The 56,440-nt window shown below is 66.6% G+C and carries 52 protein-coding genes, 5 tRNA genes and 1 riboswitch (2 of these 58 only partly in view); of the genes, 16 read left to right on the plus strand and 41 right to left on the minus strand.

The genetic code is table 11. From position 1 onward, the window contains the following. On the minus strand, positions 1-2,682 hold the 5' portion of the coding sequence (gene mfd, locus AC1RKE_RS00300; protein ID WP_395941980.1) for a transcription-repair coupling factor. Its footprint begins 786 nt before the window's first position; the window shows 2,682 of its 3,468 coding nt (coding positions 1-2,682); its start codon is at positions 2,680-2,682; its stop codon lies beyond the left edge, outside the window. Then, on the minus strand, positions 2,682-3,008 hold the full coding sequence (locus AC1RKE_RS00305; protein WP_182713089.1) for a succinate dehydrogenase assembly factor 2: 327 nt from the start codon (positions 3,006-3,008) through the stop codon (positions 2,682-2,684). The genes mfd and AC1RKE_RS00305 overlap by 1 nt, the downstream gene beginning before the upstream one ends. Before the next feature lie 144 nt (positions 3,009-3,152). On the opposite strand from AC1RKE_RS00305, the gene recG reads away from it, so the two are divergent. Then, positions 3,153-5,240 carry an ATP-dependent DNA helicase RecG gene (gene recG, locus AC1RKE_RS00310; protein ID WP_492896351.1) on the plus strand — a complete coding sequence of 696 codons (2,088 nt, stop codon included), beginning with the start codon at positions 3,153-3,155 and terminating at the stop codon, positions 5,238-5,240. A 77-nt stretch (positions 5,241-5,317) separates the two neighbouring features. Beyond that, on the plus strand, positions 5,318-6,931 hold the full coding sequence (locus AC1RKE_RS00315; protein ID WP_348684317.1) for an NAD(P)/FAD-dependent oxidoreductase: 1,614 nt from the start codon (positions 5,318-5,320) through the stop codon (positions 6,929-6,931). A gap of 129 nt (positions 6,932-7,060) precedes the next feature. On the opposite strand, the gene AC1RKE_RS00320 is transcribed toward AC1RKE_RS00315, so the two are convergent. The 6 genes from AC1RKE_RS00320 to AC1RKE_RS00345 all read right to left on the minus strand — a co-directional run bounded on the left by AC1RKE_RS00320 (position 7,061) and on the right by AC1RKE_RS00345 (position 11,833). After that, positions 7,061-7,747: an acyl carrier protein gene (locus AC1RKE_RS00320; protein ID WP_182713091.1), complete on the minus strand. Its 687-nt coding sequence runs from the start codon at positions 7,745-7,747 to the stop codon at positions 7,061-7,063. Positions 7,748-7,847: 100 nt separating this feature from the next. Continuing rightward, complete coding sequence (locus AC1RKE_RS00325; protein WP_182713092.1) at positions 7,848-8,642, minus strand: MBL fold metallo-hydrolase; 795 nt, start codon at positions 8,640-8,642, stop codon at positions 7,848-7,850. Further along, positions 8,639-9,421, minus strand: a complete 783-nt coding sequence (locus tag AC1RKE_RS00330) for a TatD family hydrolase (protein WP_348684318.1) — start codon at positions 9,419-9,421, stop codon at positions 8,639-8,641. Before AC1RKE_RS00330 ends, AC1RKE_RS00325 begins: the two co-directional genes overlap by 4 nt. Beyond that, positions 9,421-10,413 (minus strand): DNA polymerase III subunit delta', encoded by a 993-nt coding sequence (locus AC1RKE_RS00335; protein ID WP_348684319.1) that lies wholly within the window; start codon positions 10,411-10,413, stop codon positions 9,421-9,423. The genes AC1RKE_RS00330 and AC1RKE_RS00335 overlap by 1 nt, the downstream gene beginning before the upstream one ends. Continuing rightward, positions 10,410-11,042 (minus strand): dTMP kinase, encoded by a 633-nt coding sequence (tmk, locus tag AC1RKE_RS00340; RefSeq protein WP_152950353.1) that lies wholly within the window; start codon positions 11,040-11,042, stop codon positions 10,410-10,412. The genes AC1RKE_RS00335 and tmk overlap by 4 nt, the downstream gene beginning before the upstream one ends. A gap of 38 nt (positions 11,043-11,080) precedes the next feature. Next, positions 11,081-11,833, minus strand: a complete 753-nt coding sequence (locus AC1RKE_RS00345) for a septal ring lytic transglycosylase RlpA family protein (protein ID WP_395941978.1) — start codon at positions 11,831-11,833, stop codon at positions 11,081-11,083. A gap of 146 nt (positions 11,834-11,979) precedes the next feature. Between AC1RKE_RS00345 and AC1RKE_RS00350 the strand changes: the two genes are divergently transcribed. Next, a tRNA-Ser gene (locus AC1RKE_RS00350) sits at positions 11,980-12,069 on the plus strand. A 789-nt stretch (positions 12,070-12,858) separates the two neighbouring features. On the opposite strand, the gene AC1RKE_RS00355 is transcribed toward AC1RKE_RS00350, so the two are convergent. The 10 genes from AC1RKE_RS00355 to AC1RKE_RS00400 form a co-directional block, all read right to left on the minus strand. Further along, a complete protein-coding gene (locus tag AC1RKE_RS00355; RefSeq protein ID WP_492896138.1) occupies positions 12,859-13,479 on the minus strand; it encodes a helix-turn-helix transcriptional regulator in 621 nt (206 codons plus the stop codon). After that, a complete protein-coding gene (locus tag AC1RKE_RS00360) occupies positions 13,472-14,275 on the minus strand; it encodes a lytic transglycosylase domain-containing protein (RefSeq protein ID WP_348684821.1) in 804 nt (267 codons plus the stop codon). Before AC1RKE_RS00360 ends, AC1RKE_RS00355 begins: the two co-directional genes overlap by 8 nt. 263 nt (positions 14,276-14,538) lie before the next feature. Further along, positions 14,539-15,036 carry a tyrosine-type recombinase/integrase gene (locus tag AC1RKE_RS00365; RefSeq protein ID WP_333896843.1) on the minus strand — a complete coding sequence of 166 codons (498 nt, stop codon included), beginning with the start codon at positions 15,034-15,036 and terminating at the stop codon, positions 14,539-14,541. Positions 15,037-15,189: 153 nt separating this feature from the next. Further along, positions 15,190-15,879, minus strand: a complete 690-nt coding sequence (locus AC1RKE_RS00370; protein WP_054765924.1) for a response regulator — start codon at positions 15,877-15,879, stop codon at positions 15,190-15,192. After that, entirely contained in the window at positions 15,879-18,566 is a 2,688-nt protein-coding gene (locus AC1RKE_RS00375) for a DUF4118 domain-containing protein (protein ID WP_395942225.1), read from the minus strand. The genes AC1RKE_RS00370 and AC1RKE_RS00375 overlap by 1 nt, the downstream gene beginning before the upstream one ends. Beyond that, the gene (gene kdpC, locus AC1RKE_RS00380; protein ID WP_348684269.1) at positions 18,567-19,145 is read right to left on the minus strand and encodes a K(+)-transporting ATPase subunit C; all 579 of its coding nucleotides are present in this window, start codon (positions 19,143-19,145) and stop codon (positions 18,567-18,569) included. A 10-nt stretch (positions 19,146-19,155) separates the two neighbouring features. Next, positions 19,156-19,887: a TorF family putative porin gene (locus tag AC1RKE_RS00385; protein ID WP_348684268.1), complete on the minus strand. Its 732-nt coding sequence runs from the start codon at positions 19,885-19,887 to the stop codon at positions 19,156-19,158. Between the two features lie 23 nt (positions 19,888-19,910). Then, positions 19,911-21,977 (minus strand): potassium-transporting ATPase subunit KdpB, encoded by a 2,067-nt coding sequence (kdpB, locus tag AC1RKE_RS00390; RefSeq protein ID WP_395942224.1) that lies wholly within the window; start codon positions 21,975-21,977, stop codon positions 19,911-19,913. A gap of 18 nt (positions 21,978-21,995) precedes the next feature. Further along, positions 21,996-23,705, minus strand: coding sequence for a potassium-transporting ATPase subunit KdpA (gene kdpA / locus AC1RKE_RS00395; RefSeq protein ID WP_348684266.1), 1,710 nt, complete (start codon positions 23,703-23,705; stop codon positions 21,996-21,998). Positions 23,706-23,723: 18 nt separating this feature from the next. Next, positions 23,724-23,807: a potassium-transporting ATPase subunit F gene (locus AC1RKE_RS00400; RefSeq protein ID WP_082503478.1), complete on the minus strand. Its 84-nt coding sequence runs from the start codon at positions 23,805-23,807 to the stop codon at positions 23,724-23,726. Positions 23,808-24,184: 377 nt separating this feature from the next. On the opposite strand from AC1RKE_RS00400, the gene AC1RKE_RS00405 reads away from it, so the two are divergent. Further along, positions 24,185-25,078 (plus strand): PA3715 family protein, encoded by an 894-nt coding sequence (locus tag AC1RKE_RS00405; RefSeq protein WP_348684265.1) that lies wholly within the window; start codon positions 24,185-24,187, stop codon positions 25,076-25,078. A 74-nt stretch (positions 25,079-25,152) separates the two neighbouring features. Here the strand turns inward: AC1RKE_RS00405 and AC1RKE_RS00410 are convergent, their stop codons facing one another. Continuing rightward, positions 25,153-25,914, minus strand: coding sequence for a hypothetical protein (locus AC1RKE_RS00410; RefSeq protein ID WP_054765931.1), 762 nt, complete (start codon positions 25,912-25,914; stop codon positions 25,153-25,155). 243 nt (positions 25,915-26,157) lie between these two features. On the opposite strand from AC1RKE_RS00410, the gene AC1RKE_RS00415 reads away from it, so the two are divergent. Further along, complete coding sequence (locus tag AC1RKE_RS00415) at positions 26,158-26,637, plus strand: sensor histidine kinase (RefSeq protein WP_395942223.1); 480 nt, start codon at positions 26,158-26,160, stop codon at positions 26,635-26,637. A gap of 78 nt (positions 26,638-26,715) precedes the next feature. On the opposite strand, the gene AC1RKE_RS00420 is transcribed toward AC1RKE_RS00415, so the two are convergent. The 4 genes from AC1RKE_RS00420 to AC1RKE_RS00435 form a co-directional block, all read right to left on the minus strand. Next, the gene (locus AC1RKE_RS00420; RefSeq protein ID WP_348684296.1) at positions 26,716-27,720 is read right to left on the minus strand and encodes an amidohydrolase family protein; all 1,005 of its coding nucleotides are present in this window, start codon (positions 27,718-27,720) and stop codon (positions 26,716-26,718) included. A gap of 24 nt (positions 27,721-27,744) precedes the next feature. Further along, complete coding sequence (locus tag AC1RKE_RS00425; RefSeq protein WP_348684295.1) at positions 27,745-29,685, minus strand: S9 family peptidase; 1,941 nt, start codon at positions 29,683-29,685, stop codon at positions 27,745-27,747. Between the two features lie 92 nt (positions 29,686-29,777). Beyond that, entirely contained in the window at positions 29,778-32,462 is a 2,685-nt protein-coding gene (locus AC1RKE_RS00430) for a TonB-dependent receptor domain-containing protein (protein WP_348684294.1), read from the minus strand. A 175-nt stretch (positions 32,463-32,637) separates the two neighbouring features. Beyond that, positions 32,638-32,725: riboswitch (glycine riboswitch) on the minus strand. 207 nt (positions 32,726-32,932) lie between these two features. After that, positions 32,933-34,024, minus strand: a complete 1,092-nt coding sequence (locus AC1RKE_RS00435; protein ID WP_054765937.1) for an ABC transporter substrate-binding protein — start codon at positions 34,022-34,024, stop codon at positions 32,933-32,935. 53 nt (positions 34,025-34,077) lie between these two features. Between AC1RKE_RS00435 and AC1RKE_RS00440 the strand changes: the two genes are divergently transcribed. From AC1RKE_RS00440 to cml, 3 genes are all read left to right on the plus strand, one after another. Then, positions 34,078-34,740 carry a response regulator gene (locus AC1RKE_RS00440; protein WP_054765938.1) on the plus strand — a complete coding sequence of 221 codons (663 nt, stop codon included), beginning with the start codon at positions 34,078-34,080 and terminating at the stop codon, positions 34,738-34,740. Beyond that, a complete protein-coding gene (locus AC1RKE_RS00445) occupies positions 34,737-36,122 on the plus strand; it encodes a sensor histidine kinase (protein ID WP_395942319.1) in 1,386 nt (461 codons plus the stop codon). Before AC1RKE_RS00440 ends, AC1RKE_RS00445 begins: the two co-directional genes overlap by 4 nt. 394 nt (positions 36,123-36,516) lie before the next feature. Next, entirely contained in the window at positions 36,517-37,698 is a 1,182-nt protein-coding gene (gene cml / locus AC1RKE_RS00450) for a CmlA/FloR family chloramphenicol efflux MFS transporter (RefSeq protein WP_395942317.1), read from the plus strand. A gap of 54 nt (positions 37,699-37,752) precedes the next feature. On the opposite strand, the gene AC1RKE_RS00455 is transcribed toward cml, so the two are convergent. Next, positions 37,753-38,655 (minus strand): LysR family transcriptional regulator, encoded by a 903-nt coding sequence (locus AC1RKE_RS00455; RefSeq protein WP_348683704.1) that lies wholly within the window; start codon positions 38,653-38,655, stop codon positions 37,753-37,755. An 83-nt stretch (positions 38,656-38,738) separates the two neighbouring features. Between AC1RKE_RS00455 and AC1RKE_RS00460 the strand changes: the two genes are divergently transcribed. The 3 genes from AC1RKE_RS00460 to AC1RKE_RS00470 all read left to right on the plus strand — a co-directional run bounded on the left by AC1RKE_RS00460 (position 38,739) and on the right by AC1RKE_RS00470 (position 40,510). After that, on the plus strand, positions 38,739-39,182 hold the full coding sequence (locus tag AC1RKE_RS00460; protein WP_348683703.1) for a VOC family protein: 444 nt from the start codon (positions 38,739-38,741) through the stop codon (positions 39,180-39,182). Positions 39,183-39,296: 114 nt separating this feature from the next. Next, positions 39,297-39,755, plus strand: coding sequence for a hypothetical protein (locus AC1RKE_RS00465; protein WP_182713122.1), 459 nt, complete (start codon positions 39,297-39,299; stop codon positions 39,753-39,755). A 248-nt stretch (positions 39,756-40,003) separates the two neighbouring features. Next, on the plus strand, positions 40,004-40,510 hold the full coding sequence (locus AC1RKE_RS00470; protein WP_348683702.1) for a M13-type metalloendopeptidase: 507 nt from the start codon (positions 40,004-40,006) through the stop codon (positions 40,508-40,510). A 225-nt stretch (positions 40,511-40,735) separates the two neighbouring features. On the opposite strand, the gene trhO is transcribed toward AC1RKE_RS00470, so the two are convergent. The 9 genes from trhO to AC1RKE_RS00515 all read right to left on the minus strand — a co-directional run bounded on the left by trhO (position 40,736) and on the right by AC1RKE_RS00515 (position 46,061). Then, positions 40,736-41,695, minus strand: coding sequence for an oxygen-dependent tRNA uridine(34) hydroxylase TrhO (gene trhO, locus AC1RKE_RS00475; protein ID WP_348683700.1), 960 nt, complete (start codon positions 41,693-41,695; stop codon positions 40,736-40,738). A 31-nt stretch (positions 41,696-41,726) separates the two neighbouring features. Continuing rightward, positions 41,727-41,803, minus strand: a tRNA-Arg gene (locus AC1RKE_RS00480). A 17-nt stretch (positions 41,804-41,820) separates the two neighbouring features. After that, positions 41,821-42,126 (minus strand): ETC complex I subunit, encoded by a 306-nt coding sequence (locus AC1RKE_RS00485; protein WP_054765943.1) that lies wholly within the window; start codon positions 42,124-42,126, stop codon positions 41,821-41,823. A gap of 78 nt (positions 42,127-42,204) precedes the next feature. Beyond that, a tRNA-Pro gene (locus AC1RKE_RS00490) sits at positions 42,205-42,281 on the minus strand. Positions 42,282-42,327: 46 nt separating this feature from the next. Continuing rightward, positions 42,328-42,807 carry a DUF192 domain-containing protein gene (locus tag AC1RKE_RS00495; protein WP_183217292.1) on the minus strand — a complete coding sequence of 160 codons (480 nt, stop codon included), beginning with the start codon at positions 42,805-42,807 and terminating at the stop codon, positions 42,328-42,330. Positions 42,808-42,826: 19 nt separating this feature from the next. Beyond that, positions 42,827-43,351: a cold-shock protein gene (locus tag AC1RKE_RS00500; RefSeq protein ID WP_183217423.1), complete on the minus strand. Its 525-nt coding sequence runs from the start codon at positions 43,349-43,351 to the stop codon at positions 42,827-42,829. A 251-nt stretch (positions 43,352-43,602) separates the two neighbouring features. Beyond that, positions 43,603-43,677, minus strand: a tRNA-Glu gene (locus AC1RKE_RS00505). A gap of 95 nt (positions 43,678-43,772) precedes the next feature. Then, on the minus strand, positions 43,773-45,584 hold the full coding sequence (recJ, locus tag AC1RKE_RS00510) for a single-stranded-DNA-specific exonuclease RecJ (RefSeq protein WP_348683710.1): 1,812 nt from the start codon (positions 45,582-45,584) through the stop codon (positions 43,773-43,775). A gap of 39 nt (positions 45,585-45,623) precedes the next feature. After that, on the minus strand, positions 45,624-46,061 hold the full coding sequence (locus tag AC1RKE_RS00515; protein ID WP_054765950.1) for a hypothetical protein: 438 nt from the start codon (positions 46,059-46,061) through the stop codon (positions 45,624-45,626). 130 nt (positions 46,062-46,191) lie between these two features. On the opposite strand from AC1RKE_RS00515, the gene phaC reads away from it, so the two are divergent. Both phaC and AC1RKE_RS00525 read left to right on the plus strand, forming a co-directional pair. After that, positions 46,192-48,213 (plus strand): class I poly(R)-hydroxyalkanoic acid synthase, encoded by a 2,022-nt coding sequence (phaC, locus tag AC1RKE_RS00520; protein WP_348683699.1) that lies wholly within the window; start codon positions 46,192-46,194, stop codon positions 48,211-48,213. Then, a complete protein-coding gene (locus AC1RKE_RS00525; RefSeq protein WP_228184286.1) occupies positions 48,210-48,587 on the plus strand; it encodes a hypothetical protein in 378 nt (125 codons plus the stop codon). The genes phaC and AC1RKE_RS00525 overlap by 4 nt, the downstream gene beginning before the upstream one ends. On the opposite strand, the gene msrB is transcribed toward AC1RKE_RS00525, so the two are convergent. The 4 genes from msrB to rplM form a co-directional block, all read right to left on the minus strand. Further along, positions 48,584-49,081, minus strand: a complete 498-nt coding sequence (msrB, locus tag AC1RKE_RS00530; RefSeq protein WP_054765952.1) for a peptide-methionine (R)-S-oxide reductase MsrB — start codon at positions 49,079-49,081, stop codon at positions 48,584-48,586. The genes AC1RKE_RS00525 and msrB overlap by 4 nt on opposite strands. A 51-nt stretch (positions 49,082-49,132) precedes the next feature. Further along, positions 49,133-50,071 (minus strand): N-acetyl-gamma-glutamyl-phosphate reductase, encoded by a 939-nt coding sequence (argC, locus tag AC1RKE_RS00535; RefSeq protein ID WP_054765953.1) that lies wholly within the window; start codon positions 50,069-50,071, stop codon positions 49,133-49,135. Positions 50,072-50,174: 103 nt separating this feature from the next. Continuing rightward, complete coding sequence (rpsI, locus tag AC1RKE_RS00540; RefSeq protein WP_054765954.1) at positions 50,175-50,666, minus strand: 30S ribosomal protein S9; 492 nt, start codon at positions 50,664-50,666, stop codon at positions 50,175-50,177. 2 nt (positions 50,667-50,668) lie between these two features. Further along, entirely contained in the window at positions 50,669-51,145 is a 477-nt protein-coding gene (gene rplM / locus AC1RKE_RS00545) for a 50S ribosomal protein L13 (protein ID WP_054765955.1), read from the minus strand. Positions 51,146-51,402: 257 nt separating this feature from the next. Here rplM and AC1RKE_RS00550 point away from each other — a divergent pair, with 257 nt between their 5' ends. After that, complete coding sequence (locus AC1RKE_RS00550) at positions 51,403-52,803, plus strand: alkaline phosphatase PhoX (RefSeq protein WP_183217299.1); 1,401 nt, start codon at positions 51,403-51,405, stop codon at positions 52,801-52,803. On the opposite strand, the gene AC1RKE_RS00555 is transcribed toward AC1RKE_RS00550, so the two are convergent. After that, complete coding sequence (locus AC1RKE_RS00555) at positions 52,772-53,872, minus strand: COX15/CtaA family protein (RefSeq protein WP_152950369.1); 1,101 nt, start codon at positions 53,870-53,872, stop codon at positions 52,772-52,774. The genes AC1RKE_RS00550 and AC1RKE_RS00555 overlap by 32 nt on opposite strands. Positions 53,873-54,018: 146 nt before the next feature. Here AC1RKE_RS00555 and AC1RKE_RS00560 point away from each other — a divergent pair, with 146 nt between their 5' ends. Both AC1RKE_RS00560 and AC1RKE_RS00565 read left to right on the plus strand, forming a co-directional pair. Further along, positions 54,019-54,273 carry a transglycosylase gene (locus AC1RKE_RS00560; protein ID WP_224760946.1) on the plus strand — a complete coding sequence of 85 codons (255 nt, stop codon included), beginning with the start codon at positions 54,019-54,021 and terminating at the stop codon, positions 54,271-54,273. Beyond that, the gene (locus AC1RKE_RS00565; protein WP_054765959.1) at positions 54,273-54,467 is read left to right on the plus strand and encodes a DUF2842 domain-containing protein; all 195 of its coding nucleotides are present in this window, start codon (positions 54,273-54,275) and stop codon (positions 54,465-54,467) included. Before AC1RKE_RS00560 ends, AC1RKE_RS00565 begins: the two co-directional genes overlap by 1 nt. Positions 54,468-54,502: 35 nt before the next feature. Here the strand turns inward: AC1RKE_RS00565 and nhaA are convergent, their stop codons facing one another. From nhaA to AC1RKE_RS00580, 3 genes are all read right to left on the minus strand, one after another. Continuing rightward, positions 54,503-55,735: a Na+/H+ antiporter NhaA gene (nhaA, locus tag AC1RKE_RS00570; RefSeq protein WP_054765960.1), complete on the minus strand. Its 1,233-nt coding sequence runs from the start codon at positions 55,733-55,735 to the stop codon at positions 54,503-54,505. Positions 55,736-55,979: 244 nt separating this feature from the next. After that, positions 55,980-56,056 (minus strand) — tRNA-Pro (locus AC1RKE_RS00575). A 59-nt stretch (positions 56,057-56,115) separates the two neighbouring features. Then, positions 56,116-56,440, minus strand: partial view of a MerR family transcriptional regulator gene (locus tag AC1RKE_RS00580; protein WP_201462735.1) — the 3' portion only. The gene runs 95 nt beyond the window's last position; 325 of the gene's 420 nt are visible here — the last part of the coding sequence; the start codon falls outside the window, past its right edge; its stop codon occupies positions 56,116-56,118.

The raw sequence follows: 56,440 nt of genomic DNA on the forward strand, positions 1-56,440 counted from the left end.
GTGCACGATCAGGGTGTTGGCCGTCGGAATATCCAGTCCGCTCTCGACGATGGTGGTTGAGACCAGGACGTCGTACTCCCCCTCGTAGAAGGCGCTCATCACCTCCTCAAGCTGGGTCGCCGACATCTGGCCGTGGCCGACCACGAACTTGATCTCCGGCACCTGTTCGCGCAGGAATTTCTCGATGTCCGGCAGGTCCTTCAGGCGCGGCGCGACATAATAGGCCTGCCCCCCGCGATATTTCTCGCGCAGCAGGGCCTCGCGCACCAGCACCGGGTCCCACGGCGTCACATAGGTCCGCACCGCCAGGCGATCGACCGGCGGGGTGGCGATGATCGACATCTCGCGAATGCCCGACAGCGCCATCTGCAGGGTGCGCGGGATCGGGGTTGCGGTCAGGGTCAGCAGATGGACGTCGGCGCGCAGGGTCTTCAGCTTTTCCTTGTGCTTGACGCCGAAGTGCTGCTCCTCGTCCACGATCACCAGGCCCAGGTCGCGGAAACCGACCTGTTCGGCCAGGACCGCATGGGTGCCGACGACGATCTCGACCGAGCCGTCCTTCAGCCCCGCCCGCGTTTCGGTCGCCTCCTTGCCCGTCACCATCCGCGACAGCTGGCGCACCTTGACCGGCCAGCCGGCGAAGCGTTCGGTGAAGGTCTTGTAGTGCTGGCGCGCCAGCAGGGTAGTCGGCGCCACCACCGCCACCTGTTTGCCGGTCATGGCCACGACGAAGGCGGCGCGCAGCGCCACCTCGGTCTTGCCGAAGCCCACGTCGCCGCAGATCAGGCGATCCATCGGCGTGCCCTTGCCCAGGTCCTCCAGCACGTCGCCGATGGCGTTCAGCTGGTCGTCCGTCTCCTCATAGGGGAAGCGGGCGCAGAATTCGGCGAACAGGCCCGGCGCCGGCGTCACCGCCTCCGTCTCGCGCAGCGCCCGCTTGGCGGCCAGGGCGATCAGACCCTCGGCCATGGCGCGCAGCCGTTCCTTGGCCTTGGCCTTCCTCGCCTGCCAGCCGGCGCCGCCCAGCCTGTCCAGCTGCACCCCGTCGGCGTCCGTGCCGTACCGGGTCAGAAGATCAATGTTTTCAACCGGCAGATAGAGTTTGCTGTCACCGGCGTACAAGAGCTCCAGGCAGTCGTGCGGCGCCTCCTGGATGTCCAGGGTCTTCAGCCCCTCGTACCGCCCGATGCCGTGATCCAGGTGGACCACCAGGTCGCCGGTGGTCAGGGCCGAGGCCTCGGCCAGGAAGTTGGAGGCCCGACGCTTCTTCCTCGGCCGCGCCAACCGGTCGCCCAGGATGTCGGTCTCGGAGATGACGGCGACCTCGTCCGTGACGAATCCATGCTCCACCGGCAGGACGCCCCGCAAATACAGGTCCTTGGGCGCGGTCTGGACATCGGCCCAGTCGCGCACGGCGACGATATGGTCCAGGCCGTGGTCGCTCAGCAGGGTGGCTAGGCGCTCCGACGAGCCCTCGGTCCACGAGGCGAACAGCACCCGCTTGCCTTCGGCCTTCAGGGCCGCGGCATGGGCCGCGACCGCCTCGAACAGGTTGACGCTGTCCTGTGATCGCTCGGCCGCGAAGGTCCGTCCCAGCCGTCCGCCCGCGTCTTCGCCCCCGCCCGTAAAGGGCGTAAGCCGCCGCACCGACCGGCCGGCCAGGGCCTGGTTCCAGTCGCCGGCGTCCATATAGAGGGACTGCGGCGGCAGGGCGCGATTGGCCGCCGCAGTCCCTCCCCCCTTGCCCTTCTGGGCCTTGGCCGCCTCGGCCCGCGCCTCATAGGCGTCGACGATTAGATCCCACCGCTCGGCCCGCGCGCTTTCGGCCTGATTGTCTAGGAAGACCTGCGCCTGATCCGGCAGATAGTCGAACAGGCTGTCCAGGCTTTCGTAGAACAACGGCAGCCACTGCTCCATGCCCTGCCGCCGCGCGCCCTCGCTGATGGTCGCATACAGGGGATCGTCGCCGGGCGCGCCGAACAGCTTCAGATAGCCGGTGCGGAAGCGCGAGATCGCATCCGCGTCCAGCAGCGCCTCCGAGACGGGCGCCAGGGCCACCGCCGTCATCTGGCCCGTCGATCTCTGGGTCTCGGGATCGAAGGTGCGGATCGATTCCAGCTCGGACCCGAACATGTCCAGCCGCACCGGCTCCTCAAAGCCCGGCGGATAGACGTCCACCACCCCGCCCCGCACCGCGAACTCGCCCCGCTCCGACACGGTCGAGGCGCGGATATAGCCGTTGGCGGCGAAGTACCGCTCCAGCGCCTGGATATCGAGATCGCGCCCCACCTTGGTCTCGAACCCGGCCTGGGTCGTCACCGACTTCGGCGGCGTCCTCTGCATGGCCGCGCCGACCGTCGTGACTACCAGAACCGGCCCCTCGCCCGGTTTGCGCTGCGCCAGCCGCGTCAGGGTCGCCATCCGCTGGGCGGCGATCCCCGCCGTCGGGCTCAGCCGGTCATAGGGCAGGCAGTCCCAGGCCGGATATTCCAGAATTTCGACATCTTGCGAGAAGAAGCGGAACGCCTGAACAAAGCCGCCGGCCCGCTGATAATCGCGCGCGATAAAGACCCCCACGCCGCCGTCGGCCTTGACGCGCTCCGCGACGACCAGGGCGTCCAGACCTTCCGGCGCCCCGCCCAGATCGGCGTCGGTCCGGTGCACAGTCACCTGCTGATCCATCAGCCGATGCCCTTGCCGACCTCGGCGGCCACATGCTCGCGCATGAAGGCCCGCACCTTGGCCATCACCGGCGTCTCGAACTCCGGCGGCGTCGGATCACGCTCGATGATCCAACCGTAGAGCCACTGGTCTTCCTCGTCGATCAGCCGCTCGAACACGTCCAGCTCGGCCTCGGTCAGGGTCGGCGCCACCTGGTCCGAGAACGGCCCCAGCACCATGTCGGCCTCGCGGAAGCCCCGCCGCCAGCACCGGAACTGGATCCGGCCCAGCCTCTGCTTTCGCTCGGGAGTCATCTCGTCTTCAAAACGCGCGTCGATTTCGGCCACAAGAATCCTTGCCCGGCAAAGTTGAAGGACGCTCAAGCAGCGAGCCACCGCGTGGCGAGCGTTAGCGTCCTCAAATGGAAGAAGCGCAGATAGCGTTCCTGAACGGACTTCGCCACCCGTCATGGTCACGCTATGTTCACGGCGATGCGTCCGCAGATTCTTTTCCCCCTGTTCGCCGAGGTCTCCAGCCTGAAGGGCGTGGGGCCCCGCATCCTGCCCCTGGTGCAGAAGGTGGCGGGGCCGCTGGTGCGCGATCTGGTCTTCCTCAGCCCCTCGGGCGTCATCGTCCGCCGACCCATGGAGGCCGCGACCGCCGTGGACGGCGAGGTCGGGATCTTCGAGATCGTCATCGACCGCCTGTTCGTCCCCAGCCGCCCCGGCGCCCCGCTGAAGGTGCGCGCCAGCGACGCGACGGGCTTTGTTCACCTGGTCTGGTTCGGCGGCTCGCCCCAGCATATCGACCGGCTGCTGCCGCGCGGCGAGACCCGGCTGGTCTCGGGCAAGGTCGAGCGGTTCAACGGCGAGGTCCAGATCGTCCATCCGGACATCGTCACGCCCGACAAGGCCGCCGACATCCCCGCCTCCGAACCCGTCTATCCGGCGACCCAAGGCCTGACCTCGCGCCAGCTGCGCAAACTGGTCCAGGCCGCCCTGCCCGCCGCCCCCGACCTGCCGGAATGGCAGGACCCTGCCTGGCTGAAGAAACAGAACTGGCTAGGCTGGCGCGCCGCCCTGGACGCCCTGCACGCCCCGACGGGCGAGCCCGACCTGTCGCCCGACGCCCCCGCCCGCCAGCGCCTGGCCTATGACGAATTCCTCGCCCACCAGCTGGCCCTGGCCCGCCGTCGCCGCGCCCGGGAGATCAAGCCCGCCCCCGTCATCGCGCCCGGCGCCGCCTCCGACTGCCTGCTCCAGGCCCTGCCCTTCACCCTGACGGGCGCCCAGGCCCAGGCCGTCGCCGAAATCCGCCGCGACCTGGCCTCCGGCAAACAGATGGGCCGGCTGCTTCAGGGCGACGTCGGTTCGGGCAAGACCGCCGTCGCCGCCCTGGCCCTGGCCGACGCGGCCTCCAGCGGCTTCCAGTCCGCCCTGATGGCCCCGACCGAAATCCTGGCCCGCCAGCATTATGAAAAGCTCGGTCCCCTGCTGGAGGCGGCCGGCGTCGCCTCCGTCCTACTGACCGGCCGCGACACCAACGGCCAGAGACGCGAGAAACTGGCTGCCCTGGCCTCCGGTCACGTCCAGGTCGCCATCGGCACCCACGCCCTGTTCCAGGACGCCGTCCGTTTCGACCGCCTCGCCCTGGCCGTCATCGACGAACAGCACCGGTTCGGCGTCAGCGAGCGCCAGCGGCTCCAGGCCAAGGGCGATCCGCGCCTGGGCGCCGTCCACCTGCTGACCATGTCGGCCACCCCCATCCCCCGCACCCTGGAACTGACCCAGTACGGCGAGCTGGAGGTCAGCCGCCTGATGGAGAAGCCGCCGGGCCGCACCCCCGTCACCACCGCCGTCGTCCCCCGGGCCCGCATCGGCGAGGTCGCCGCCCGGCTGAAGACGGCGCTGGACGCCGGCGCACAGGCCTATTGGATCTGCCCCCTCGTCGCCGAATCCGAGGCCATAGACCTCGCCGCCGCCGTCGACCGCGCCGACGACCTGCGCCGCCTGCTGGGGGTCGAGGTCGGCCTGGCCCACGGCCAGATGCCCGGCGCCGAGCGCGAGGCCGTCATGGCCGACTTCGCCTACGGCCGCATTCCCCTGCTGGTCGCCACCACGGTGGTTGAGGTCGGGGTCGACGTGCCCAACGCCTCCATCATGGTCATCGAACACGCCGACCGTTTCGGCCTGGCCCAGCTGCACCAGCTACGCGGCCGCGTGGGTCGCGGCGCAAAGGCCAGCTCCTGCATCCTGCTGTACGGCGGCCAGGACGGCGCCCTCGGCGAAACCGCCAAGGAACGGCTCGAAACCCTGCGCCGCACCGAGGACGGCTTCGTCATCGCCGAGGAAGACTTCCGCCTGCGCGGCGGCGGCGACCCCCTGGGCCTGAAACAGAGCGGCTTCCCCGCCTACCGCTTCGCTGACCCGATCCGCCACCGCGCCCTGATGCTGGCCGCCGCCGACGACGCCCGCCTGATCCTGGGCCGCGACCCCGACCTGACCTCCGAACGCGGTCAGGCGGTTCAGGTGCTGGAGGAGTTGTTCGACTGGAAGGGGCATAAGGCGGGGTCGGATTGAAGGGGCGCCGCGCCCACGTCCGTCATCCTTGGCCTTGCGCCTAGGATCCAAAGACTCGACCGGCTAGAACGCCCCGGATGTTGCGCCTGTCAGAACTCAAACTGCCCCTCGACCACCCGCCGGAGGCCTTGCCCGCCGCGATCGCCGCCCGCCTGGGCGTGACGCCGCACGATCTTGTCTCCTGGTCGATATGGAAGCGGGCGCACGACGCCCGCCGGAAATCCGCGATTCTGAAAGTCTACATCCTCGACGTCGAGGTTAGGGATGAAGCGGCGGTGCTGGCCCGCCTCGCAGACGACGTGCACGTGGCGCCGACGCCAGACGTCGCCTACCGCCCGGTCGCGGTGGCGCCCAGGACCGAGCGCCTGCGGCCGGTCGTGATCGGGGCCGGGCCGTGCGGCCTGTTCGCCGGGCTGATCCTGGCCGAGATGGGGTTCAAGCCGATCATCCTCGACCGCGGCAAGGTGGTTCGGCAGCGGACCAAGGACACCTGGGGCCTGTGGCGGAGCAGCAAGTTGGACCCGGAATCCAACGTGCAGTTCGGCGAGGGCGGCGCGGGCACCTTCTCCGACGGCAAGCTCTACAGCCAGATCAAGGATCCGCGTTTCCTGGCCCGCAAGGTGTTGACCGAATTCGTCGCAGCCGGGGCGCCGGAGGAAATCCTGACCGAGGCCCACCCGCACATCGGCACCTTCCGCCTGGTGACCATGGTCGAGGCCATGCGCGAGAAGATCGAAAAGCTGGGCGGCGAATACCGCTTCGAGCACCGGGTCACGGACATCGATCTCGACAAGGGCGTCCTTCGGGGCGTGCGCCTGCACACTGGCGAGACGCTGGAGGCCGATCACGTGGTCTTCGCCATCGGCCACTCGTCGCGCGACACCTTCCAGACCCTCTACGAGCGCGGCGTCCATATCGAGGCCAAGCCGTTCTCGATCGGCTTTCGCATCGAGCATCCGCAGTCGTGGATCGACAAGGCCATGTTCGGCCCCTGCGCCGGCCACCCTGACCTGGGCGCGGCGGCCTATTCGCTTTCGCACCATTGCTCGAATGGCCGCACCGTCTACAGCTTCTGCATGTGCCCGGGCGGCACGGTGGTCGCGGCCACCAGCGAGCCAGGCCGAGTCGTGACCAACGGCATGAGCCAGTATTCGCGCAACGAGCGCAACGCCAACTCCGGCTTCGTGGTCGGCATCTCGCCCGAGGATTATCCCAGCGACCATCCGCTGGCGGGCATCGAACTGCAACGGGATCTGGAGACCCGCGCCTATGCGGCCGGCGGCGGCGACTATTTCGCGCCGGGCCAGCTGGTCGGCGACTTCCTGGCGGGCCGCCCCTCGACCACGCTGGGCGAGGTCGTCCCCAGCTATAAACCGGGCGTGCGCCCGACCGACCTGGCGCCCCTGATGCCCGACTATGTGATCGCCGCCATGCGCGAGGCCCTGCCCGTCTTCGGCCGCAAGATCGCCCGCTACGACGACGCCCAGGCGGTTCTGACGGGGGTCGAAACCCGCAGTTCATCCCCGATCCGAATGACCCGCGGCGCCGACTTCCAGAGCTTGAACGTGCGCGGTCTCTTCCCTGCCGGCGAAGGCGCCGGCTACGCCGGCGGCATCCTGTCGGCCGCCGTCGACGGCATCAAGGTCGCCGAAGCCGTCGCCCGGTCGATGGTGGCGGAGGGGACGGCGTAGGCAAAAGGCGGCGCATCGCCGCGATCGTGCGGCAATCCGGACCTCGTCAGAGGGCGCTGATTGGCTTTCTGGCCGCTAGCCTAAGACGGTTCCCGCCCCATACGCGACGTTCGGGTGGTCTGCTCGGCGCTACGCCAACAACCTTGTCTGGCGGGAAATCAACTCCGGACGAACGCCAGCTTCCCGCGCTAGCAAATCTCGAAATATCCGCCAGACTGTCGTCGGCCGAGCGTCAGCGCCCTTTGCGGCGAAAACGGCAAAGTTGGACAGCGCGATTTCCGTCGAAAGATCGCCAACGGACATCATTCCGAATGATGCGACACCAGAGCGCACGACAACCCAGCCCGCAACAGTTCCCATGGCCGAAAGAACAGCCATGATCGGGGAATGAGAGGCTAGAAGGCCAGCAATGCCGAATATCAGCAGCGCGATCCCCAAAAAAGTCTTCCCCCCAAAGGTCAGAGGAACAGGCGCCGTTTCCGTCTCTTGGGCCAAAGCCTTCAGCACGGCAGCCTGACGTATTCGTGTTAGGTCCCGGAGCTTTGTCGATGGGCGAATAACACCGGCGCTTCCCCTGCTCCGTAGAAACCGCCGCACGTCATAGAACGCCATCGAAGTCGAGCACTTGCCTTGTATCACCGTCGTGGCGAGCTTGCTCAGAACGGCTTCGTAAAAGTCGCCTACGGTCTCCCAGGAAGAAGTTTCCTCGTCCTTGAAAGAAAGGCCAAACGACCGTTCAATCGCGACCAGCACGTCGAGGTCATCGCCATCGCCAGCTAACCCGAGCGTCGTCAATGGGGCGGGAGTCGCGATCATACACCGAACGTCGCTCAAACCGCCTCTATCGGCAAGTTCCGCCTTTCACCCCGAACAGATGTCCCAAACGTCCGCTTTCCAGCGGAACCTTGCCAAAAACTCAGCCGATCATGCAGGTCCAGCCGTCGAACCCGACCTCGACATTGGCCGGAACGATCGCCGACAGTGCCTTGTAATCCATGTCGATATGCAGGTTCGTCAGCACCGCCCGCTCGACGTCCGCCGCCGCAATCCACTCCAGCGCCCGGTCCAGATGGGCGTGGGTCGGATGGGGGGTGTAGCGCAGGGCGTCGACGATCCAGACCTGGCACCCCGCCACCGCGCGGATCGCCGCCTCGTCCAGGTCCGAGACGTCGCTGGAATAGGCCATGTCGCCCAGCCGATAGCCGACCGACCGGATCGGCCCGTGCCCCTGATCGAAGGTCACGACCGGGATCGCGCCCCCCGGCCCCTCCACCGACCAGCTTGTCCCGTGCGGCGGGATGGGGCGAGCTTCCAGCAGCGGCGTGTAACCGAACTTGCTCTCGAAAATATAGTCGAACCGGTGCGCCAGGGACGTCAGGGTCGCCTCGTCCATCCAGGCCGGAATCCGCTTGCGCGCCCGCGCGGCGAAGGTCCGCAGGTCGTCGATCCCGTGGGTCTGGTCCGCATGGTCGTGGGTATAGAGGACGGCGTCCACATGCCGGGTCCCGCTGGCCAGCATCTGTTCGCGCAGGTCGGGCGAGGTGTCGATCAGGATGTTGGTCGTCCCCTCCGGCCCGGTCTTCCGCGCCAGCATCGAGCAGCGCGTCCGCCGGTTCCTCGGCTCGGCCGGGTCGCACACGCCCCAGTCGCCGTCGCCCCGCGGCACCCCGCCCGAGGATCCGCTGCCCAGGATGACGACTTCGAAGCTCATGCCGATCTCGGTATCCGGTCAAAGAGGCCGAAGAAGGCCTCGGTGGTTCTCAGGTCCGCCTCCTCGGCGCTCCAGCCCCGGATCTCGGCCAGCTTGTCCAGCACATGGCGGATATAGGCCGGCTCGTTGCGCCGCCCCCGATGCGGGATGGGCGCCAGATAGGGGCAGTCGGTCTCGACGATTATACGCTCGGCCGGCATGTCGCGGATCACCGCCCGCACATCCTCGGCCGCCTTGAAGGTGGCGATCCCTGAAACCGAGAACCAGGCCCCCAGTTCCGCTGCGATTCCCGCCAGTTCCGCCCCGCTGGTGTAGCAGTGCATCAGCATCTTGAACGGCCCGGCGGCGTGCTCCTCCTTCAGGATCGCCCCCATGACCTCATCCGCCTCGCGGGTGTGGATCACCAGCGGCAGGCCCGTCTCGCGCGCTGCAGCCACATGCTGGCGGAACACCGCCGCCTGGATCTCGCGCGGGCTGAAGTCATAGTGGAAGTCCAGGCCGCACTCCCCGATCCCCACCACCTTGGGCCGCTGCGCCAGCTCCACCAGGGTCGCCGCCGTCAGTTCCGCCGCGTCCTTGGCCTCGTGCGGATGGACCCCGACCGTGCACCAGATGTCGTCGTTGGCCATGGCGATCCCGTGGGTCGCTTCAAAGGTGGTCAGCTTGTCGGAGATCTCGACCATCAGAGCGACCCCGGCCTCGCGCGCCCGGGCGATCACCGCGTCCCGGTCTTCGTCGAACTGGGGGGCGTGCAGGTTCACATGGCTGTCGATCAGCATCAGCCTCTCCGTTCCTCTTGCGCCTGAACCCGTTTCAGGTCGGCCAGCGCCCCGGCCAGGACATCGCCCCGGTCCAGGTTCAGCCCGGCCGCCCGCTCCGGCAACGGCTGCAGCCGCTCCCACAGCTCGGCCCAACGGTTGCCGAAGCCGGGCGCACTGTTCAGGGCCCGCATCCGCACCGCCGCGATCAGCCGGTCCATCAGGATGTCGAACCGCTCCTGGCCTTCCGCGCCCCGGAACCTGTCGGCGACGGCCAGGGCCTCGGCCCGGTCCACATCGCCCTCGACCCAGCGCCGCGCCAACTGGTCCATCTCGAAGGTCGCCCCCGACGCCAAGGCCAAGGCCGCGCCGGGCGATCCGCCCGCCATGGCCGCCGCATGTTCGGCCGCCTCCGGCTCCGCCCCCGTCCGGTTCCGCACCAGGGTCTCCAGCCGCTCCGGCGTCCAGATGGGGAAGCTCAGCCGCCGACAGCGCGAACGGATCGTGGCCAGCAGGCGCCCAGGGGCGTGGGTCACCAGGAACAGCACGCCCCGCTCGGGCGGCTCCTCCAGAACCTTCAGCAAGGCGTTGGCCGCATTGATGTTCAGGTCATCGGCCGCATCGATGATCGCCACCCGGTGCTGGGCCTGGGAAGGGCTCTTGGAAAAGAACTCGGGCAGGTCGCGCGACTGATCGACCGAGATCGACTTCTTGGTCTTGCCCCCCTCGACCATCCGTTCCAGCACCAGCAGGTCGGGATGGGACTGGGCCGAGATCAGCCGGCTGACCGGATCGTCACGCCGCGCCCCCAGCGGCCCCCGCCCTGGATCGGCCGCCGCCCCCAGCAGCCGCCGCGCCGCGCGATAGGCGAAGGTCGCCTTGCCCGTCCCCTCGACCCCGCACAACAGCCAGGCGTGGTGCAGCCGCCCCCGCTCCCAGGCGTCCAGAAAGGCCGCCTCGGCCGCCGCGTCGGGGACCAGGTCGAACCGGTCGCGCGGGTGGTCCTCGCTCACAGCAGCCGGTCCTGCACCGCCCGCCAGACCCGCGCCTCGACCTCGTCCGGTGAACCCACGGCGTCGATGAGCACGCACCGATTAGGGTTGGCCTCGACGATGCGCAGAAAGCCCTCGCGCAGCCGCTGATGAAACTCCAACCCCTTGGACTCGAACCGCGTCTCGAACAGGCCGCGCCCGAACGCCCGCTCCAGCCCCACCTCGACCGGCAGGTCGAACACCAGGGTCAGATCCGGCTGATCGTCTCCGACCACGCCCGCATCGATCTGTTCGATAAAGCTCTGGGCGACGCCCCCGCCCGCGCCCTGATAGGCTCGACTGCTGTCGGCGAACCGGTCGCACACCACCCAGTCGCCCGCCGCCAGCGCCGGCCGAATGGTCCGCTCCAGGTGATCCGAGCGCGCGGCGTACATCAGCAGGGTCTCGGTCATGGCCGACCAGGGCTCGGCGTCGGTGGCCACGACGAGGTTGCGGATCACCTCCGCCCCCTTCGATCCGCCCGGCTCGCGCGTGCGGACCACCTGGCGGTCGCCCAGAACGGGCTGCAGCCGCTCGACCAGCCGCCCGACCTGAGTCGACTTGCCGGAGCCTTCTCCGCCTTCGAAGCTGATGAATTTCCCACGGGTCACGGGCGCACTAATGGCGTCCGCAGCGCGGGAGGCAAGCCTTAGCCGCCGGATATCAACAGAGCGTCCGCATATCCGCGCGCCACGACCGCCTGACGGGCCGTCTCGGCCGCATTGGCGTCGCCCCAGGGACCGACCAGAACGCGGTACAGTCCGCCGGTCTCGTCCACGGTCGCCCGCTCGCCCAGCCTGCGCGCGGTCCGCCGCGCGCTGTTCTGATCCCTGAACGCCCCGGCCTGGACCCAGAAGCCGCCGCCTGCGCCGACCGGGGCTTCGGCCCAGGTCGAGGGAGCGGGCGCCGCCGCTTCGGCCCTCAGCGCAGCGCCTCCGCCCAGTCGCGGCGCCCGGCCGAGATAGCGAACCCGCACCCGCCCCACGCCTTGCCGCAGCAGATCCAGCTCCTGCGCCGCGCCTCGCGACAGATCGATGATTCGCCCATCGACGAACGGCCCGCGATCATTGACCCGCACCACGATCCGGCGCCCGTTCTCCAGATTGGTGACCTCGACCAGGCCCGGCAGCGGCAGGGTCTTATGCGCGGCGGTCAGCTGGCGCATGTCGAACCGTTCGCCGGTCGAGGTCGGCCGACCGTTGAAGGCGTCGCCGTACCAGGAGGCCAGACCGACCTCGTCATAATCGGGCTGTTCCTTCGGCGTGTACCACCGCCCGCGCACCTGATAGGGCCGCATCGTCCCCGACACGATCGGGGCCGGATCCTTGACCACCGGCGCGGCGCCGCCGCCTCGCCCGCCGCCCAATGTCGAACAGGCCGCCAGCAGCGAGAACAGCCCCAAAACCAGGCCGCTCCGGATCCACTGTCCAATTCGCATCGGCACGCCTCGTCACACTCGTCCAAAAACAGGATGACCGAAGACATTTCCGCTTTGGTTAATGGGGCGTTCGCCTGCTATGGCGTCCGCCCGACCGGGCGATCCGGCAAGGAAGTGTGGCCGAGTGGTTTAAGGCACTGGTCTTGAAAACCAGCGACGGTGCGAGCCGTCCGTGGGTTCGAATCCCACCGCTTCCGCCATTTGCATTAATTTTATTACGCAAATTCTAGCTTTTTCTATACGCCCACCTAAACACCCGCCTATCACAACACCGCTTCAGATGGCTTTTCAGGGCGTTCGAGGTGTGTTCGGTTATCTCCAGTTTCGCCTGGTCCGGGAGTTCTGTCTCACTTCCACAGCGGTTTCAGGCGCGATTCGGCGATATGCCCGAACCATCTCAGGCGAAGAGAGAACGAGAGTCCGCCAAGCACGCAGCACTGTCGTCAGCCGGATCGCGCCGTCTCCTTAATCGACCCTCGCCATCATCCAGCGACGAAAGGCGTCGGCGCCCGCTTGTGCCCCGAAGTGAATCGTGTCGGCCATGGCGTAGAACCAGCTCGTCCCCAGCCTGCTAATCAGCCACGTACCCAGCGAGCGCTCACGACTGGCCCGCGATCGGGCAAGCGGAGCGAAGTCATGCGGGACCATTCGTTCGGCGTCAGCTGTTTCCATCGGCCGCGATAGATCGTGCTTGCCTTGGCTGTCGATTGGCCACTTCGCCTTTCCAACAGATCCTGACCGCCTCGGGTCGGTAGCGCGAACTCCATAGACGCGGGGGAGCGTCATCAGTGATCCCGAAATGCCGGACCGAGTCCGCACTATGTCGGTCATTCCCACGTCATGGCGCGCCTCCGCGCAGTGACGGAAAATAGGGATCACCTGAAGAGGTGGCGCCAGTCAGACGATACAGTCGAGGGCCCGCCCCGAAAGACCGTCGCCGCATCGACCGAGGCCTAAGTTGAGGTCGGGGCCAGAGTTGAAGATGAAGGCTAGAAGCCGAAGTCCGTCTGAGCTGGATCCGGACCAGGTGAACGTCGTCGCGGCTTGCGCGCCGCCACTGCGGGCGGCGTACACGGTGGAGGTGGAGGTGGCGTTGGGGATTGCGGCGGAACCGACCCCGTCGTCGCCGAACCGGGCTCCCGCTCGCGGGACGGACCGTTCTCCCGCGACGACAGTGGCATGCCCGGCAGACGCGGCGGGCTCGGCGGGCTGAAACGCCGCTCGCCGCCCGGCGCTCGGCCGGGAACCGGTTCGGCGCCTCGCCTCGCCCTTTTCCAGGCGTTCAATTCGCTTTCCCGCCATCCGACCCGACCTGGGGACACGGGTATGGGCCAAGGGAAGAGTCCTGCCCGCTGCATGCGCCAGGCCGTCGTTCGGCTGAAGCCGACGAGGTTTTGAACCTCGGGCCAGAGCAAAAGCCGGTCATCCGGACCGCCGGGCTGGACGCCGTCGTCGTTTAACCGGAACGGGGTCGCCCGGCCTCTTGGAGGCGGAACCGGCGTCGATTCCGCGCGGTCGAGGATCACGTCCGTCACGATCCGCTCCCTCACCGCCTTCGGATGGGCGGAGAAGAGGTTGGGGCCGTCGGATCGGGGCGTCCGATCAGACACGGCATCGGCTCTGGGCGGCGGCGGGGGCGCCGGTGCGGAGCCCCAATATCTGGGCCGCCGCCCAGGCTTCGAGCAGATTGCGGGGATAGAAGGGTTTTGAACGGACGTGGAGACACGGAGGTCCGTCGGACCGGGTGGACCAAAGCTGCGCCAGCGGGGCCGGCTTGAGCCGGATGCCCCGCTGCGCCAGGAAGGCGGAGGTCTCGGCGCGCGTCAGGAGCGCGCCCTCCTCCACCGCCGAAAACGCGGGCTCCGTCACCATTGGGAGCCTCCCGTAGGCTGGCATTGCTGGACGGTGAGGATCCGCCGGCCCGCCGTCAGGGCGGAGGTAGCAGCCCAGAACGCTCGCGACGTACTGGCGGGTTTCGGCGATGTCGGGGATCTGTCCGAGCCGGGCCACCCGGGCGGGTCCGGCGTTGTAGGCGGCCAGAGCCAGCCGCACGTCGCCGAACCGGACGAGTTGCTGCGCCAGATAGGCCACGCCGCCGCGCACGTTCTCCTCCGGCTCCAAACGATTCGGAACTTGAAGATCGGCGGCTGTCCCGGGCATCAATTGGGTCAGGCCACAGGCGCCGGCGATCAAACAGGCCTCGGGTCGATAGGCGCTTTCAACAATGACGACGGCGTGAAGCAGCTTCTCGTCGAGGCCGTGTCGCCGCGCGGCGGCCTCCACAGCCGCCTGGTAAGGCTGGCTGAGCGCCGCGATCCTGTCGCTCAGCGCTTCGAACTCACCGACGCCCTCCCTGTCCTCAGACGAGAAGCCGAACAGTCCGCCGCCGGCGGCGGACCAGTCCACGGCCTGGGCCCGTGCCGGTCCAATGCCCATAGTCGGGCTGACGAGGCACAGGAGGAGGGCCGCGCGGCTGGCATACCTCACCACAGACGAACGTCCGGCTTGGCCACTCTGGCTGGCAACTGAGCGCCAATGGCGGTCATGTGGACTATGCCGGATAGAGGACATTCGCGCGTGGATCTGAGGCACGCTTTCGGGCGCGATGCATGCTTTTCAAACCCACCCTTAGCAGACATGACCGGGCCCGTTTCAGGCCCGGTCGAGAGTCACAGATCGATCTGCTCTGACATCTCCAGGGCGTCGTCCACCTCGATGCCGAGGTATCGGACAGTGCTCTCCAGTTTCCGGTGACCCAATAGGAGTTGGCAAGCCCGCAGGTTACCGGTCTTCTTGTAGACGAGAGACACCTTAGTGCGGGGGAGGCTGTGAGTTCCGTAACCCTGCGACTCGAGGTCGATCATCCGAATCCATTGATCGACGAGCCGGGCGTCCTGTCGGGCGCCGATGTGCTGCCCCGGCCGGCTACGACTGGGGAACAGCCAGTCCTCATCGCGCTGACCCCGGACCTTTAACCAGGCAGCGATTGCGTCACGCGCGGCCTCTGTGATTTCGAACGGCACAGGCCTACCCGTCTTCTGCTGGATGACGAATGAGCGCTGGCGGAAGGCCCAGATGTGCTTTGGCTTGAGCGGCGCCTCGGGGCCGATCAGACCAGCCCGTGTTCCATGGCGCTTGGGTTGGATGAATAGGTCAGACTGGCGCATGGCCAACCTCCATTGAGGTCGCCTCCATGTGCGTTGCCATTCTATGACCACAGCAGCTCTCAGCGCCGTCGGCGGTCAGGTCTTTAACCCAAAGAGCATCTTCAGATAATCGCCATGGCGCCGCCGTCCCGCCTCGGCTACCGGTCGGCTGAATCAAGTGGCAAGCCGATACCCAATGCCTGGTTCGGTGACGAGCAAAGCGGGCTGGGCTGGGTCTTTCTCCAGCTTGTGCCGGAGTTGGCCGATCACGACACGCAGATACTGGACGTCGTGCAGGTGGCCGGCGCCCCAGACGGTCTTCAGCAGATCGACATGGCCCAGCACCTTGCCGGCGTTGCGCGCCAGATAGGCCAGGACGTCGTACTCCTTGGGCCGCAGCTTCACCCGCTCGCCGGCGCGGGTGACGATCCGGCGGTCCAGATCGATTATGACATCCTCCGCCGTGACCACCCCGCCAGCGACCGGCGTCAGCATGCCTTGGCGCAAGCCTGCGCGGATGCGCGCCAGCAATTCGCCGACGCCGAATGGCTTTTCCACATAGTCATTGGCCCCCAGGTCCAAGGCCGCAATTTTTTCCGCCTCGCGGTCGCGTGCGGACAGGATGATGATCGGTCCCTTGTAGAACTCGCGCGCGCGGGTCAGCACGTCCTTGCCGTCCATATCGGGCAGGCCCAGGTCCAGGACCACGGCGTCGGGGTTCCACAGGGCGATGGCGCGCAGGCCTTCCTGTCCGCTGTCGGCGCGCTTGGGTTCATAGCCGGCGGCGTCGAGCGCAGGCGACAGAAACCGGTGGATTTGTGGTTCGTCGTCGATGACCAGAATCTGGGGGCGAACGGCGGTCATCACAGCAGATCCGGATGGGTGGCGATGGACTTGGGCAGGCTGATCAGAATTCGAGTTCCGCGCTTTTCACCGTCCGGTCCGTCCTGGATCGGGCTGGCGGCGGCGATGCGGCCGCGCATGGCCTCGACGAAGCCCTTGGCGATGGCGAGCCCCAGGCCGGCCCCTTTTGCACGGTCGGTGGATTCCTCCATACGCCGAAACTTGTCGAACACCCTTTCCAGCTCCGCAGTCGGGATGCCCCTGCCCTCGTCCTCGATGGAGATGACGACGGCGCCGCGATCCTCATAAGCCGCCAGTTCGATGGTCGTGCCGTCGGGGCTGTAGGCGATGGCGTTTTCCAGAATGTTGACCACCGCCTGTTCCAAGAGGCCCGGATCGGCCTCGACCATGCTGAGCTGGGCGGGAAAGTCTCGTGTGACCTTGCGCTGGCCCAGGCGGCGCGACACCCGGTCGGCGGCGGCGTTCAGGATGTCGCGCACATCGGTCCAGTCGGTGCGGACGTTCAGCCCGCCGCCCTCCAGCCGAGTCATGTCCAGCAGGTCGCCGACATAGCGCGACAGGCGCTCGGCCTCTTCTCGGATGCTCAGCAGCAGGTCGTCGCGGACCTCGGGCTTCAGGGTCGCACCATAGTCGATCAGCGTCGTCGCCGAGCCCAGGACGGTGGACAGGGGCGTGCGCAGATCGTGGCTGACCGAGTTCATCAGGGCGGCGCGGAAACGGTCGGCGCGGCGCAGGGTCTCGGTCTCCAGCGCCTGTCCCGCCAGGTCGGCGCGCTCCAGCGCCACGGCGCCCTGATCGAGCAGGGCCAGGGCCAGGCGCTCCTCGTCCGAACCGGCCGTCACGGCCGAGGCGTCGATGCCCGCCACCCCTGCCCGTCCCCGAACCCCCTGCAGGGGTTGGAACCGCCATCGGCTCTGCGGCAGGGTGCCGGTGCCGTGTCCGGCGACCTCGCCATGCATCCAGGCCCAGCGGGCGGCCGCCATGGCGTCGGCGCCCAGGGTCGCGCCTTCCGGACTGGCGGCCGCCGGGACGATGTCGTCTCCGTCCGGCAGCAAGACCACGGCTCCCGCACCCGCAGCGGCCGACGCCTGTTCTGCCAGGCTTAGAGCCGTGCCGGCGCGATCCTGGGCGGCAGACAGGGTCTGGCTGGCGGCCAGCAAGGCCGAGACGGCGGCGGCGCGCCTCTGGGCGGCGCGGGCCTGTTCGCGCACCCGCCCCGCCAGGGCCCCGGCGCCCAGTGCGACGGCCCAGAACAGCACCAGAGTGAGAAAGTCGGTCGGCGAGCCGATCAGGAAACTGTAGCGCGGCTGAAGGAACAGGAAGTTGTAGGTCAGAAAGGCCAGGGTCGCCGCCGCCAGGGCCGGACGCAGGCCGTTCAACACCGCAGCCGCCACGACCGCCGCCAGATAGATGACGCCCAGATCGACCCGCTCGAACCGCGTGTCCAGCAGCAGGGCGATACCGGTCGCCGCCCCGATCAACCCGGCGCTCCCGCCATAGGCGCGCCAATCCACGCCGCCGCGCGGTCCCGCCCGCGTCGCCGGTTCGGGCGCCGCCAGATCGCCTTCGGTCACCACATGAACCGCGACGCCCTGGGCCTTGCGCAGCAGTTCGGTCGCCAGGGCCCGGCCGGTCCATTCGGCGAACCGCCCGCCTCGCGTCTTGCCGATGACGATCTGGGTGACGTTGTTGCGATGGGCGTGATCCAGAACGGCGCGCACCACGTCGTCGCCGCTCAGCGTCACCGGGCGCGCCCCCAGTTGCTCGGCCAGTTTGAAGGCCTCGGACAGGCGCGCCATGGAGCGAGCGTCAGAGCGCGAGCCCGACGGCCGTTCCACATGGGCCACCGACCAAGGGGCGTTCATCATCATGTCCGACATCCGTCGCCCGGTCCGCACCAGAGACGCGCTCATGGCGTCGCCGCCGACGAGGACCAGGATTCGCTCGCTCGCCGCCCAGGGCCCGGACACGCCGCGGACCCGCAGATGGGACAACAGCTGATCGTCCACCGTCTGGGCCGCGCGGCGCAGGGCCAGTTCGCGCAGGGCTGTCAGATTCTCCAGCTTGAAGAAGTTCTCGGACGCCACCTGCGCCGTCTCGGGCACATAGACCTTGCCCTCGGCCAGGCGAGCGCGGAGGTCCTCGGGCGTGATGTCCACCACCTCGATATCGTCGGCTTCGGTCAGGAGGCTGTCGGGCACCGTTTCGCGCTGCCGCACGCCGGTGATGCGCAGGATAACGTCGGAGAGGCTTTCCAGATGCTGGATGTTCAGCGTCGTCCAGATGTCGATCCCGGCGTCGCGCAGCTCTTCCACGTCCTGCCAGCGTTTCGGATGGCGCGAACCCGGCGCGTTGGAATGGGCGTACTCATCAACCAGCAGCAGACCGGGGCGGCGCGCCAGGGCGCCGTCGAGATCGAACTCCATCAGCGACCGCCCACGATGGTCGATCGGCGCGCGCGGCATGACCTCCAGCCCGCGCAGCAGACTCATAGTCTCCTTGCGGCCGTGGGTCTCAACCAGACCCACGACGACATCCAGCCCCTCAGCCTTTCGCCGACGGGCGGCGCGCAGCATTTCATAGGTCTTGCCCACGCCGGGCGACATGCCCAGAAACACCTTCAGCCGCCCGCGCTTGCGGCGCGGAACGGCTGAAGTCGCGGGCGTTTCGGGCGCCGTCTCGGGCAATCAGCCCTCCGCGCCGAAGCGGGCGTCCAGCGCGCGATTGGTCATCAGGACATTGACCCGCGGCTGGCCGATGAAGCCGAGGAAGGCCCCCTCGGTCTGGCTGTCGATGATGCTCTGCACCTGCTGCACGGAAACGCCTCTGGCGCGGGCGATCCGCGCGGCCTGAAGCCGAGCGTAGGCCGGTGACACGTCCGGGTCGAGGCCCGAACCCGAGGTCGTCACCGCATCGGCGGGGATGACGCCGGGACCGTCCTCGGCGCGGATGGCCTTGGCGCTTTCGGCGACCCGCGCCGCCAGGTCCGGGTTCAACGGCCCCATGTTCGAGCCCGACGAGGCGGCGGCGTCATAGCCGTCGCCCGCAGCCGAGGGGCGCGGATGCAGATAGGTCGAACCCGCGAACGGCTGTCCGATCAGGGCCGAGCCAACGACCCGACCGCCGGCGTCTCGCACCAGGCTGCCGTTGGCCTGCCCGGGGAAGGCGACCTGGGCGATCCCCGTCACCGCTAGCGGATAGGCCAGCCCCAGCAGGAGGGTGAACAAGGCCATCATCACGATGGCCGGACGGAACGAATTGACCATGATCGTCGCCTCAGAAGCTGGCCTTCAGCGTCGCCACGGCGCGCGCGCCGTAGATGTCGCCGAAGTCGTGTTGGTCGGTGTCGTGATAGCGCAGGTCGACCGCCAGGGTGTCGGTCAGCTGATAGGCCGCGCCCAGGTTCCAGGTGGTGTAGTCGAGGTCCGAAGACACCCACTGACGGCCGACGGCGCCCGACACGGTCCATTTGTCGGCCGGGCTGACGGCGCCGTTGATCTCGGCATAGGTCGCCTCGTCCTCCGACGCGCCGAAGAAGTCGGGCGAATAATAGACCGCCGTCCCCAGGGTGGCCAATCCAAAGGGTGTCTGGCCAACGGCGCGCGAGGCTGCGGCTTTCAGCTCAACATAGTCATAGTCCGCGCCGTCCGGCTGGCCGGCGTACAGATAGCCGATGACGCTGAAGTCCAGGGCATAGCCCGCCACCTCGGGCCGATAGCCGGCGTAGAGATCGACCTCGGCATCGGTGTCGTCGCCGAAATCGACGTTGGAGGCCCAGCCGCCGGCGTAGAAGCCATTGCGGGTCAGATCGACGCCCGCCGAGATCGCCGGATCTTCCTGCGTCTGGCTGACGCCGCGGAAGACATAGTCGGACGTCAGGGCGACGTTTGCCGAAACATCCTGCGCCTTGGCCTCGCTGCATAGGCCCAGGCCTGCGATTGCGGCGATACTGGCGGCGGCGAACCAGGCGTCGTTACGGCCGGAGGCCTTGTTGAGACGATTACGCATGGAGATATCCTTGGAAGCGCGCATCAGGCCAGGCCCAGCGCGGAAATGACGAGATCGATCAGCTTGATGCCGACGAACGGCGCGATCAGACCGCCCACGCCGTAGATCAGCAGGTTGCGACCCAGCAGGGCGCCGGCGCCGATGGCCCGATATTTGACGCCCTTCAGCGCCAGCGGGATCAGGGCGACGATGACCAGGGCGTTGAAGATCACCGCCGACAGGATGGCGCTCTCGGGGCTGTGCAGACGCATCACATTCAGCGCGCCCAGGGCTGGCAGCGAGACCACGAACATCGCCGGGATGATGGCGAAATACTTGGCCACGTCGTTGGCGACCGAGAAGGTGGTCAGGGCGCCGCGCGTGATCAAGAGTTGTTTGCCGACCTCGACGATCTCGATGACCTTGGTCGGGTCCGAGTCCAGATCGACCATATTGCCGGCCTCGCGCGCGGCTTGGGCGCCGGTCTGCATGGCCACGCCGACGTCGGCCTGAGCCAGGGCGGGCGCGTCATTGGCGCCGTCGCCGCACATGGCGACCAGACGGCCCTTGGCCTGTTCCGCCTTGATCAGGCGCATCTTGTCCTCGGGCGTGGCCTCGGCGAGGTAGTCGTCCACCCCGGCCTCCGACGCGATGGCCGCCGCCGTCACCGGATTGTCGCCGGTGATCATGACGGTCCGCAGGCCCATGCGACGCAGGTCGGCGAAGCGCGCCTTTACGCCCGGCTTGACCACGTCCTTCAGGTGGATGACGCCGACCAGCACGCCGTTCTGGGTCACGGCCAGGGGCGTGCCGCCCGAACGGGCGATCCGGTCCACCGCCTGACGGAACTCGGCGGGAGCCGCGCCGTCGGACAGGTTCAGATCCTTCAACACCGCATCGACCGCGCCCTTCCTCCAGCTGTCCTTGCCGACGTCCAGGCCCGACTGGCGGGTGACGGCGGTGAAGGGGATGGCGACGGCGCCGACAGGTTGTTCGACCGAGACGCCTGCGTTGCGGCCCAGCTCGACGATGGACCGGCCTTCGGGCGTCTCGTCGGCGAGCGACGCCATGACGGCGGCGGCCAAAGCGGCCTCACGGCGCACGCCCGGAACCGGGATGACCTCGGTCGCCATGCGGTTGCCGAAGGTGATGGTGCCGGTCTTGTCGAGCAGCAGGGTGTCGACGTCGCCTGCCGCTTCCACCGCACGGCCCGAGGTGGCCAGCACGTTCACCTTCAGCAACCGGTCCATGCCGGCGATGCCGACGGCGGACAGCAGACCCCCGATCGTGGTGGGGATCAGGGTGATGAACAGGGCGCCCAGCACCATCGGATCCAGATCGACGCCCGAATAGGCGCCCAGGCCCACCAGGGTCACGACCGCGATCAGGAAGATCAGGGTCAGGCCGGCCAGCAGCACGGCCAGAGCCAGTTCGTTCGGCGTCTTCCGGCGGTCCACGCCCTCGACCATGGCGATCATGCGATCGAGGAAGGTCGAGCCGGGCTTGGCGGTGATGCGCACCTTGATCCAGTCCGAGACGACGGTCGTGCCGCCGGTCACGGCCGAACGGTCGCCGCCGCTTTCGCGGATCACCGGGGCGCTCTCGCCGGTGATGGCGGCCTCGTTGACCGAGGCCACGCCCTCGATGATCTCGCCGTCCGAGGCGATGACATCGCCGGCCTCGACCAGGATGACGGATCCGATCTCAAGATCCGACGCATTGGTCGAGATCACCATGCCGGTCTCGGGATCGACGATCAGCTTGGCCTTGGTTGTGACGCGGGTGGCGCGCAGACTATCGGCCGCCGCCTTGCCCCGCCCTTCGGCGACGCTTTCGGCGACATTGGCGAACAGGACCGTGGCCCACAGCCACAGCGCCAGTTGCACCGCAAAGCCCGCCGATTGACCGCCGGCCATGGCCGCCGCCGCCGAGATCGTGGACAGAAGCGCCACGATCCAGGTGGTGAAGATAACCGGGTTCTTGACCAGTTTGACCGGGTTCAGCTTGACGAAGGCGTCGCCGACTGCGCGCCCGATCATCGCCCCGGAGAGACCGCCCGCGAGGGGCGACGCACCGCCGCCCTCGCGGGGATCGAGTGTGATTTGTGTCATGTCAGGATGTCCGAAGGATCAGGCGCCGGCGACCGCCGCGAGCACCTGGAAGTGCTCGACGATCGGTCCCAGGGCGAGGGCGGGTAGGAACTGCAGGCCGCCGAGGATGAGGATCACGCCGATCAGCAGGCCGATGAACAGGCCGTTGTCGGTGGGCAGTGCGCCGGCGCTGGGCGCCAGCTTGGGCTTGACGACCAAACTGCCGGCGATGGCCAGAACGGCGACGGCCGGAACAAACCGACCGAACAGCATCCCCAGACCCAGGGTCGTGTTCCACCAGGGGGCGTTGGCGGTCAGACCCGCAAAGGCAGAGCCGTTGTTCGCCGCCGCCGAGGTGTAGGCGTAGAGGATCTCCGAAAGGCCATGCGGGCCGTCGTTCAGCAGCCCCGCCAAGGCGTTGGGGAACACTGCACTGACCGCCGCGAAGCCCAGGATGGCCAGCGGCAGAACCAGCACCGCGATCATGGCGAACTGGATCTCGCGCGCCTCGATCTTCTTGCCCAGATATTCGGGCGTCCGTCCGACCATCAGGCCGGCGACGAAGACCGACAGCAGGGCCATGACCACCATGATGGCGATGCCCGACCCGATCCCGCCGGGCAGGATCTCGCCCAGCTGCATCAGGAACATCTGCAAGGCCCCGCCCAGCGGCATATAGCTGGCGTGCATCGAATTGACCGAGCCGTTCGAGGCGCCGGTCGTGACCACGGACCAGACGGTCGAGGCGGGCGCGCCGAAGCGGACCTCCTTGCCCTCCATATTGACCGAGGCGTCCACCTGGGCCGCGACCAGGGCCGGGGCCGGCTGGGTCTCAATCACATACATGGCCGCGCTGGCGACGCTCAGCAGGATCAGCGCCGCCGCCGCAAGAGCGCGGACGTCGCGTCCCGCCAGAGCCGTGCGGCCGAAGGCGAAGAAGGCCGCCCAACCCATGACGTTGATCGCCACGGCGCTGAGAAGATTGGTGATGGCGTTGGGGTTCTCGAAGGGATGGGCGCCGTTGACGTTGAAGACGCCGCCGCCGTTGATGCCCAACTGTTTGATCGCCACCTGGCTGGCCGCCGGAAACAGCGGCAGGCTCTGGGACCCGCCCTCGACGCCTGTCGCCTGAACGTTCGCCGCCAGGCTCTGCACAACGCCCAGTCCGCCCAGAACGACCGCCAGCACGAAGGCGGCGGGCAGCAGCACATAGAGGGTGGTCCGCGTCAGGTCGGCCCAGAAGTTGCCGACGCCCTCGCCGCGATGGGCGACGAAGGCCCGCGCCAGGGCCGCCGCTATGGTCGCCCCGGTCGCAGCCGACACGAAGTTCTGTACCGTCAGCCCGACCATCTGGCTGAACGTCGACAACGTCGACTCGCCGCCATAGCTCTGCCAGTTGGTGTTGGTGACAAAGCTGACGGCGGTGTTGAAGGCCAGGTGCGGCGACACGCCCGCAAACCCCTGCGGGTTCAGCGGCAGCAAGCCCTGCAGACGCAGGATCGCATACAGCAGCACAAAGCCCGCCAGGTTGAAGGCCAGCAGGGCGCCGGCATATCCCAGCCAGCCTTGGCTGCGTTTCGGATCGACGCCCGCCGCGCCGTGAAAGACGGCCTCGACCGGCTTCAGCATCGGGTCCAGCCAGGTCCGCTCGCCGTTCCAGACGCGCGACATATAAATGCCGATGGGCCAGCCGAGCATGACGGCCAGCCCAAGGGTCAGGGCGATCTCGCCCCATCCTTGAATGTTCATGAAATCCGTCCCGGTTCCTCAGAACCGCTCGGGCCGCAGCAGCGCCGCGACCATGTAAACGGCGACGACCAGCGCCCCCGCCCCCCAGAGCATGGCGATCATCGTCACACCCGTTTCAACGCTGTGGCCAGCAGGGCGAAGACGGCGAACGCCCCTGCCCCGATCGCCAGAAAGATCACATCGGCCATGTCGGCCTCCTCGCTCAAAGTTCGAGCGGGACAGGACCATCAAGACGCATAATGGCGCGATGTGACTCCCAGCCCTTCGCCTAAAGGATTCATAAAAACCTGGATCTATCGGCCGGTCGCCTACTAGGCCTATCGCCTGGACGAAGAAGCGCGTCGTGGCTTCCCATTGGGAGTCTCCGTCGTCGATCCGTAGGAGAATTGGTCGCCTTTGCCAGGATGGACGGCGTCCCCTACGGATCGATCCACTTGCCCCAAGCCAAGGCCCCGACTTCCCATTGACCGGGAACTTCCGTGACGAAAACGATGCTCAATGTCTATCGGCAACAGACCATAGTTCAGCGGCTGTCAAAAGCTGCGAAGGGAGAGACCATGCGGGCGGTCGGCGGATGGAGTGTGGCGACGCTGGTGTTGGCGCTGTGCGTGCCGACGCTCGCGCGTGCACAGGATCAGGAATGCGGGGACATCGGGGCGATCGTTCGTCAAGCCTACCCCAATGCGGTCGCGGACGGCGAGCGCACTATGAAAACTGGAAATCGCACGCTCACCCTGCCCTCACCCTCGTCGATAAACCCTCACGCCATCGTCTGTCGTCGCTGGCGGGGAAGGCCAGGACTGCTTCTGGTCGCCATCCCGCTTATTGCTGAGGTTGGCGTGGATTCGACGCTGGGTGATCTTGATGTGCTCGTCGTCGACGAGCCAACCGGCACGCCGCGCCATCGGCTCCGCATCCCCCACGCCATGGACGACGACGCCGTCCGGATTTCCCGGATTTCTTTCGACACTGCGCCATACCGCTTCGGGCCGGACCGACTGGCGTTTGGCGTGAGACGCGAATGGGTCGGCAGTTCGCGCCCGAACCCGTTCATGGAAACCACGCTGTCCCTCTACGAGCCACGGGGCGCGGCCCTCGCGCCAGTCTTAGACGACCTGATCGTCGAACGCAGTCAAGGGCAATGGGATCTGTCCTGCGCCGGCGAGACTGTTGTGACCGAGCGAATCCTTCGAATGGTCCCGGGCCAGAAGGGGCAGGATATTTCGGTGCTGGAGCGGATCACTCAGAGCACGTCTAGGGAGGCCAAGAACGGTGAGTGCAGCACGACCGACCAAGCGGTCGCGCCTCGCACGATCCGCCTTTCATTTGACGGCAAGCGCTATGACGTTCCCCGCCTGATCCAGCGACGCTAGCCATCTGGTCATAAGGCGACGCGAACGGCGATCTTGATGTCGCTGGTGCGCCACGACAGGTCATCCCTCCCGCGTCATGTCGCTGGACTTGATGGGACGGCGACGGGCTTCTTGGGCGGACGGGCGATCGCCTCGGCCCTTTCCAGAAGGCTCTCCGTTCTGAGGAGGCGATCGTGATCCGTGTGGATCATCCCCCGCACGATGTAGCTGCCGAGCAGGACGCCGAACCCGATAATGGCCAGCTCCGGGGCGAGGCCGGTGGCGAGCGCGCCGAGGGCCCCGGCCGGATCGCCCCCTTCCACGGCGGACCTGAGATTGGCGGCCGCTCCGACCGCAAGCTCTCCCTCCGGAGAGACGATGAACCGTACGGCGGCCGCGCTCGTCGCGATGAGACCAACGGCGATCGGTAGCTTGTCCGGGGTGCGCGCGTTGAGCTTCAACTCGAGACGCACGGATTTCAGCCGACTTGTGATCTCGTCCTTCGAGAACTGATCCGCTACCTCCCCGGCAAAGGAAGCCGCCAAATCGTGGCTGCGCTGGAACCGCCCCTGTGATCTCGCATGAAGTTCCCGGACAAGGACGCCGAAGCTGAAGACCCAGCTTAGGCCCACGAGACCGAGCCCCAGCAGGAAGGCTCCGGCAACGACCGGCTTGAGCCACGCTCTGATCGTCGCCGCGTTCAGGGCGAGAAGCCCACCCAGTATCGTGACGATCAGCGCCCCGACACCGATCACCATCATCCATTTCAACACAGTCTCAAACCGTCCCTCCGGAGCGGAGGTCCGGTTGGCGCGGCACAAGGCGTCTATCGAATAGTCGGAGTTCTTGCCTGTCATGGCGGCGGTGTGGCCTCAGAACGTAAACTTTGAGTTGCGCTCCACAGCGCGCCCCTCAACCGTCGTCCAACACGAACACCTTGTGAGGGCCGGTTGCTCCGGCCGAGGCGCCACCATGGCGCGCGACAGTCTGGCGGAACAGGTGCAGCTCAAGGAGGCCGAGATCCGCTCCACCTAACTGCGCCTCAGAGAGCAGGAGCGAATGATCGCCATCAATGAGGAGCGCCAGCGCCGGGTGCCGACATGCACGACGGAGTCGGCGGCCATCTGGTCTCGCTGGCCCAGTTGAGAGGCGGCGCGCCCGATGTCGAAACCCTGCGCCAGGGCGTGCGGATCGCCATCGACGATCTGCGGCTGATCATCGACTCGATGAATGGCGTGGATGACTCGCTGGAGGTCGCCATCGCCATTTTCCATGAGCGCATGGCGCCCCGCCTGCGTCTGGTGGGTATCGAACTGACCTGGACCGCCGCGCCGGGCGCGCCCGTCGAGGGTTTCAGTCCGGAGGCCAGGATCAACATCTACCGTATTCTTCAGGAGGCGATCACCAACGCGGTCAAACACGCCCAGGCGTCCCGCGTGGACATCCGCCTTGAGAGCGAGTCCGAGGCCGTCGTCATATCGGTCTCGGACGACGGCATGGACCTGCCGCCAAGGCTGCGGGATGTCGGCAAGGGCCTGCCCAACATGAAACGCCGCGCGGAACGGATCGGCGGAACCTGAATCTGGTCCCGCTGAACCCCGGACTTTCAGTTCGGCTGCGGGCGCCCCTGCCCACCTGGTTCGCACGCCGCCCGGAGATTATGCCCCAGTTTTTAGCTCGACCTGCCTCAGCCGTAACGCCTCGGCCTCGTCTGAAGTCAGCGGCAACAAGGCCATGGCGTCGTTCAGATAGGCGTCCAGAGGGCCCGAGAACGGCCAGTCGGATCCTGGTACGAACCGATCGACGCCGATCCGTCGCATCAGATCGACCAGCCTTTCGCGATCTTCGGGCGGCGTGTCGGCGTCGAAGACCTGGGCCAGGTCGAAATAGAGGTCTGGAAAACGCTTGGGATCCGTCGCCAGCGACTGCCGGAAGGCCTCCAGCGCGTCCCAAGTGTTCGCATCCAGTCCGCCCCAGCCGCCCGAATGGGCGATGACCACCGGGACGCCGCGAGCATGGGGCAGAACCTGTTCGACAAAGATGCGCACATCCTGGGCGCCATAGTCGGAGGCGCGGGTTCGCATGTGGATCATGATGGTCAGGCCGGCGCCCGAGGCGGCGTCGAAGACGGCGGCAAGACGGCGAACCTGACCGGGGTCGCGAAGATCGACGCCCGAGTTGGTCAGATGCAGCTTCAATCCCTTTGCAAAAGGCTCGCCTTTCCACGCTTCGATTTCGGCCAGAGCCTCGGGCGCCAGCGGATTGACCGAGATGAAGGCGACCAGCCGCTCGGGATGCGCGGCCGCCGTGGCCACGGTGAAGGCGTTGGCGGCATGAACGCGGTCGGCCGCGTCGGCCAGGGGTGGAACCATCATCGGGCTCTCGGCCAGATAGGCCGTGGACATGATCCAAGCCGTCTGGACGCCCGTCTGGTCCATATCCGCCAGAAGATCTTTGGCCGTCAGTGGTTTGACGAAGGCCGGATCGCAGGCGCTGATCCGCCCCGGACTGTCGCAATAGGCCGTCAGAATCTCCCGAATGGGCGGGGCGTGGACATGGACATGATGGTCGGTACGAACCGGAAGACGGGTCTGGGACGTGGCGGGCGCCGCAGCGAGCACGACCAGGGCCGCGCTCGCCGCGACAAGGCGTTTGAAGAACATGGAGCGTGACTGGAACTGTGTCGCCTAGCGCGCCGCCTCGCCCAGCAGGGTCTGTTTCCAGAACAGAAGGCTGGTCCAGAAATAGTAGTCCTCGTTCTCCTTCTTGTGGAAGCCGTGGCCCTCGTTCTGGGCCAGCAGGTGCCAGGCCGTGCCTCCGCGGCTGCGGACTGCGCTGACGATCTGGTCGGCTTCGGAGGCCGGGACGCGGGGATCGTTTCCACCGGTGGCGACCAGAAGCGGAATGGTGATCTTGTCGACGCTGGTCAGGGGGGAGATGGCTTGAAGCTGGGCGCGCTGAGCCGGATCCCGTTCGTCGCCGTATTCCACCCGTCTCAGGTCGCGGCGATACGACTGGGTGTTTTCCAGGAAGGTGACGAAGTTGGAGATGGCGACATAGCAGTTCGCCCCCTTCAGCCGGTCGCTGTAATGCACGGCGGCGGCGTAGCACATGTAGCCGCCGTAGGAGACGCCGGTGACGGCGAAGCGCGAGGCGTCAAGGGTGGGATCGACCTCGAGCGCGTCCAGGAAAGCGCCGATGTCCTTGACCGAATTCTCGCGCTGGAACGGGCCGTTGTCCAGATTGACGAACCGGGTGCCGAAGCCGGACGAGCCGCGCACGTTCGGGAAGAAAAGGGCCACGCCCATCTCGTTTAACAGATAGTTCTGCGCGCCCAGGAAATCGGGGCGCGTCTGGCCTTCAGGACCGCCGTGGATATCGACAATCAGCGGCCGCTTGCCGGGGAATTTGGCGGGGTCGGGCCGGTAGAGGAAGCCGGACACCGTCTCGCCGTCGAAGCTCCTCACCTCGACCAGTTGCGGCTCAACGTTGACAGCAGGGTCCAGACCGCCCGTCTCGCTATGGGTCCATTGGGTGACGGCCAGGGTGGTCGGATCGACGGAGAAGGCGTCGCCGGAGACGCGCGCGGACGACAGGCTGAGACCGATCGCGCCCCATGGGGCGATGTCGATGGCCGGGCCGATGCTGTAGGGGATGACGCCTTCCGGCAGACCTGTGACGACCCGGACGGCGCCGGTCGCGACATCCATAACCTTCAGCCGCGATATCCCAGCCTCGTTGACCGCATAGGCGATGAAGCCGCCGTCCGGAGCGACGGCGTAGTCGCTGACATCCCAGCGAGCTTCAGTGCTGACCGGAACAAAGCCGTTCCGCACGATCCGCCCCAGACGCAGGAAGTCGGAATCCTTGTTCGAGGTCGACCAGACGGCGCCGTCGGGCCCGTACTGAGGATCGACATAGGAGACCTGCGCGACAGGGTCAGTCAGCGGCGTCATCCGGCCCGAGGCGAGGTCCAGCTCATAGACAACGGCCCTATTGATCGACATCCGGTTCAGGACCAGGGCCTTGGTCCCGTCCCTGGAGAAGTCGGCGATGTTCCAGCCGCCGCCGGACACCTGGGCCACCAGACGGTCGGTCGAGGGGTCGGAGGGATCGACCACATAGAGGTCCATGTCCGCGCCGTTGCGACGCGATGAGGCGTAGCCGACCCGCTTGCCGTCCCGACTCCAGGCGCCGAACCAGTTGCGGCTCTTGCCGTCCGTAATCAAGCTCAACCGACCGGCGGCCAGGGTGTAGAGTTGATAGAATTCGTCGCCCCCATTGTCCTTCTGGACAAGAAGGGTCTGACCGTTCGGCGACAGGGCGCCGGCCAGGATCGGCTCGGCCTCGAAACTGATCTGGGTCCGGGCGCCGTCAGGAGCGGCGACGACGTGAAGCTGATCCGTGGCGCCGAACCGGGTCTTGATCAGCATCGACTGATCGGCGGCGTTCCAGCCCAGGAAGGTCGCACGGCGCGTCTGAAGATAGGGCTGGGTCGCCGCGACCAGATCGTCGGGCACGGCGGGAAGGCCGTCGGCGACGATGGCGGCGGGCTTGGGCGCCTCGGCCAGGGCCGCAGGAGCGACGCTCAGGGCGAGCAGGAGAGCCATCGGCAGACGGGAAATCATGACACAGACCGTGTGAAAAATGGGGGAGCAGAAGGGAAGATCGCCGGCCCTATGGAGGAGCGGGGCCGGCGATCCGGAACGCAGAACCAGAACTAGAAACGGTACCGCGCGCCAACCGTGACGTACCGACCGATGACGTCGTAATACGGCGAATAGAGCGACCCGACCGGCGGGTCCTTGTCGAACAGATTGGTCGCATTGGCGTACAGCTCGACCCCGTTTGCGCCGTAGTGCGCCAGGTCGGCCGTCAGCCCCAGATCGACATAGGTGAAGGCGTCGATGTGGTTGTTCGAGATGGCGACGGTGCTGTTGTAGTCGCCCGCCGAGATGTAGCGCGCGCGCAGGTTCGCGCCGAACACCTCGCCCTTCCAGCCGAGGCTGGCGTTGACCCGCAGCTTGGGCACGCCCAGGCCGAAAGAATAGCCCTGGGATTCGACATATTCGATCTCGGTCACGCCGTCGTCCGTGGTCAGGCTGTTCACCCAGGTGCCGACCAAGCGCATCGTCACCCTGCCCGTCGCGCCCGGAACCCAGAGGTCGGCGTCGGAGGCGTAGGAGGCCTCGGCGTCGATCCCGTCCGTGTGGTACTCGGCCAGGTTCACATAGGTGGACATGGTGCGGACCAGATTGCCCGCCGAGTCGCGCTCGACCTTGGAGCACAGGTCGAGGTTGCCGTTGTAGCAGCGATTGACCAGATCCTGCGGCGCGATCGTCGTGATCACGTCGTCGATCTTGATGTCGTAATAATCCAGCGACAGGTTCAGGCCTGGGATCGAAGGCGGCGAATAGGTGACGCCCAGGGTCAGTGTATCGGCGGTCTCCGGGCGGAGGTTGGGATTACCACCGCCGTTGTTCAGCGTATAAACTAAGGCCCCGTTCTTGGCCGGGTCATTGATGTTGTTCCAGCCGGTGGTGGTGGTGGTGAACAGCTCCGAAAGATTGGCCGAACGGATATCGCGCGACTGGGTCATGCGGCCGCGGAAGCCGGGGAAGAACTCGTTGGTGGCGCCGACCTTCCAAGACCAGATCGAGCCCGTGGTGTCGTAGTCCGAGATGCGGGCTGCAGCATTGAACTGCAGGTCGTTCAGGATCGGCAGATCCTTGACGATCGGGACCAGGACTTCGGCGAAGGCCTCCTTCACGCTGAACTCGCCGGACATGGCCGAGAAGCTGAACGTCTTGAAGGCCTTTGCCGCGTCCAGCTCGCCGATGCGCTGATCGGTCTGCTCCTTGCGGGCTTCCAGGCCGACGGCGATCGACACGTCGCCGGCCGGCAGGCTGAAGGGCTCGCCACGCAGGCTGACGCCGGCGACGTCCAGCTTGGTGGTGGCCCGCTGCTGAGGCGTGCCGGTGACATAGTCGATGGCTTCCTGAGACGGCGCGCCCAGGCCGAAGAGATTGATCGGCACGCAGCCCGAATTGGGATTGGTCAGGGTCACGCGGCAGACGGCTCGACCGCTCACGGGATCGATAACGGAATCGACCGCATTGGCGAATTCGGTCTTCAGCAGGAAACCGGGCGTATCGATATTATTCTCGAACTCGCCGTGGCTGTAGTAGGCGCCCCAGCGCCAGCTGTCGCCGAACTCGCCGTCCACGGCCAGAGTGGCCTGGGTGGTGACGCGCTCGAAATCGATCGTGGAATAGGACAGATCGGAGTTGAAACGTCCGAAGGTGAAGGACGTCTGGCCAGCGGCCGCCATCTGCTGCTTGATCGTGGACGACAAGAAGGCGTTGTCGATGCTGATGGTCAGGTCGCCGCGATCGTGATCGCCGAACCAGACATAGTCGTTCCACATCCGCGAGTGACGGACGTCAGCCGTGACCCGCAGCTTGTCATTGATCTCATAGACGGCGCTGGCCAGCCCGGTGTAGCGGCGCTGCGGCGTGACCAGGGGGCTGAGATCGTCATTGGACGGACCTTCGCCGCCGATCGAGTTGGTTCCGCTGACTGTGCCGTAATCGAAAGGCCGAAGCGTGCCGTCCGGGTTAAACACCTTACCGCGGTTCACGCCCGACAGGATCAGACCGCCGTAAGCGGCGTTGGCGAAACCGACGTCCGGCTGCAGGGCGCCGTTGACGGTGGCCCATCGGCCGATATTCGGGCGCGACGCTTTGGGGATGACGCCTTCGTTGTCGAGGTATTCGCCGCCGATGACGAAATGGCCGCGCCCGTCGGCGAAGTCTGCGCCCCAGGCGCCTTCGAACCGTTCCTGCTCAGCGTCGTCGTAGGAGGACACGCCGTATTCGGCGCCCAGCTTGCCGCCGGTGAAATAGCGATCGATGCCGATGTTCACGACGCCGGCGACGGCGCCTGAGCCCCAGGCGGCCGATGCGCCGCCCGTAACCACGTCGACGCTCTTGACCAGCACTGACGGCACGGCGTTCAGATCGTTCTCGCTGGACACGCGACGCCCATCGATCAGGACCAAGGTCCGGTTGATGCCCAGGCCGCGCAGATCGACCGGCGCATTGCCCGCACCGGTGTTGGTGCCGGTCGTCTGGGCCGATGTGGTGGCGCGGAATTGAGGCATGTCGTTGAGGGCGGCGGCGATATTCGGCCGCGCGCCGACCGACAGATCCTCGGCGGAAAGATGGATGGTCGGCGTCGGCGCCTCGAAGCCGGCGCGGTCGATCCGCGAGGCGGTGACGACGATGTCATCGACCGAGGCCGCATCCTCTGGGGCGCCCGCCTCCTGGGCATGGACAGAGGTGGCGCAGGCCATCAGCGCGATGGCGCTGCAATAATAGGTCAGGTTGCGATTAAGACGAGACAAAGCGAGATTCCTCATGGCGACGACGCCCCTCCCCAGGGTTGCCCAATGCGACCGGCGCTCTGCGGCGCCTGTTCGCCCCCGCTGTCATTGGGCCTGAGAGTTTCGGGCCGTGCGCCGACCCTTTCTCCTTCGGCGAGGCCGCATCCCCCGGATTCGACCTTCTCTCCAGCGTTCCTTCAGCAAGACGGTCCGTTTGCCTGAGCGTTTCCGGGGCGGTTGCGCCTTCGGCGTCGGCGGGAACCGATCTCTCCCGCCTTGCTGAAGCGAGTAAGATCGACCAACGAATGCCTGTCAAATCGGCACGCCTCGCAAGGCTAATGCTTCTATTTTCACATTCATGCAATTACATGCCGCTTTTGAAGCGCGTCAGTCGTTTGTCGCCGAGCGACTATCGGTCACCGCAGGATCGGTGAAAGCGAGGTGACAGAAACACCGCCTTCAGAAGAAAGAGACTTATCCACAGGAAAGCCTTAGGGCGCCCTAGGGTCGTCCGGCGCCCGTTCCGCCGCCTGCATGGCGGCCCGCCAACGCTGCAGAAGCCCCTCGCGACGCGCCTGATCAAGATTGGCGAGCAAGGCCGGTCCCACACGGACCGGCCGAGCGCCGGGGATAGAGGTGCGACGCTCGGTAAGAATGTCGTCGCGAGCCGGGCGGACCCCCAGGCCGGCGATGATCCTCTGCCCTTCACGCGATAAAAGAAAATCCAGAAAAAGCCGGGCGGCGTTGGGGTGGGCCGCGTTGCGGGGTATGAAGGCCACGCGCGAGACGGACAGATGATAGTCCTCTGGCGTAACCAGGCCGATATCGGGCGCCCGGGCGACCCACGACGCCCCGTAAGACTGGTTCATATTGTAGGCGAAGGCCATGCGGCCCTCAGCCAGTTGGCCCATCATCCTTTGGCCGGACGTATCGGCACGCGGATGAGTAGACCCCAGGGCAGTCATCAGGGCCCAAGCGTCGGGATAGATCTGGATGTCGGCCGACAGTTGCAGAAGCGCCACCCCGCTGCGTTCGGCGTCATACAGGGTGACCCGGCGGAAAAACCGGTCCGCGTCGGTAGACAGCCGTTCGAGCAGTTGGGCGTGGCTGCGCGGCACGATCTCCGACGGCAACCGCCTGCGATTATAGGCGAAGACGACGGGCTCGGCCGTCACACCGAACGCCTGGTCTCGCCAGACCGAGCCGTCCGGCATGGCCGCCCGATGCGGCGATCGATAAACTTGGGCGTAGCCGTCATTGATCAGCTTGACCTGCACGTCCATCGCCGTGCTCCAGACCAGATCCGGCCCCTCCAGTCCGGAGGCGGCGCGGGACTGGACTCGGTTCGCGATCAGGGTCGAGTTGATGTCCTCGAGCCGCACCGCGATCTCGGGCCAGCGCCGTTGAAACGCCGCCAGCACAGGCCCCATCAGGCTGGTGTTCGTGAGGATGTGCAGCCCGCCCTCGCGCCTGGCCAGCCATCGGACGCGGGGCGCCGTCGCGACCCCGTCCGGCTCGCCCGCGCAGGCCGAAACCCCCGCCCCCGCGAGTCCGAGAAGCAGATGTCGGCGGTCCGTCTTCACCGGGGCGGGTTTCCCGCTATTGTACCGCTCATGATCCGCTCCTTCGCATCGCCATGAGAATACTGGTCGTCGAGGATGACAAGGCGCTTCAGCATTCGCTCGAGGCCAGCCTTCTGGCGGTCGGTTTCGAACTCCGCTCCACCGACAGCGGGGACCAAGCCCTTCATCTGGAAGCGACGGAGCGGTTCGACGCCGCCGTGTTGGACATCGGCCTTCCCGACATCGACGGTTTCGAGGTCCTGAAGGCCTTCAGACGGCGGGGATCGCAGACGCCCGTCCTCATGCTGACCGCGCGCGACGCCCTGGGCGACCGGGTGGCGGGACTGGATTTCGGCGCTGATGACTATCTCGTCAAACCCTTCGCCCCTTCGGAACTGATCGCCCGATTGAGAGCGATCGTGCGTCGACGCCAGGGTCGGGCGGCGGGCGCCGCGATCGTCGGCTCACTGGTCTGCGACTGGGACGCCGGCCGGGCCCAGGTCAATGACCGGGAGCTGTCGCTCCGTCCGCGCGAATGGGCGGCCCTGCGCGTTCTGGCCTCGCGCGCTGGCCAGGTGGTGGATCGGGAGTTGTTGGCGGCCGAAGTCTTTCCGCAGGATGAGGCTCCCTCGCTCAACGCCCTGGAGATCCATGTCGGTCGGCTGAGGCGCCAGTTGCAGCCTGACGGCCCCGCCGTGACCAATATCCGCGGTCGCGGCTATCGTCTCGATCCATGAGCGAGGCGCCCGGCTCGCGCCGCCCCCACAGTCTGGTGACACGTCTGCTGATCGCCCAGGTCGCGCCCCTGGCCCTGTTCGCCGTCGTGGTGCTGGCGGTCGGGGCTTGGACGGCCCACCGCGTGGTGGCGGAGACGGCCGACCGCCTCCTGGCGGGGGCGCTGCAGACCATCCGGGAAACGGTCTCGGTCGCCGACGGCAAGGTGACTGTCGATGTCGCGCCCTGGACTCTGGGCCTGCTCGACGGTCCCGAGCGGGACGCCGTCTTCTACAGTGTTCGCGAGGGCGACCGACTGATCACAGGCTATGAGGAGTTGCCGCGCCTGCCCGACGCCTCGTCGGATGCTCCGGTCTTCGCCGACCTGTCCGTGCGCGGCGTGCCGGTTCGCATGGCCCAGCAAACCCTGACGATCCCAGGAAGACCCGCCCCCGTCATCGTGTCGGTGGCTCAGAGCCTGGACTCGCGACGCGCCAGCCTGTTGGATCTATATCGCAGCCTGCTGCTGCCACCCACCCTGCTCGTGCTGTTGGCCGCGCTTCTGATCTGGCCGGCCTTGAAGTGGGGCCTCAACTCGCTCAAGCGGCTGATCGACGACCTGACGCGCCGCCCCGGTCCCCATGCCGACTTCGCACCCGCCGACATCGACCTGGCGCCCCGCGAGTTCCAGCCGGTGCTGACCGCCTTCAACCATCTCCTGGCGCGGCTCGAGGCCTCGACGTCGGGGGTTCAGCGCTTCGCAACCGACGCCTCGCACCAGTTGCGCACCCCGCTTTCGGTCGTGGCGGCCAATCTCGATCTGCTGGCGGGCGCGCCCAGGACCTGGACCGCGCGGGAGAGGCGTCTGATCGACGACTCCCGCGAGGCGGTCGCCGGCATGACCCGGCTCGTCGGCCAGTTGCTTTCCACGGCCCGGGCTGACGGCGCCCGGATCAAGTCGTCTGCCGACCTGGGCCGGGCGGCGCGGCGCGCCTTTCAAATGGCTAAGGCGCGCCGGTCCGCCCCGAACGGCGCTCTACGCCTTCGTCTTCCGGCAGAGGCCGTGGTCGTTCTGGGCGCCGAGGACCTCATCGCTGAACAGATCCTCAATCTTATCGACAACGCCTTCCACCACGGCGCGCCGCCCGTCTTCGTGCATGTGCGAACAACGGGCGCGGTCTGCGTCTGGGATCACGGCCCCGGCGTCGATGAGGCCGCCCTTCCCCGCCTTACAGACCGATTCTTCCGCGCCGCGCCCTCCCAGGCGTCCGGTTCCGGCCTCGGCCTCGCCATCGTTCGCACCTTGGCGGAGGCCCAAGGCGGGCAGTTCGGTTTATCCAACCGCAGCGGCGGGCGAAGCGGCCTCGTCGGGCGACTGACTTTCCAACCCAGTGCGGAAGAATGAGTCGTCGAAACGACAAGCCGTTCTGAAGGTGGACGCGCGCCACCGGATCGGGAGCGCCGTTCGCACCGACGGCGGCTGAAGGCGGCTTCGATCGATGTGCGGTTTAAGGCGGCTGCGCCGAAGACCCTCTCGCCAAGCCCCACCAGAGGGCTTTCGGTTTTGTCGGATAGCGCCCGTCGGCCGCCACAGCCCTGCGCGGCTTCGGTCGCTGGACCTTTGCTTTGTCTAGGTCCAGACAAAGCCTGACCAAGAAGACGCGGGAGGCGCCTGAGATGGGTGGCACGAAGGCCTCGGACGAATAGGCCGCAACGACGAACCCGTTGTTGCGGCGATCTGCTGACCTCCACCCGGCTGATCGCCGTCAAATCCAGCATTTGACGCGAAGCGATCCCTCATGTCCGACAACCGGCCCATTTGGGCCCACGCCCTTCCGACCGCCATCCTGCTGATGGCGCCCTTTGACCTGCTCGCCTCGCTGGCGATGGACATCTATCTGCCCGTGACGCCGGCCATGCCGGCCGCTTTGCAGGCCGATCCACCCGTCATCCAGCTCACGCTCAGCGTCTACCTCCTCGGCCTCGGCCTCGGGCAAGTCATCTTCGGCCCGCTCTCAGACCGGTTCGGTCGGCGGCCTGTGCTTCTGTCCGGCGCGCTCACGTTCGCGGTGACTTCGGGCCTGTTGGCGATGGCGGCGTCAGGCTGGGCGTTCGTCGTCCTTCGGCTTGCTCAGGCGATGGGCGCCGCGGCGATGCTGGTGGCGACCTTCGCGACGGTCCGTGACGTGTACGGCGACAAGCCGGAGAGTGTCCGGATCTATGGCCTGTTCAGCGCGATGTTGGCCTTTGTGCCCGCGTTCGGACCCGTGCTCGGGGCGCTCGTTTCAGCGCAGTTGAGCTGGCGGGCGATCTTCTGGTTCTTGGCCGCTTTGACGCTTCCGCCGCTGATGCACGCGCTTTGGCGGTGGACGGAAACGCGCCCTTTGGGCGAAGCCTCTCGCCCACGCCCGGTCCCCATTCTCCGCAGTCGGACCTTCCAAATCTACACCTTGGCGTTTGGAGCCGCGATGGGGTCCTTCTTCGTCTACCTCTCGACGGCGCCACGCATTCTTGTCGAAAGGGTGGGACTTTCGGGGCTTGAGTTCAGCCTCGCCTTCGCCAGCACGGCTTTCGTCATGATCGTCGCATCCCATGCCGTTCGCCCTTGCTTGGACCGATGGGGGGTGGCGGGGGCCGTTCAGAGGGGCATGGGCCTGCTGCTCGCAAGCGCCCTGTGTTTCGGCGCGAGCGCCGCCTTCGGCGAGCCCTCCATAGGGAGCGTCATCCTCCCGTCTTGGATCATGGCGGTGGGGATCGTCCTGACCGTGTCCGTCTCGGCGAATGGCGCCCTCGAAGCCTTCGGCGATCAGGCGGGCCTGGCCGTCGCGCTCTACTTTGCGGGCCAGAGCCTGATCGTAAGCCTCGTTGGGACCCTGGCCGTGATCCTATTCAACGGCAGCACAGTTTGGCCTCTGGCCGCCTACACGCTGACACTGCCAACCCTCGTGCTACTGGGTCTCAACGCATCACGGAAATCCTGAAACCCAAGAGATCATCACGGATCGAACAGGCGGCTGCAGCTCAACGTCGCCAACTCAGGGCGTCGCCTGCGCTTCCGTCTCGATCTCGTTTCTGAGCCAACGCAGACCGTGATCATGGTCCCGCCGGTCATGCCAGACCTGGACGAGCGCAATATGGGCGAGGTCGATCGGCGGCGCGCCGAGGACCAAACCCTTGTCCAGCCGCGCCTCAAGGCTTCGGCGCGCCGCCGTCAAGACCAGGCTTGTGCCTCGCACGATCCGAGGGGCGACGGACCAGTGCGGCAGGGTGAAGATCACCCGACGAGCGTGGCCCAAGGCTTTCAAGGCGGCGTCCACCTCGCCCCTGTCGTCCGGCGACGCCGCCACCGCCACATGAGGTCGGGACAGATAGTCCTCCAAGGTCGCCGGCAGGCCCGCCGCCTCGTCGGCAAGACAGGCGAATTGATCAATGAAGAGATCCGAACCGCGCAAGCCCTCGTCCCGCACGCCCGGATAGACGCCGATCGCCAGATCGATCTCGCCGGACCGAACCGCCCCGAGGGCGGCCTCGCGGCCCAGGGACACGAGCCGCAAGGCCGCACCCGGCGCCGTTTGAACAAGGCGCCTGACCAGCCCCGGCAATAGAACCTCGGCGGCGTAGTCGGACATCGAGACCCGGAACGCCCGCCTAAGGGTCTGCGGGCTGAAGACCTCGTCCCGCAAAAGCCCTCCGAGCACGGCGAGGGCCTCGCCAAGGGGCGCGGCCAACGCCCGTGCGCGCGCGGTCGGCTCCAGCCTCCCCGCTCTGCGAACCAGGATCGGATCATCAAGCAGAGCCCGAAGACGCGCCAGAGCCTGGCTTACGGCGGGCTGGGTCTTGTTCAGCCTCAGCGCTGCACGGGTCACATGGCGCTCAGAAAGCAAAGCGTCCAGCACCACGAGCAGGTTGAGATCAATGCCGGCGAGTTCATTAGTCATTCGCATGATCGTTATACCAAACACCCATTTCCATACGGAATGCGAATAAACGAAGGTCGGCGCGATCACCAAGGGAGCGCCCGATGTCCGATACACCCACCTTTGACCGCGGCCTGAGCCACATCGCCCTGGTCGTCCGTGAGATGGACCGCAGTCGTGAGTTCTATGAAACCTTCGCCGGCTTGCGGCTGGTGCATGAACGCCCTGCGGAGGGCCGTATCAGCCGCGTCGCCTGGCTGGCCGATCCCCACACCGCGTTCACGGTCGTGCTGGTCGAATCAAACCAGCTCGACGACACGCCGCTCGGTCCCTTTGGGCACATTGGACTGGCGTGCCGGGATCAGGGCGAAGTGGACCGTCTCGCGGACCTCGCCAGGCGCAGGGGCGTCCTGCGGTCTCCGCCCGTTCAAAGCCCGCCTCCGGTCGGCTACTGGACCTACATCAGCGACCCAGACGGAAATACGCTGGAGCTATCCTTCGGACAGCAGATTCGGTTCACGGGCCGTCAGGGCGCCGAAGGACATTAAGCCGAGCGGCAGCGAGGCGCGCCTCAGCATCGGATTGACTCTCGCGCTATTTACGAAATTGTAGGTAGTCAATCAGCGCGTGTAGAGGAGGTATCGATGCTGAGAACTACGCTCATGGCGGCCGCCGCCGCCTCCATGATCAGCCTTGTTTCGGCGGAACAGGCTCAAGCAGGCACCTTCTATCTGCCGCCCCCCGGGGTGACGGGGCCGGCGACCGGGACCGTCACCTTCCAAACCTTCATAGGACCGGTCACCTGCTCGGTGCGATCGAGCTGGCGAATGCAGAGCGGTGCGCCGTGGTTGGGCACGTCAACCCTGACGGGACCGAACTGCTTCCTGGTGACCCTGAATGGGTTTGGAAGTCTGGTCGCCCCCACGCCGTCCACCCTGCCGTCGGGGATTAACAGCCAGGTGATCCTGAACTGGAGTGTGTCAGGAGGATCCACCTGCATGTCCTCCATGTCGCCCGGAATCTTCGACAATCCGACTTCGACCGTCAGCTTCACGGGGTCTGGGGTGAGTTGCGTCGCCTCGGGAACCTTGACGTTTCCAGGGCTGACGCTTCTTCCTTAGGCGCGTCGAGCAAGTCGTCGCTGGCCGCCAAGCTCGAGAAGGCGGGTCCTGTCGTGTCAGGCAAGCCCCAGCGACGCGCGCGCAAGAAGCGAAAAACTCGGCAGTCTTATGCCCCCTCGACGATGTTCAGCGTCGTGACGGTCCCCTGAAAAATGCGTCTGGAGCGCATGTTGCAGCTTGTAGAACTCTGCCAACCGATAGCGCTCCGCATGGCTGACTCGTCCTTTTAGTCGCCATCATTACTGGGTGTGCGGTCTACTGAGCCAGAGAAGAGCGTAAGCCAAATCGTCGTATGGGGTTGCCTCGCACTCGCGGTAAGGCGGTCGCCGACCAGTCGCGCCGCATTCGACGCCAAGGCCGAACGGCTGGTCTCTCAATACGATAGCTATGAACCTCTACCCGGCGTTCACCTGGACGGGCGCCGATCTCTCGGCGAGAACCTCGCAGATTTGGTCGGGGTGACCCTGGCGCTTGATGCGCTCCGGCTGCATGCGGCGGAGACCGGGATGGACATGAACGCCCGGTTGGACGGCTTCGCCGCAGAGCAGCGCTTCTTTCTGGGATGGGCGCAGTTCTGGCGCACACAGACAACTGAAGACGCCCTGAGGCGTCAGTCTCAGAACAGCTACCACTCGCCGGCGCGTTACCGCGTCAACGGCGTCGTCCGCAATCTCGACGCCTGGTACGCCGCATTCCATGTCGGGCCGGACGCGGCTCTGGATCGACCACCAGACGAAAGAATGGTGGTTTGGTAGCGCCTCGGATTCACGATCAGAACTCGGCGCTTGCGAAAAGCGTATGCGCCCAACGTCGCCTTTGAGTCACGCCGCGTCATCCAGCCTGACCCCGGCTGATTAGAACTCATCCAGAGGCAATCCGAAAGGTGGGTACAGACGTGGGAACAATTCAAGATTGTGGCTTATGACATTGTTTTTATTTATTTAACCTACAAAGCGGACACTGCTTCCGCCGGCGCCCCGTCAGGCCGGATCCGTTCGCCCCAGATGCACCTGCCCTCGCCTTCGGGCCAGCTCGATCTGTCTTTGCCGCTCCGCATAGCGCAGCCTCTGGGCGTCGTCGCGCGTGTCCCTGCAACGGTCGCAACAGACGCCTTCGATGAAATGGGGCGAGGCCCGCCCCGCCGCGTCCACAGGCATGCGGCAGCCCCGGCAAAGCGTGTGCTCGCCCCGGACCAGACCATGTCCGACTGACACCCGCTCGTCAAAAACGAAACAGTCGCCCCGCCACAGGCTGTCGGCGGGATCGACCTCTTCCAGATAGCGCAGGACGCCGCCTTCCAGATGGTGGACGTTCTCCACCCCTTCCGCTTTCAGAAAGGCGGTCGACTTTTCGCAACGAATGCCGCCGGTGCAGTACATCGCGACCCGCTGCGGCTTGCGTTCGTCCAGCAGCGCCCGGCCTTCCGTGCGGAACCAGTCGGGAAAGTCGCGGAAGCTGCGGGTGTTCGGCTGCACCGCCCCCTCGAAAGCGCCGATCTCGCCCTCATAGTCATTGCGGGTGTCGATGACCAAGGTGGTCGGATCAGCGATCAGGGCGTTCCAGTCCTGAGGCGCCACATAGACCCCCGCCTGGCGCGCGGGGTCGAGATCGGGCTGACCCATGGTCACGATCTCGCGTTTGATGCGGACCTTCATCCGGAGGAAGGGCGCCTCCCCCGTCCAGGCGTATTTGACGTCCAGATCGGCGAACCCCGGCAAGGCGCGGATCTCACCCAACACCGCCTCAATCCCCGCCTCCGGCCCGGCGATCGTGCCATTCAGCCCCTCGGTCGCGACCAGAAGCGTGCCCTTGACGCCGTACGCGTCGCAGACCGCCTGAAGCCGATCCCGCACCAGGACAAGCTTGCTCTCCCCTATCGGCGCAAACCGATACAGGGCGGCGACTCGAGTCTGAGGAGAGGCGAAAGCGGGGTCTGTCATCGAGAAAGCTCTGATCGCCGCCGCCGGAGAATGGCGCGCCCTGTAGGACTCGAACCTACAACCGTCCGCTTAGAAGGCGGGTGCTCTATCCGGTTGAGCTAAGGGCGCTCGGCAAACGCCCGACGTCAGTGCGTCCAGGGCTGTTTGCGATTGGTTGCGAAGTTGTCGGCATAGGCCTTGATGATCGTCGGCGCCTCGTGCGGCTCGTGCAGCCGGAACGGAATGCCGTGACGTTCGGCATAGGCGACGGCCTCTTCCTTCGAATCGAAGGTCAGGCGCACCTGGCCGTTCATGTCGGAGCTGCCCGTCCAGCCCATCAGCGGGTCGATCGTGCGGGCCGAGGCCGGTTCGAACTCCAGGCGCCAGTCGCGGCTCTTGGCCTTGCCGGACTGCATAGCGGTCTTGGCCGGGCGGTAGATGCGGGCGAGCATGGCGAAATCCCTAGTGATCGGCAGGTCCTGTGGACCTGCCATAACGCGCGCCGGACACGGAATCCAGCGGCCGTTCCATGGTCGGGGCGAGAGGATTCGAACCTCCGACCCTCTGGTCCCAAACCAGATGCGCTACCAGGCTGCGCTACACCCCGGACCGAACGGAGCGCTCTATTGGCACTTCAGCGCGCAATCCGCAAATCATGGCTTGAAATAAGGGTGCAAAACCTTGTCGCCGGGCTTGGCGCCGATCTCGGAGGCCCGCCCCGCGCGCAGTTCCAGAACCCCGTTGGCGGCGCCGTTCGAGGGGATCGGCGTCTCGGAAAAGGGCGTGGCGTGCGAGGCGATGGAGACGATTCGCCCTTTCGGATCTATATAGAGAATGTCCAGCGAACTGGGGGTGTTGCGCATCCAGAAGCTCTGTTCGCGCGGCGGCTCTCCCGGCCATTGGAACAGCATGCCCTGATCGTCCGCCAACGGGGGACGGAACATCAGCCCGCGCTGCCGTTCGGGCTCATCGTCCGCGATCTCAACCCAGAAGGCGTGTTCGCCCGAGGCGGTGACGACCGCCAGCCGCTGCATCGGCTCGCCGTTGACGCCCACCGGCGCCTTGGCGGCGCACCCAGCCAGCGCCAGCGCCATCAAGCCGGCTGAAAACACACGTCGCACCAGATCGACCATCCGCCCTCCGGGGCGGCCTTCAGCCGCCCGTTCTGATTTCCGCCACCACCAGCCCCTTGGGGCCGCTGGCGAACCGCACCTGAACCACGTCGCCGGGAACCAGATCGTCCAGCCCGCAACGGCGCAGTGTCTCTATATGGACGAAGATATCGCCGGGTTCGCGATCACGCACCACGAATCCGTAGCCCTTGGTGCGATTGAACCATTTGACCACCGCGGGCTCCAGCGTCGCACCGGGGTCAAGCGCCGGCGCCGGCTTGTCGGCCTCGGTCCCGAGCCGTCTCGCCACCGCCCCGACGTCGCCGACGCCCAGTTCGTGAACCTGGACGGCCTGCCATCCCTTGGCGCGCCGCACGCAGTCGCAAACGATGGGCGCGCCCTCTTCCGCATGGTCGCGCCCCTTGTCTCTCAGACTGCTGATGTGCAGCAGCACGTCCCGCAGATCGGTCAAAGTCGGATCGTCCGGAACGATGAAGCCATAGCCCTTCGTCGGATCGAACCATTTGACGCGACCGACGACACGAACGGTCTCCGCCGTTTCCATCCCGTGGTAATCAGTCAACCTAATACCCCCGTCCGCTCCTCTACGGACCCTTGGATTCCGTTTAACACTGTTCCGCGAATCTTTGGAAAGCGGAATCTGGCCGCAGGGGGTGGGAATGTTGAGCGAGGTTAGCAGAAACGCCTCGGTTGTGTCGCACAAACGACACCAATCCGGCGCACCGCTCAACGATTGAATTGGCGAGGATTTCTATAGGTGAGGCGGCAGGCGGCCAGGCCCTCAGCTTCACCGCGTGGCAGTCCCTAGGGGAATCGAACCCCTCTTTTCAGGTTGAAAACCTGACGTCCTAACCGATAGACGAAGGGACCGCTGCGCGGGAGAGCCGGCGATATAGCCGCGCCCTCAAAAGGGTGCAAGCGCGGATTTCGAGTTTTTCAGCAGCCTGGTCTCGAAGCGGCGACCGTCATATGCGACGGGGATCGGCCACGTCCTCGATCTCGAACTGAACGCCGCGCCGGCCGTTCCAGTCGTCCGCCTTCAGACGACCGACGACATTCAGCCCCCCCTGGCCCGACAGCAGGGCCCGGCCGATCGGCAGATCGGCGCAACGCCAGGCCACCGCGCGGACGGACGCCCCGTCAGGACCGACCAGACGACAGCGCACATGACCGCCGCTCATCTGCACCGCCTCCCGGGCCTGGACCCCGGCCAGGGCGAAGACGGGTTCGGGATTGGCCGGACCGAACGGCGCCAGACGTTCGAACGAATCGAACAGATCGCGGCGAGCGGCGGCCGGATCAATCAGGGCGTCGATCTCCAGCACATCCATCGCCACGGCGTCTTCTCGTTCGCCGGACAGCCGCTCCGCCAGAAAGGCGGTCAGTTCGGCCAGTCGGCCGCCCTCGACCGTCAACCCGGCCGCCATGGCGTGGCCGCCCCCGGCCAGCAGCAGCCCTGCTTCCCAAGCCGCCTGGACCGCCCGGCCCAGGTTCATGCCGGGCTGGGACCGGCCCGACCCCTTGCCCACTCCCGTCACCGGGTCCAATCCAACGACGATCACGGGCTTGCGCCAGCGTTCCCTCAGACGCCCCGCCACAATGCCGACCACGCCGGGATGCCAGTCTTCGCCGGCGACCACGATCACGGGCGTGTCATCGACGTGCGCCCCGCTCGCCTCCACCTTGCGCACGGCGGCGTCGGTTACAGCGCGCTCGACGTCGCGCCGAGACAGGTTCAGGGCGTCCAGCTCCTGCGCCAATTGCTGGGCCTCGGCCGGATCATCCGTCGACAACAACCGAGCCCCCAGGTCCGCGCGCCCGATCCGACCACCTGCATTGATGCGCGGCCCCAGGATAAAGCCGGCGTGATGGCTCTTGGCCGCGCCCTGTTCCGCGCCCGCAGCGGCCAGAAGCGCGCGCAGACCGGGATTTCTCCAGTCGCTCATGACCTTAAGACCCAGGCTGGTCAGGGCGCGGTTGAACCCCGTCAGGCCGGTGACGTCGCAGATGGCCCCCAGGGCGGCGAGGTCCAACCACTGGCGCAGGTCGGGCTCAGGCCGGTCGGCGAACAGGCCTCGCCGCCGCGCCTCGCGGTTCAAGGCGGCCAACAGCACAAAGACCACCCCGGCCGCGGCCAGATTGCCCTGACCTGAGTTGCAGCCGGGTCGATTGGGATTGACCACCGCCAGGGCCTGCGGCGGCTCCGACCGCATCAGATGGTGGTCGATCACCACGACCTTCAGGTCGATGGCGGCGGCATGGGCCAGGGCTTCGTTCGCGGCGGCGCCGCAGTCCACCGTGACGACCAGATCGGCCCCGGCCGCCTTCAGCGTGTCGAAGGCGCGCGCCGACGGGCCGTAGCCTTCGGTCAAGCGATCAGGGACGTACAGAGGCAGGTCGGCGCCCATGGCCCGGAACCAGCGCACCAGCAAGGCCGCGCTCGACGCGCCGTCCACATCATAGTCGGCGAAGACATGCACCCGAGCCTTGGCCAGCAATGCATCGACGATCGCCTCGGCCGCCCTGTCCATATCCATGAAGCTGGACGGATCGGGGAAAAGCGCCCGCAGGGTCGGGGTCAGAAAATCCGCTCCCTGATCGGCGCCCACGCCGCGCGCCGCCAGCGCCCGCGCTACCGGCTCCTCGAGACCTAGGCCCTGACGATGGGCGCGAATCAGGGCCGGGTCCGCCGGGCGTTGCCGCCAAGCCCGCCCGGACAGGGACTGGGACACGCCCAGGAAACCGCTGTCGATCTTGAAGCCGCCGTCGTCCGCCATCATCGCATCATCCGGGGATTCTCCGCCCCGGCGACCGCCTCATGGGATCGGTCGGCGATCGACCGGCGGCGGCGCCTTGGCGCGATCTCTCAGTTCCTGAGCGAAGGCCTCGATATCCGCCTGGGTGCGGGCCGCGTCGGGCGATACGGGAACGGCCCCAACCTGGGCGCGGACAGCCGCGGCTTCAGCCTCGGCGTCGGTCATCGTCCATTCGATTCGCGCCGCCTCCTGCGCAAGGGTCGAGCCCTCGGCCTGGAGCCGATCGATTGATCGCCCGACCTCAGCGACCTGCGGCAGATCGGTCGGGGCGGCGGGGAAATCACGCCAGCGCGGATAGTCTCGATTGGCGTCGACCAGAGCCTGGACGCGCGGCGCGATCGGCGAGGCGGGATCGGTGTCCAGACCCAGCGACCGCGCACAACCGCCCGAGGCTGCGATGAGACCCGTCAGACAAACGACGGAGGCGGCTCGCCTCATTTTCGGCCCGCCGGCTTCATTTTAGATAAGTGCGCGTTCATTTCGAGGTTCGTCTTATGCCATCATCGTCCTCTGCGGAAGGGCGCGGGTTCGAACCGGCGTGACGCGAACAAGAAGGTGGAGGAAACCAATGGCCCGCGCTCCCGAAGACAGCCCGCCCAAGCCGGGCGCGCCCCGCGCCGAGCCGACCGCCAAGAGCCCGCGAAAGGCGGGACGCCCGACCTCGGCCAAGCCCCGCCCTTCAAAAGCCAAGACGGCCCCCAAGGCCGCGAAGGCCGCGAAGGCCGACGCATCGGAGGCTGCGGCCTCCGCCGCTAAGCGCGGTCCCAAGCCCGCTCCGGCGGATACGAGGCCGCCCGAAACCGAGGACGTCGCCCCGCCCTTCGGCGCCGACCAGGCCCAGTTGATCGAGACTCTGTCGATGAACCTGGCCAAGGCGGCGATGATGGCGCAGGGCGCCTTGGCCGAAGCCGCCCTGTCGCAGGCCGACCGTCCGGCGGCCTTGTCGCCCGACCCCTTCAACATCGCGCCCGCCCTGACGTCGATCATGGGCGGTCTGGCGGCGCGCCCCGAAAAGCTGTTTCAGGCCCAGGCCGATCTGTTCGGCCGCTACATGGACCTGTGGGCCGATACGGCGCGTCAGGCGGCCGGCGAACCGGCGAAGCCCGCCCCCGCCGACAAGCGGTTCAAGGATCCGGAATGGTCCGAGAACCCGATGTTCGACCTGATGCGCCGCTCCTATCTGCTGACGTCCGACTGGATGAACGGCCTGATCGCGGGGGTCGAGGACGTCGATCCGGCGGTGAAGCGGCGCGCCCAGTTCTTCACCCGTCTGCTGACGGACGCCTTTTCGCCGTCGAACTTCCTGGCGTCCAATCCCGTCGCCCTGAAGGCCCTGGCGGAGACGAGCGGCGAATCGCTGGTGAGGGGGATGCAGAACTTCGCCGCCGATCTGGAACGGGGCGCGGGATCGCTGCGGATCAGCCAGGCGGACTACGGCAAGTTCGTCGTCGGCCAGAACGTCGCCACCGCGCCGGGGCAGGTGGTCTGGCGCGACGATCTGTTCGAGCTGATCCAGTACGCCCCAGCGACAGAGACCCAGCACCGGATTCCCCTGCTGATCTTTCCGCCCTGGATCAACAAATTCTACATCTTGGATCTTCAGCCGGGCAATTCCCTGATCCGTTGGCTGTCCAGCCAGGGTTTCACCGTCTTCGTCTGTTCCTGGGTCAATCCCGACCGCGACAAGGCGGGCTACGGATTTGACGACTATCTGGACAAGGGCGTCTACCGCGCCGTCGAAAGGACGCTGGAGCAGGCCGGGACCGATCGGCTCAACGCCGTCGGCTATTGCATCGGCGGCACATTGTTGGGCGCAGCCCTGGCCCATATGGCGGCCAGGGACGATCAGCGGATCGCCGCAGCCACCTTCTTCGCCGCCCAGCACGATTTCGCCGAGGCCGGCGACCTCCTGCTGTTCACCGACGACCACTGGATCGCCGAGATCGAGCGCCAGATGGACGCCGCCGGCGGCGTCCTGCCCGGCGCGGCCATGGCCGACACCTTCAACGCCCTACGGTCCAATGACCTGATCTGGTCCTTCTTCGTCAGCAACTATCTGTTGGGCAAGGATCCGCCCGCCTTCGACCTGCTGTTCTGGAACGCCGACCAGACCCGGATGCCCAAGGTCCTTCACCTGGCCTATCTGCGCCAGATGTACGGGGCCAACGCCCTGGCCCAGGGGGCGTTCAAGATCGGCGGGCTGACAGCGGATCTCTCCAAGGTGACAATCCCCCTCTATTTCCAGGCCAGCCGAGAGGACCACATCGCCCCGATGAACTCGGTCTATCGGTCCGCCAAACTGTTCGGCGGCAAGGACGTCACCTTCACCCTGGCGGGCTCGGGCCATATCGCCGGGGTCATCAATCCGCCGACGGCGAAGAAGTATCAGCACTGGACCAACGCCGAACTGCCCGACACCCTGGCCGAATGGCAGGCGGGCGCGGTGGAGGCGCCCGGCAGCTGGTGGGAACACTGGGCGGCCTGGCTGCGGGCGCGATCGGGCGAGCCCGTCGCGGCGCGCGATCCGTCGGCCGGCCCCCTGCCCCCGCTTGAACCCGCCCCCGGCGCCTATGTGAAGGTGAAGTCTTGAACCGTCTGGAACCCAACCTCATGCTGGCCTTCAGCACGGGCGTCGCCCTGGCGCTCTTGATCATGACGGCGACGGCGTTCGGAGCGCCGGGCCAGGCGGCGAAATATCTGATCACCGCCGTCGTCTGTTCGGCCCTGTTCGTCGCCTTCAACGGCGGGATGAATCGGCTTCTGAAACGCCCCACGCCCCAGCCGATGATCCATCCGGCCTCCGCAGCCTCCGCCGTCTGGGCCGGCCTGTTTCCCTTGGTGTTGATCTTCGCCGCCGCCGCGCCGGTCTTTCTGCCGGGTCATGACTATGGCCTCCTGATCCTAATCGCCTCGGTTTGGTTCGGCGTGGCGGTCGATTCCGCCATCCGGGCCAATCGAGCCTAGGCCGCAACGAACCTCAGGGCCGCGCCGTTGTTGCAATAACGCAGTCCGGTCGGGCGGGGACCATCGTTGAAGACGTGGCCTTGGTGTCCCAGGCAGCGGGCGCAATGATATTCCGTGCGAGGAATGCCGATCGCAAAATCGCGCTTGCGGCCGATGTTGGCGCCCATGACCTCATAGAAGCTGGGCCAGCCGGTGCCGGACTCGAACTTCCAGCTCGAGCGGAACAGGGGCAGGTCGCACCCCTTGCAGACGAAGGTCCCCCGTCGATGCTCATCGTTCAAGGGACTGGTGAAAGGACGTTCGGTCGCCTCATGCCGCAGAACCCGCCAGGCGGCGTCGCCCAGCCGCCGCCGCCATTCCGCGTCCGAAATCCGGCGATAGGGCGAGGCGGCGTATTGGGCCTCGCCCGCCGCCGTAGGCTCTGGCGAGCAGGCGGCCAGGGCGAGGACGCCGGTCAAGAGGCTGCGGCGATGGGGGAGCACGGACAGGGTCATGCTCTCAGTACGAAGGCGAGTCGGAAAAGGTTTCTCTCCCGTCCTCCAAGCTCAGTTCAGCCCGGTCGCCTCATCCAGTCCCAGCATGATGTTCAGATTCTGCACCGCCGCGCCTGACGCCCCCTTGCCCAGATTGTCCAGCAGGGCGACCAGGCGCGCCTGCTCTCCGCCCCGGTCGCCGAAGACGTGAAGACGCAGACGATTGGTGCCGTTCAGGGCCTCGGGTTCGATCCCCGTCAGGGCCTCGGTCTCTTCCAGGTCGGCGACCTCGACGAACGGCTGGCCCTCATAGGCTTCGACCAGGGCGCCGTGCAGCCGCTCGACCGACGGCGTCTCCGGCAGGGCGGACAGATGCAGCGGAACCTCGACCAGCATCCCCTGGCGATAGTTTCCGACGGCGGGAGCGAACAGGACGGGGCGCGACAAGCCCGAATGTTTGGTCATCTCGGGCACATGTTTGTGCTTCAGCGTCAGGCCGTAGGCGCGATAGGCGGTCGAGGCGTCGTCGGCCTCGAACTCGGCGATCATGGCCTTGCCGCCCCCGGAATAGCCGGACACCGCATTGACCGTGACCGGCCATTCGGCCGGGACCAGCCCGGCCTTCACCAAGGGCCGCATCAGGGCGATGAAGCCGGTGGGATAGCAGCCGGGATTGGACACCCGTGTCGAGGCGGCGATCGCCGCGCGCTGGTCCGCATCCATCTCGGCGAAGCCATAGGTCCAGTCCGGATCGACCCGATAGGCGGTCGAGGCGTCGATCACCTTGACTGACGGATTTTCGATCATGGCCACCGCTTCGCGCGAGGCGTCGTCAGGCAGACACAGGATCACCGCATCGGCCGCATTCAGCGCTTGGCGCCGTGCGTCCACATCGCGCCGCCGGTCGCCCAGCAGCATCAAGTCCAGATCGCCGCGCGCCTCCAGTCGCTCGCGGATCTCCAGTCCGGTGGTGCCGGCTTCGCCGTCGATGAAAATGGTGTGGGTCGTCATAGGCTGCTCCTTGGCCGTCCCGCTCCTGCCGGAGGAGATGGGCAAGAAAAAGGGCGCTCCGGGTTTCCCCGAAGCGCCCCAAATCCAAACCGCGTGAATGCGATCAGCGCTTCGAGAACTGGAAGCTGCGGCGAGCCTTGGCGCGGCCGTACTTCTTGCGTTCGACGACGCGGCTGTCGCGGGTCAGGAAGCCGTGCGGCTTCAGAACCTTGCGCAGTTCCGGTTCGAAATGCGTCAGGGCGTGCGACAGGCCGTGGCGGATGGCGCCGGCCTGGCCCGACAGGCCCGAACCTTCGACGGTGCAGATCACGTCATACTGGGTGGCGCGGTCCGACACGGTCAGCGGCTGGGCGATCATCATGCGCAGCACGGGACGGGCGAAATACTGCTCCTGGTCCTTGCCGTTGATGGTGATCTTGCCGGTGCCGGGCTTCACCCAGACGCGGGCGATGGCGTTCTTGCGCTTGCCGGTCGAATAGGCGCGGCCCTGGGCGTCCAGCTTCTGGACATAGACGGGGGCGTCGTTCTCGGCCGAGGCGGTCAGGCCCTTCAGGGCGTCGAAGCCGGTCGCGGTTTCGTTGGTCACGTCGGTCATGCTCAGACGCTCCGGGTGTTCTTGGGCGACGCCGACTTGAAGTCGATCGTTTCCGGTTGCTGGGCTTCGTGGTCATGCTGGCTGCCGGCGAACAGACGCAGGTGCGTCATCTGCTTGCGGGCCAGGGGGCTTTCCTTGGGCAGCATCCGCTCGACGGCCTTCTCCAGGACGCGCTCGGGGAAGCGGCCGCCCAGCACCTTCTCAGGCGTGGTCGACTTGACGCCGCCGGGGTGGCCGGTGTGGCGGTAGTAGATCTTGTCAGTGTTCTTCTTGCCCGTGAACACCACCTTGTCGACGTTGGTGACGACGACATAGTCGCCGCAATCGACGTGGGGGGTGTAGTCGCCGCGGTGCTTGCCGCGCAGACGGTTGGCGATGAAGGTCGCGAGGCGGCCCACGACGACGCCTTCGGCGTCGATGTGGATCCACTTCTTCTCGACCTCGGCCGGCTTCAACGAAGCCGTGGTGCTCTTCAGCATTGAGAGGATTCCTGGAGACGAAAATCGGGTTCGGCCCCGAGGGAACCGAATGAAGGCGCGCTGATACAGGAGGGCGACGACGGCGTCAATCCAATCCAGGACATCCAGATTGCGCCATCCATATGTAAATAAACATCTTTTCTCATAAGGTATTAAAATACCAGTACTTACGGCGTCCTTTTGTTATGAAATAACAGTCGTCGTCATCAAACCATGATCATTCGGAGTCATTGGAGGCCGTTCCTTGGAGCCCTCCCATGATCCTTCATCGCCGCAGCCTCATCGCGTCTAGCGCCGCTCTCGCGTTTTCCGGCCTGGCCCGCAATGTCCACGCCGCCGAAGAGGAAACCTACCTCAATGAGGTCGTCGGCTACGGCCCGCTCAAGCGCGACCCCAACGGGGTGCTGGACCTGCCCGAAGGCTTTTCCTACCGCATCGTCTCCCAGGGCGGAGAGACCATGGCCGACGGCCTGCTGGTTCCGGGACAGTTCGACGGCATGGGGTGTTTCGCCCTGGACGACACTCGCGTCGCCCTGGTCCGCAATCACGAACTGAAGGGCTCCTCGGCCAGCCACCGCAACTGGGGCCCAGGCGGCTATAATCAGGAACGGATCGGTCGGCTGGACGCGAACCGCGCCTATGACACCTATAAGGACGGCCGTCCCCTGCCCGGCGGCACGACCACCGTCATTTACGACCTGGCGACCGGCCGCACCGAGCGCCAGCACCTCAGCCTGGCCGGCACCAGCACCAACTGCTGCGGCGGCCAGACGCCCTGGGGCTCTTGGCTCAGCTGCGAGGAGACCAGCGAACTGCCGGCCGACTCGGACGTGACCAAGGACCACGGCTACGTCTTTGAAGTTCCCGCGCGCGCCGAGGGCCTGGTCGATCCGATTCCGTTGAAGGCCATGGGGCGCTTCGAACATGAAGCCGTCTGCGTGGATCCCCGCACCGGCATCCTCTATCTCACCGAGGATCAGGGAGACGGCCTCTTCTATCGCTTCCTCCCCGATGCCCCGGGCGAACTGGCCAAGGGCGGTCGGCTGCAGGCCATGGTCCTGCGCGGGCACAACGGGGCCGACACCTCGAACCACAAGGACCGGATCTGGTCCGTCGGCGACTGGCGCGAGGTGGAGTGGATCGACATGCACGAGGTCGAGAGCCCCAAGGGCGATCTGCGGCTGCGCGGCCATGCCGAAGGCGCCGCCCTGGTGGCCCGCGCCGAAGGCATCTGGTGGGGCGACAATGAACTGTATCTGACCGCCACCTCGGGCGGGCCGATCCAACGGGGCCAGATTCTGCGCTATGTCCCCTCGCCGGAGGAAGGGCGGCCCGGCGAAAGCCGGCGGCCCGGGCGCGTGCAGTTGTTCGTCGAGAGCACGGACCTGAAAACGCTGAACATGGGCGACAACATCACCATCGCGCCCTGGGGCCATCTGATCGTCTGCGAAGACAACTATTCGACAGAGGTCAAAAACCACCTGAAGGGGGTCACGCCCGAAGGCAAGCTCTACACCCTGGGGCGCAACGTGTTTCAGGGAAACTCTGAGTTCGCCGGGGCGGTCTTCGCCCCCGACGGCCGAACCCTGTTCGTCAATATTCAGTATCCCGGCCTGACCGTGGCGATCACCGGACCATGGTCCTCGGTCCGGACATGAAGATCCGGGGCTGAGCCCGCAGCACCAGCCAGAGGTTCGCCGTCGCCGCCGCCAAGACGACGGCGGCCCCGGCCTGGTGCAGAACGCCCAGCCACAGAGGAACCGCATGGATCAGGGTGGCGATCCCCAGGACCGCCTGGCCCCAGACCACCCCGGCCAAAACGAAGGCCGCCAGCCCCATCCCCTCGGCCACGCGCCAGCGCCAGGCCTGAAAGGCGTAGATGCTGACGGCGATCAGCAGACCATAGGCGACCAGACGGTGGTTGAACTGGGTCAAGGCCTGATCGTGCAGGAAGGCGACGGCGCCCAGGCTCCAGTCCGCAGGCGGCAGGACGGAACCGTTCATCAGGGGCCAGTCGGTATAGACGAGCCCGGCGTGCCCGCCCGCCACCAGGGCGCCCAACAAGCATTGCAGGAACACCAGACCCAGCAGGAAACCGGCGCCGCGCGCCCAGCCGGCCGGAGGGCGACCGTGGTCCTCACCGTTCCAGGCCTCCAGTCCGGTCCAGATCAGGGCGGCGAACAGGATCAAGGCCAGACCCAGATGGGTCGCCAGACGTTCGGGTGCGACACTGACCCGCTCGGACAGACCGCTTGAGACCATCCACCAGCCGATCAGCCCTTGCAGACCGCCGAGGCCCAGCAGCAGGACGCAGCGCCAGATCAGTCGATCCGGCACGGCCCATTGACGAAAGATCGAGCGGGCGGGCGCGATGCGGCACAGCAGAAACACCACAAGCGGAAGAGCGAACACCACACCGATCACCCGCCCCAGCAGTCGATGCACCCATTCCCACCAGAAGATGCCCTGAAACTCGGCCAGGCTCATGCCGGCGTTGACCTGGGCGTACTGGGGAATCTGCTTGTACTTCTCGAACGCCTCGGCCCACTGGGCCTCGTTCAACGGGGGGATGGCCCCCATGATCGGCTTCCATTCGGTGATCGACAGACCCGACCCGGTCAGGCGCGTGACCCCGCCCACCACCACCATCAGAAAGACCAAGGCCGCCGTGGCGAACAGCCACACGGCCACGGCGCGGTTACGATCTGGATTTCCGAAACGGTTCATTCGACGCCCGACACTGACCCGGATATGGTGTCGCCTTCGACCGTGACCAAATCGCGACCGAGGCGGTATGCCCCGCCAAGGCCGCAAGATCGAGTCGGATTGAGATCATGACGTCCTCCCCGATGGGGCTGACAGGGAGAAGATGCGTGTTGCAATACGCCGACATCGGCGCCGCCCTTCTGGGCGGCCTGCTTCTGGCCTGGATCGCCGACCTGCTGACCGGACGGCGGGGCTTCGGCGGCGCCAGCCTGGTCTCGGGCGTCGGCCTGGCCTGCGGCTGGTTCCTCGCCGTGCGGGTGTTTGCGGTCAGCACCCTGGACAGCTGGGTCTGGGTCCCTTGGGCCCTGACAGGGTCGGTCGTCTGTCTGGCGACCTTCTTCCTGTTCAGGAACAAGCGCTGATGCCGCCGCGGGCGCGTCGGTTCATCGCCGCCGTCGGCGTCCTGGCCTTTCTGGTCTTCTGGGTGTGGGGCCTCATCGCCCTGCGCGGCCTTTTACCGCCCTCGCCTTGGATCGACTTCCTGTTTTTCGGGATCGGAGGCACGGCTTGGGGACTGCCGATCATCCCCCTGCTCAGATGGGCGGAGCGCGGCTGAGCCTGCTCAGCCGCGCCCTGCTGTTCGCGTTCTCTTCAGGTCGAGGAACCTGCGAGCGGCTTCACCTGCGGCTTTGCGGCCGCCGGATCGCGGCGAGGCCGGCGCCCAGCCAGAGCCAAGACCACGGCCGCGCCGATCGCCGAAATGATCGACCCCCCGATCACGCCCAGCTTGACCTCGATCTGCTCAGGGGAGTCCACCGCGCCCGGAAAGGCCAGGACGCCGATGAACAGGCTCATGGTGAAGCCGACCCCGCACAGCAGAGAGACCCCATAGACCTGAAGCCAGCTGGCGTCGGTCGGACGCGCGCCGATCCGCAGGGCCGAGGCCAGCCAGGCGGCGCCGAAGACGCCGATCTGCTTGCCGAAAAACAGACCCAGGGCGATCGCCACGACCAGGGGGGCGAAGGCCTGTTCCAGCGACAGGCCGGCGAAGGACACGCCGGCCTTGGCGAAGGCGAACAGCGGCAGGACGAGGAAGGCGTTCCAGGGATGGAGGTCGTGCATCGCCTCCTTCAGCGGGCTTTGGCGGTCTTCCTTGCGCGCCTGGATCGGAACGATCATCGCAAAGGCCACAGCCGTGAGCGAGGTCGAAAGACCGGACAGAACCGTCAGATACCAGACCGCCGAAAAGCCAAGCACCCAGAAGGGGGTCGGAACGCGAATCCTGTGCGCGATCAGGCCGAAGGCCGCCAGCAGACCCAAGGCCCAGAACAGTGGCGTCCAATTCGCCCCTTCACTGAACAGCAAGGCGATCAGGGCGATCGCGCCGAGATCGTCGACGATCGCAAGGGTCAAGAGGAACACGCGGAGCGACGAGGGCAGCCCCTTGCCGACGAAGCCGAAGATCGCCAGGGCGAAGGCGATGTCCGTCGCCAGGGGAATGGGCCAGCCCGCGTGCGGCGCCCCCATCGTCATGGACAGGAACAGATAGACCGCCGCAGGCCCGGCCATCCCGCCCAAGGCCGCCAAGACCGGCGTCGCCAGCTTCCTGGGGTCGCTCAATTCGCCGCGAACGATCTCATATTTGATCTCCAACCCCACGACGAGGAAGAAGATCGCCATCAAGCCTTCCTTGATCCAGTCGGAGATCGTTTCCTCCAGACGGATCGGCCCGATCTGGAGCACGTGATAGCTCTTCAGCCAGGCGAAATAGTCGGCGCTCCAGGGCGAGTTCGCCACCAGCAGGGCGGCGACCGCCGCGAGGGCCAGGGCCGAGCCGGACGCGGCCTCGGTCTTCAAGAAATCTAGGGTAGGTTTACGCGCCACGGCGGCCTCCGATCATCGAATGAAGCTGTCGTGACGCCAGGTTATCGACGGGCGTCGGACCGGATTCACCCGAACATCACAGGCGCCGGCCTGGTCGCGGGGAGGCGACCTGATCTCTGCGGTTCATCATAATGAGCCGAGAACCGGGTTCAAGCCGAAGGCGGCCGAAAAAGACCCGCGTGGGCGCAAAAGGAAAAGGGGCCGCCAAAAGGCGGCCCCTGAACCCGTCATCGACCTGTGTCGATGGTCGGAGCGACAGGATTCGAACCTGCGACCCCTTGACCCCCAGTCAAGTGCGCTACCAGGCTGCGCCACGCTCCGAAGGCGCTCCCTATAGACGCGGGTTTCGCGCGCCGCAAACGCAAAAACAGGTTTTCCACCTAGCTTCTAAGAACAGCGTCCAGTCGGGCCTTGGCCTGTTCCAAATCCATCAGCACGACATTCAGCCGCTCAGTCACGCCGGTCAGGGCCGGCAGCCTTGGAATCAGGGGCTCAGCCGGGGATTCGGCGTCGCGCGCCTCCATCAGACCGGCCATGTCCGCGCCGACCAGGGTCTTGAGCCCCTGCTCCTTGTGCAGCCGTTGCACCCCGCGGATGGTCAGGCCGTCCTCATGCAGCAACCGCCGAACCGCCTTAAGCACGGCGATGTCCTGGGGCCGGTAGAATCGACGTCCACCGGCGCGCTTCACCGGCGTGATGAAGCTG

The organism is Brevundimonas sp. GW822-FHT03E11 (assembly GCF_058801445.1).

What these genes read in the sequence shown, in the direction of transcription:
- rpsI (WP_054765954.1), bottom strand. Translation starts at nt 50,666, where the DNA reads ATGACCGACGTGACCAACGAAACCGCGACCGGCTTCGACGCCCTGAAG.
- AC1RKE_RS00365 (WP_333896843.1), bottom strand. Translation starts at nt 15,036, where the DNA reads ATGCGCCAGTCTGACCTATTCATCCAACCCAAGCGCCATGGAACACGG.
- kdpA (WP_348684266.1), bottom strand. Translation starts at nt 23,705, where the DNA reads ATGAACATTCAAGGATGGGGCGAGATCGCCCTGACCCTTGGGCTGGCC.
- AC1RKE_RS00415 (WP_395942223.1), top strand. Translation starts at nt 26,158, where the DNA reads ATGCACGACGGAGTCGGCGGCCATCTGGTCTCGCTGGCCCAGTTGAGA.
- AC1RKE_RS00400 (WP_082503478.1), bottom strand. Translation starts at nt 23,807, where the DNA reads ATGATCGCCATGCTCTGGGGGGCGGGGGCGCTGGTCGTCGCCGTTTAC.
- AC1RKE_RS00495 (WP_183217292.1), bottom strand. Translation starts at nt 42,807, where the DNA reads ATGGTCGATCTGGTGCGACGTGTGTTTTCAGCCGGCTTGATGGCGCTG.
- AC1RKE_RS00420 (WP_348684296.1), bottom strand. Translation starts at nt 27,720, where the DNA reads ATGTTCTTCAAACGCCTTGTCGCGGCGAGCGCGGCCCTGGTCGTGCTC.
- AC1RKE_RS00460 (WP_348683703.1), top strand. Translation starts at nt 38,739, where the DNA reads ATGTCCGATACACCCACCTTTGACCGCGGCCTGAGCCACATCGCCCTG.
- msrB (WP_054765952.1), bottom strand. Translation starts at nt 49,081, where the DNA reads ATGACCCTGTCCGTGCTCCCCCATCGCCGCAGCCTCTTGACCGGCGTC.
- AC1RKE_RS00455 (WP_348683704.1), bottom strand. Translation starts at nt 38,655, where the DNA reads ATGACTAATGAACTCGCCGGCATTGATCTCAACCTGCTCGTGGTGCTG.
- AC1RKE_RS00320 (WP_182713091.1), bottom strand. Translation starts at nt 7,747, where the DNA reads ATGATCGCGACTCCCGCCCCATTGACGACGCTCGGGTTAGCTGGCGAT.
- recJ (WP_348683710.1), bottom strand. Translation starts at nt 45,584, where the DNA reads ATGGCGGACGACGGCGGCTTCAAGATCGACAGCGGTTTCCTGGGCGTG.
- AC1RKE_RS00565 (WP_054765959.1), top strand. Translation starts at nt 54,273, where the DNA reads ATGCCGCCGCGGGCGCGTCGGTTCATCGCCGCCGTCGGCGTCCTGGCC.
- kdpB (WP_395942224.1), bottom strand. Translation starts at nt 21,977, where the DNA reads ATGACACAAATCACACTCGATCCCCGCGAGGGCGGCGGTGCGTCGCCC.
- AC1RKE_RS00325 (WP_182713092.1), bottom strand. Translation starts at nt 8,642, where the DNA reads ATGAGCTTCGAAGTCGTCATCCTGGGCAGCGGATCCTCGGGCGGGGTG.
- AC1RKE_RS00485 (WP_054765943.1), bottom strand. Translation starts at nt 42,126, where the DNA reads ATGCTCGCCCGCATCTACCGCCCGGCCAAGACCGCTATGCAGTCCGGC.
- AC1RKE_RS00425 (WP_348684295.1), bottom strand. Translation starts at nt 29,685, where the DNA reads ATGATTTCCCGTCTGCCGATGGCTCTCCTGCTCGCCCTGAGCGTCGCT.
- AC1RKE_RS00385 (WP_348684268.1), bottom strand. Translation starts at nt 19,887, where the DNA reads ATGCGTAATCGTCTCAACAAGGCCTCCGGCCGTAACGACGCCTGGTTC.
- AC1RKE_RS00465 (WP_182713122.1), top strand. Translation starts at nt 39,297, where the DNA reads ATGGCGGCCGCCGCCGCCTCCATGATCAGCCTTGTTTCGGCGGAACAG.
- AC1RKE_RS00410 (WP_054765931.1), bottom strand. Translation starts at nt 25,914, where the DNA reads ATGACAGGCAAGAACTCCGACTATTCGATAGACGCCTTGTGCCGCGCC.
- cml (WP_395942317.1), top strand. Translation starts at nt 36,517, where the DNA reads ATGTCCGACAACCGGCCCATTTGGGCCCACGCCCTTCCGACCGCCATC.
- AC1RKE_RS00500 (WP_183217423.1), bottom strand. Translation starts at nt 43,351, where the DNA reads ATGGAAACGGCGGAGACCGTTCGTGTCGTCGGTCGCGTCAAATGGTTC.
- trhO (WP_348683700.1), bottom strand. Translation starts at nt 41,695, where the DNA reads ATGACAGACCCCGCTTTCGCCTCTCCTCAGACTCGAGTCGCCGCCCTG.
- recG (WP_492896351.1), top strand. Translation starts at nt 3,153, where the DNA reads ATGCGTCCGCAGATTCTTTTCCCCCTGTTCGCCGAGGTCTCCAGCCTG.
- phaC (WP_348683699.1), top strand. Translation starts at nt 46,192, where the DNA reads ATGGCCCGCGCTCCCGAAGACAGCCCGCCCAAGCCGGGCGCGCCCCGC.
- AC1RKE_RS00515 (WP_054765950.1), bottom strand. Translation starts at nt 46,061, where the DNA reads ATGAGGCGAGCCGCCTCCGTCGTTTGTCTGACGGGTCTCATCGCAGCC.
- rplM (WP_054765955.1), bottom strand. Translation starts at nt 51,145, where the DNA reads ATGCTGAAGAGCACCACGGCTTCGTTGAAGCCGGCCGAGGTCGAGAAG.
- AC1RKE_RS00555 (WP_152950369.1), bottom strand. Translation starts at nt 53,872, where the DNA reads ATGAACCGTTTCGGAAATCCAGATCGTAACCGCGCCGTGGCCGTGTGG.
- AC1RKE_RS00445 (WP_395942319.1), top strand. Translation starts at nt 34,737, where the DNA reads ATGAGCGAGGCGCCCGGCTCGCGCCGCCCCCACAGTCTGGTGACACGT.
- AC1RKE_RS00440 (WP_054765938.1), top strand. Translation starts at nt 34,078, where the DNA reads ATGAGAATACTGGTCGTCGAGGATGACAAGGCGCTTCAGCATTCGCTC.
- AC1RKE_RS00315 (WP_348684317.1), top strand. Translation starts at nt 5,318, where the DNA reads ATGTTGCGCCTGTCAGAACTCAAACTGCCCCTCGACCACCCGCCGGAG.
- AC1RKE_RS00370 (WP_054765924.1), bottom strand. Translation starts at nt 15,879, where the DNA reads ATGACCGCCGTTCGCCCCCAGATTCTGGTCATCGACGACGAACCACAA.
- kdpC (WP_348684269.1), bottom strand. Translation starts at nt 19,145, where the DNA reads ATGGTCAATTCGTTCCGTCCGGCCATCGTGATGATGGCCTTGTTCACC.
- AC1RKE_RS00550 (WP_183217299.1), top strand. Translation starts at nt 51,403, where the DNA reads ATGATCCTTCATCGCCGCAGCCTCATCGCGTCTAGCGCCGCTCTCGCG.
- argC (WP_054765953.1), bottom strand. Translation starts at nt 50,071, where the DNA reads ATGACGACCCACACCATTTTCATCGACGGCGAAGCCGGCACCACCGGA.
- AC1RKE_RS00330 (WP_348684318.1), bottom strand. Translation starts at nt 9,421, where the DNA reads ATGCTGATCGACAGCCATGTGAACCTGCACGCCCCCCAGTTCGACGAA.